Here is a 57,671-nt window from a genome sequence, read left to right as displayed (position 1 = left end):
AGCGAGGCATGGATCTCGGCGAGATCGACATTGAGCACGCCGAACCAGCGGAAGACCTGACTGCCCTCGGCATCGCTGACCGTATTGCGCACCGAATAGCGGACGGTGGTCTCCCCGGGACCCGCGTCCACGGTGAACAGATCGTCGGCGATCGTCGCGCTGCCCGGGCCGCTGGTCTCGATATCGGTGACCGCGAACCGGCGTTCTGAGTCCTCGCTGATCTGCACCCGCAGCGGCAACGTCATGGTGAACCGTTCGCCGGGCGGAACCGTCACGCGCTCGGTCACTTCGAGGATGCCCTCGCGGTTCAGCGTCATATCCAGGTACAGGATCGAACCGGCCGGCTCCTGGGCCCGGGCGACCGGTGCGTTCGTCCCGAAAACGGCGAGTAATCCGGTCAGTGCGAGCAGCAGCGCCAGCGCGCCCCCCCGAAATGTGAGCATGACTCGTAACCATAGACAGCTTGCTATCCTGCGTCAGCGGCTGTTGGTGTTCGGAGAAGGCGAGGGGGTCCGGGGGAGTGTCACAACCACCTTACGGGCGCGGACCGGTACCGCCCGGCAGGCAGCCGATACCACCCGGTGGCCGGCCCCCGTACGGTCCCCGGCCCGGCGGACCGCCACGGCCGCCCTATCCGCCTCAGGGCGGGGGCTTTCCGCCCCAGGGTGGTGGTTATCCGCCGCCGCCCGGGCCCGGTTACCCTCCCGCGCAGGGGTATCCGCACCGGCCGCCGCCGGGCTATCCCCGGCAAGGCCCGATCTCCGGCTATCGCCCGATCGTCGCGCCGCCCATGCCGCCGCCGGTGCCCTACCGGGTGCCCAACGCACCGCGGCCACGGAGCCGGCGCAGCAGCGGCAGTACGTTACTGCTGGTGCTCGCGGTGATCCTGGTGCTGGTCGGCGCCCTCGTGCGGGGCGCGCTGAATTCCGACGGCCTGAAAGTTCTGGGCCCGCAGCCCGAGCACAGCTACGACACCGGAGAGACCGGTCCGGCCGAAACCGGATCCAATCCACTGCTCACCGACCCGGACGCGACGCTGATCCCCGCGAACTGCGAGTACGCGCAGTGGGGGGCCGATGAGGACACCGCCCGGGCGTTCTTCGAGAGTGCCGAGCAATGCCTGGAGGCGGCCTGGCAGCCGGTACTGGCGGACGCGGGGCTGCCGTTCGAGCCACCGACCGTGCTGGTATCGGCGGACACCGAGGGCATCACCACACCGTGTACCGGTTCGACCGACAACTTCGCCGCGTTCTACTGTCCGGCCAACCGGACCATCTATATGCCGGTCAGCCAGTTGCAGACCGACTACTATCACGACAACTGGGTGGTCTACCTGTCGGTGTTCGCCCACGAGTACGGGCATCACATCCAGAACATGTCCGGCATCCTGCTGGCCGCCAACAGCGCCCGGGTCGATGCCGGCGCGCGCAGTCCGGAGGGGCTCGAACTGTCGCGGCGAGTGGAGCTGCAGGCCAACTGTTTCGACGGGATGTATCTGATCTCCTCGGCCGACGGCGGCGCGCTCACCGACCAGCAGATGACCGATGCGCGAACCGATGCCGACCACCGCGGTGATCAGCACGGCGATATGCGCGATCACGGCGCTCCGGACAACGGCGGCCGCTGGTTCGGGCTGGGCGTCGAACACAATCTGACTGCGGAATGCAACACCTTCACCGCCTCGGCCGACGCGGTGAGTTGATCAGTCCGACCGACCCGGTCCGCGTATCCGCGAGCGGAGTTCCATCACCCACTGGGTCATTTCGGCGGGCGATTTGTCCGGGCCCATCAGTTCGGTGAGCACGTGCCCGAAACACGCCGCGTCCAGCACTCTTTCGGCGACAGTCATCGGATCACCCCAGGGGAGATAGGGTTTCGCCAGCAGGAGCGAGGCGATGCCGTGCGCTGCCGCCCACAGTTCGAGGACCAGTGGGGTGGGGTCCGCGCGGTCGATGAGGCCGTCGGACATGGCTTCTTCCACGGTCGCGGCGAAATACCGGAAGGCGCCACTGGTCAGCACCATGTCCACGGCGCCCTGATGGGTGGTCGGGATGGTGGCCAACCGGTACTGCTCGGGGTGGTCGAGGGCGAACCGTACGTAGGCGAGGCCGAGCCGGTGCAGGCGCAGCGCCGGCGGGTCCGCCGGATCGACCGCCGCCTGCATCGCGGTGTTCAGCGCTTCGAAGACCTCCGCCACCGCGGCCTCGATCAGCGCGTCCTTGTCCGCGAAGTGCCGATAGATGGAGGGCGCGCTCACCCCCACCACACCCGCGACCGCGCGGATCGATACGGCGCCGACATCGCCGGTGCGCTCCAGCAGTTCCCGGGTGGCCGTGATGATCTCCGCGCGCAGCCGGCTGCCGTACCCGCGTGGGGAGCGTGGCCGCCCGGTCATACGCGCACCGGCGGTTCGGCGGCGGTACCGCGCGCGTCCACGGGTTCCTCACTGAACCCGAACCGGTCGTGCAGCCGGGCCAGCGGTTTCGGTGCCCACCAGTTGAGCGGGCCCATCAGTTTCATCAGCGCCGGCACGAGCAGGGCCCGGATTAGTGTGGCGTCGGCGAGCACGGTCAGGGTCAAGCCGAGGCCCATCAGCTGGATGAACGACACCTTGGAGGTGGTGAGGGCGCCGATCACGATGGCCATCAGCACGGCCGCGGCGGTGAAGATACGCCCGGTGCGGGCCACTCCGACCGCGACGGCTTCGGTGTTGGCCTCCCGTGCCGACTCCGTGCCGCCGTACTCGGCTCGCCGGCGCAGCCATTCCTCCCGGATCCGCGACAGCAGGAACACCTCGTAGTCCATGGACAGCCCGAAGGCCAGGCAGAACATGAGGATCGGCATGGTCGGCACCAGATAGCCGACAGCGGTGAAGCCGAGCAACCCCTGCAGATGGCCGTCCTGGAAGATCCACACCATGGCGCCGAACGCGGCGGTCAGCGAGAGGGTGTTCAGCAGCAGCGCCTTCAGCGGCAGGATCAGGCTGCCGGTGAACAGGAACAGCACCACGAACGTGGACAGCACGATGAGCAGACCGGCCAGCGGCAGCCGCTCGGCCAGCGCGTCGAGTGAGTCCTCGTTCACTGCGGCGGAGCCGCCGAACAGGACCGGGGCCGGCGGGTCGACCGCCCGCAACGCGTCCAGCTGTTGTGCGCCGGCGGGGGAGAACGGGTCGACCGTGCTGTTGACGGTCAGGTAGGCGCCGGTGCTGTTCGTCATACCCGGCGGCGTGGGGGCGAGCCGGTTACCGGAGACGTACACGCCGGCGCTGGACAGCACTCCGGTGACATCGTCGATCTCGGACAGTCGCGCCGCGTAGTCGCCGACTCCGGCTTCGTCGCGGTAGTCGTCCAGCACGATCGTGGTGTTGCCCCCGGGATCGGCGCGCGGGAACTCCGCCCGGATCTCGTCGCCCACCTGCCGGCTGGCCGCCGAATCGGGCAGCACCCGTTCGTCGGGGTAGCCGAATTTCACCGAGAGGAACGGTGAGCCCAGCGCCAGCATGAGCGCCACGATCACCACGGAGACCGGGACCGCGGCCCGCATGACCCGTTTGACCAGGCGGTACCAGCCGGTCCGCTCCGGCACCATGGCACCCAGCGGCTCGGGTTCGCGGCCGAACAGACGCAGGATGGGCGCCCGCAGGTCGAGGGCGTCGACCCGGTGCCCGAGCAGCACCAGCGCGGCGGGCAGCACCACGATCGACGCGACAGCGGCCGCGATCACCACCGCGACGCCGGAGTAGGCGAACGAGCGCAGGAAGTACAGGTCGAACACCAGCATCGCCGACAGCGACAGCGCCACGGTGACCGCGGAGAACAGTACGGTGCGACCGGCGGTCTGCAGTGCGCGGACGGTGGCCGCGCGCGGGTCGCGACCGGCCGCGAGTTCTTCCCGGAAGCGGCTGACGATGAACAGGCTGTAGTCGATGGCCAGCGCCAGGCCCAGCGCGGTGGTCAGGTTCATCGCGTAGATGGAAACGTCGGTGAACAGGGTGAACAGTTTGAGGATGGCCAGCGTGGCGGCGATCGCGAACAGTCCGACCAGCAGCGGCAGCGAGGCCGCGATCAGGCTGCCGAAGACCAGGACGAGCACCACCAGGGTGAGCGGGATCGCCGCGGTCTCGGCGATGGCCAGGTCATGTGTGATCTGGTCGTTGACCTCGTGGAAGGTCGCCGCGGTGCCGCCGGCCCGGATGGTCACCCCGTCGGTCGTTCCGGTGACCTGCGCGCCGAGTTCGCCGGCGGCATTCTGGAACTGGGTCTCGTCGCCCGCGAGATTGACGGCGATGAGCCCGGATTCGCCGTCGGTGCTGCGCAGTACGCTCGCGACCGCCGGTGTCGGGGCGGTCCAGTACGACTGCACGCCGTCGGTGTCCGGGTGGGCGCGCACGATATCGATCACCTGGAGGGCGCGAGCCCGCACGTGGTCCGCGTCGACCCCGTCCGGCGATTCGACCAGGAGGATGTAGTTGGGCGCGGCGCCGTCGAAGTTGTCGGTGAGCTGCTGGGCGGCGCGAATGGATTCCGCGTCGGCGGAGACGAACCCGCCGGATTTCAACCCGGCGGCCGCGGTGGCGCCGAAGACCCCGCACAGCAGTGCGACCCCCAGTGCGCCGAGAAGTATCGCGCGCGGGAATCGGGTGGTGAACTGCGCGACGCGGATCAACATGCGGTGGCCCCCGAATCGGTAAGTTAGTGGCGTTAGCGTAACGCTGTTAACCCAAGGAGGGAAGAGGCCATTCGGACGGCGTGGTGGACGGGTACCCACGCCGGGTGCGCGCTGTCGGTCTCCGCCGGTAGCCTCTGGCCGTGGCTCTGTACCGGAAGTACCGACCGGCAACGTTCGCTGACGTGGTGGGCCAGGAGCATGTCACCGACCCGCTGTGTATCGCCCTCGACACCGGCCGGATCAGTCATGCCTATCTGTTCTCGGGTCCGCGCGGTTGCGGTAAGACCTCCTCGGCCCGAATCCTCGCCCGCTCGCTGAACTGCGTGCAGGGTCCCACCTCCACCCCCTGCGGCACCTGTGCCTCCTGCGTGTCCCTGGCTCCGGGCGGCGGCGGAAATCTCGACGTGATCGAACTGGACGCCGCCAGCCACGGTGGCGTCGACGACACTCGCGAACTACGCGACCGGGCCTTCTACGCGCCCGCCGAATCGCGCTACCGGGTGTTCATCGTCGACGAGGCGCATATGGTCACCACGGCCGGGTTCAACGCGCTGCTGAAGATCGTCGAGGAACCCCCGGCCCATCTGATCTTCGTCTTCGCCACCACCGAGCCGGACAAGGTGCTGCCGACCATCCGCTCGCGCACCCACCACTACCCCTTCCGGCTGCTGCCTCCCGCCACCATGCGCGGCCTGCTCGGCGGCATCTGCGAACAGGAGCAGGTGCCGGTGGAAGAAGCGGTGTACCCGTTGGTGATCCGCGCGGGTGGTGGCTCCCCGCGCGACAGCTTGAGCGTGCTCGACCAGTTGCTCGCCGGCGCCGAGTCCGAGGGCGTCACCTATTCGCGCGCCGTCGCACTGCTGGGGGTGACCGATGTGGCGCTGATCGACGACGCGGTCGACGCGCTGGCGGCCGGGGACGGCGCCGCCCTGTTCGGCACCGTCGACCGGGTGATGGAGGCCGGGCACGATCCGCGCCGGTTCGCGGTGGATCTGCTCGAGCGGTTGCGCGACCTGATCCTGCTACAAGCCGTACCCGATGCCACCGAGCGCGGACTCGTCGCCGCGCCCGCCGACCTGCTCGACCGGATGCGCGATCAGGCCGCCCGGCTCGGGCCGGCGGCCCTCACCCGCTACGCCGAGCTCCTGCACGCCGGACTGGGGGAGATGCGGGGAGCCACCGCGCCGCGGCTGCTGCTCGAGGTCGTCTGCTCCCGGATGCTGTTGCCCGCCGCGGACGAATCCGAGGCCGCGACCCTGCAGCGGCTGGAACAGCTGGAACGGCGGGTCGCCTCCGGAGCCGTCGCGGCCCCGGCCGCCCTGCCCGCGGGCGAACCGCCGGCACCGGGATCCGCCGAGGCGGCCCGGCCGCCCGCGCGTCCGGCCGCGTCGGATCCGTCTCGCCGCCGCGGGGCCGAAGCCCTGGCCGCGCTGCGGGAGTCCAGGTCCGGGCGCTCGCCGGAGCGCGCCCCGGCCGCCGAGTCGCCGACGGAGCCGGCACGTCCCCCGTCCGATCGAGGCGGCCCGGGCCAGGAGACATCCGCTCCGTCGCGGCCGGCGGATGCGGTCGGAGTGGATTCGGCCGGCCCGGAAGGCTCCGACGGCGGGAGTCGTGCGCATACCGCGGGTGCGGGAGCCCCGGCCGGACCCGCGGCGCCCGCCACACCGGACGAAGTCGCCGATATGGGCTCGGCCGGTGCTGCTGAGGGCGTGGCGCGCGATCCGGAATCGACTCCGTCCCCGGATCCGGCGCGTACGGAGACGGCGGCCCGGCCGGACCCGGCCACCGAGACCGCCGACCGCCCGGACCCGGCGCGGGCCGATAGCGCCACCGGCCCGGACCCGGCACGCGCCGAGACCGCCGCTCGGCCGCCGATGAGTGACTCGTTCGCCGGCGGCGACACGAGCTCCGGCCATGCCTCCGCGCCCGCGCCGGCCGGGCCCGGTGCCGATCCGGCGACCGGCCCGGCTGCCGAGGCGACCCCGGCCGATCCGGAGTTGCTGGCCGCCGTGGAGGCCGCGTGGCCGGAGATCAAGGTGAAGGTCAAGGAGTTCGGCCCGACGATCGGCGCGATGCTGACCTCGGGGGCGTCGGTGGCCGGGGTCCAGGATGGTGAGATCGTGCTGGCCCACCATGCCGCGCTGGTCCAGCGGCTTTCCCAGCCGCAGCCGTTGTCGGCGGTCCGCTCGGCGGTGAGCGCGGTACTCGGCCGGGAACATCCGGTCCGCTGGGTCGTCGCGGGCCAGCAGGTCTCGCGGGGCCCCGGTGGGCGTGAACGGGGCGGACGCCGGTCCGGTGACTCCGAGTCGGGTGATTCCGACGGCGGTCGCCGAGGCGGTCCGCAGCGCCCGGCGCCGAGCCGGCCCGGCGCGGAGTCGCCGGACGGACCACGCCGGGCAGACAGCGCCGAGGAGGCGCCCACCGGCCCCACCGGTGACGAGCAGGGCAGCGGTGCGCGGTCGGCCGGGAGTGCTCGCTCCGGTGCCGGTGATCCGGCTCGCCGGCCGCGTTTCTCGCGGCCGAGCCAGGCCAAGTCCGGGGCGGCGGCTGCCGCGGCGAGCCCCTACGACGACATCCCGCCCCCGGACTATCCGGATCTGCCCGACGATCCGGGTGATCACGGTTACACCCCGCACAGCGTGCCCGCGTCCACTCCGGAGGAGGAGCAGGAGATGCTGGCGGAGTCGGCGCAGCCGGTCGCGCCGGGCGATCGGCGCGACCCGGACGAGGTCGCGCTGCGGCTCCTGGCCAGTGAGCTGGGCGCCACCCCGTTGAACGGTTGACAAGCACCGTCTCCACCACGTTAAGTTAACCGGAGTTCGCATCCGGCGGTACTATGGGCGGGTAGCTGCGGACTTCGGCGAGACGAGGTTCTATGGTGGGCCGTGAGGTACGGGCTGCTCGGTACCTCCGAGGCGACCCGTGCCGTGGTTTGTACAGCGTATGCCCGCGCGGGTGACCGGCCCGTCAGTGCTGCTCAACTGAATACGGACGGTCGGTCGAACGGCCGGTCGGCGAGGTACTCGCGTCCGCTCCGCCTGGTGCGGGTGGGCGTATTCCTACGAAGGGACATTCCGATATGACCACAGAGGCCTACATTTACGAGGCCATCCGCACCCCGCGCGGCCGCAACAAGAAGGGGTCGCTGCATTCGGTCAAGCCGATCGACCTGACCACCGGCCTGGTGCAGGAGCTGCGCAACCGCTTCCCGAATCTCGACGAGGACCGGATCTCCGACCTCATCCTCGGTGTCGTCTCCCCGGTCGGTGACCAGGGCTCCGATATCGCCCGCACCACGGTGCTGACCGCCGGCCTGCCGCAGACCGTCGGCGGTGTGCAGGTCAACCGTTTCTGTGCCTCCGGCCTGGAAGCCGTGAACATGGCCGCGCAGAAGGTGCGCTCCGGCTTCGACGACCTGGTCCTGGCCGGCGGTGTCGAATCCATGTCCCGCGTGCCCATGGGCTCCGACGGTGGCGCCTGGATGCTCGACCCGGCCACCAACTACGACACCTACGTCGTACCGCAGGGCATCAGCGCCGACCTCATCGCCAGCATCGAGGGCTTCTCCCGGGAAGACGTCGACGCCTACGCGGTGCGCTCGCAGGATCTGGCCGCCAAGGCCACCACCGGCGGCTACTTCGCCAAGTCGATCGTCCCGGTCAAGGACATCAACGGCCTGACCGTGCTGGACCACGACGAGCACATGCGGCCCGGCACCACCCTGGAAGACCTGGCCAAGCTGAACCCGTCCTTCGCCGGCATCGGTGAGATGGGCGGCTTCGACGCGGTGGCGCTGCAGAAGTACCACTTCGTGGAGAAGATCGACCACGTCCACCACGGCGGCAACAGCTCCGGCATCGTCGACGGCGCCGCGCTGGTGCTGGTCGGCACCGAAGAGGCCGGTCAGGCCTCGGGCCTGACCCCGCGGGCCCGTATCGTCGCCACCGCCACCAGCGGCGCGGACAGCACCATCATGCTCACCGGACCCACCCCGGCTTCGCAGAAGGTACTGGCCAAGGCCGGGCTGACCGTCGACGACATCGACCTGTTCGAGATCAACGAAGCCTTCGCCTCGGTGGTGCTGAAGTTCCAGAAGGATCTGCAGATCCCGGACGAGAAGCTCAATGTCAACGGTGGCGCCATCGCCATGGGCCACCCGCTCGGCGCCACCGGCGCCATGATCACCGGCACCATGGTCGACGAGCTGGAGCGTCGTAACGCCCGCTACGCCCTGATCACGCTGTGCATCGGCGGCGGCATGGGTGTGGCCACCATCATCGAGCGCGTCTGACGCCCCCGACCCCTTATCTTCCCGAGGAGACAGAAAAACCGTGAGCGAAGCCAACATGATCGGTTGGGAGAAGGATTCGGACGGCATCGTCGTGCTGACGATGGACGACCCGAACCAGGGCGCCAACACCATGAACGACCTCTACAAGAAGTCGATGACCGCGACGGTCGATCGGCTCGAGGCCGAAAAGGACGACATCACCGGTGTCGTGCTGACCTCCGCGAAGAAGACCTTCTTCGCCGGCGGTGACCTGAAGAACATGATGCAGGTCGGACCGGACAACGGGCCCGAACTGATGGCCGAACTGACCGAGATCAAGTCGGCCCTGCGCCGCCTGGAGACCCTCGGCAAGCCGGTCGTGGCGGCCATCAACGGCGCCGCGCTCGGCGGTGGCCTCGAGATCGCGCTCGCCACCCACCACCGGATCGCGGCCGATGTTCCCGGCTCCCAGATCGGCCTGCCCGAGGCCACCCTGGGCCTGCTGCCCGCCGGCGGCGGCATCATCCGTACCGTGCGCATGCTCGGCCTGCAGAACGCGCTCATGGGCGTGCTGCTGCAGGGCCAGCGCAACAAGCCGGCCAAGGCCAAGGAGATCGGCCTGGTCGACGAGCTGGTCGGTTCGATCGAGGAACTGGTACCCGCCGCCAAGGCGTGGATCAAGGCCAACCCCGAGGGCGGCGTCCAGCCGTGGGACAAGAAGGGCTTCAAGATCCCCGGCGGCACCCCCGCCAGCCCGTCCTTCGCCGCGACCCTGCCGGCCTTCCCGGCCAACCTGCGCAAGCAGCTCAAGGGCGCCAATATGCCGGCTCCGCGCGCCATCATGGCCGCGGCGGTCGAGGGCTCGCAGGTCGATATCGACAACGCGTCGCTCATCGAATCGCGCTACTTCGTGCACCTGCTCACCGGGCCGGTCGCCAAGAACATGATCCAGGCGTTCTTCTTCGACCTGCAGACCATCAACAACGGTGGTTCGCGTCCCAAGGACGTGCCGAAGAAGGAGATCAAGAAGGTCGGCGTGCTCGGCGCGGGCATGATGGGCGCCGGTATCGCCTACGTATCGGCCAAGGCCGGGTACGAGGTCGTGCTCAAGGACGTCAGCATCGAGGCGGCCGAGCGCGGCAAGGGCTACTCGGAGAAGATCGAGGCCAAGGCGCTGTCCCGGGGCAAGACCACCGAGGAGAAGTCCAAGGCGCTGCTCGACCGGATCAAGCCGACCGCCGACGCGGCCGACTTCGCCGGTGTCGACTTCGTGATCGAAGCGGTCTTCGAGAGCACCGAACTCAAGCACAAGGTCTTCCAGGAGATCGAGGACATCGTCACCCCCGACGCGCTGCTCGGCTCCAACACCTCGACCCTGCCGATCACCGGCCTGGCCGAGGGCGTGAAACGCCAGGAAGACTTCATCGGCATCCACTTCTTCTCACCGGTCGACAAGATGCCGCTGGTGGAGATCATCAAGGGTGAGCGGACCTCCGACGAGGCCCTGGCCCGGGTGTTCGACTACACCCTCGCCATCAAGAAGACCCCGATCGTGGTCAACGACAGCCGCGGCTTCTTCACCTCCCGCGTGATCGGCACCTTCGTCAACGAGGCGATCGCCATGCTGGGCGAGGGCATCGAGCCCGCGACCATCGAGCAGGCCGGTTCGCAGGCGGGCTACCCGGCGCCGCCGCTGCAGCTGACCGACGAGCTCAATATGAAGCTCATGCAGAAGATCGCCCGGGAAACCGAAGCAGCCGCCAAGGCGGGCGACGCCGCCATGGGTACCGAACGGCACCCGGCCATCGACGTAGTCGACTACATGGTGGAGCAGGGGCGCCCGGGCCGCCTGGAGAAGGCCGGCTTCTACGAGTACGACGAGAACGGCAAGCGGCTCAACATCTGGCCGCAGCTGCGCGAGCACTTCAAGACCACCGCCGGTTTCGACGTGCCGCTGCAGGACCTGATCGACCGCATGCTGTTCGCCGAGGCCATCGAAACCCAGAAGTGTTTCGACGAAGGTGTTCTGGAATCCACCGCGGACGCCAATATCGGCTCCATCTTCGGTATCGGGTTCCCGGCCTGGACCGGTGGTGTCCATCAGTACATCGTCGGCTACCCCGGTGGTCAGGAGGCCTTCGTGGCCCGGGCCGACGAACTGGCGAAGAAGTACGGCAAGCGCTTCGAGGTTCCGGCTTCGCTGCGCAAGTAGGTCCGGCTGCCCCCGGACCGGGAGACCGGCCGGACGAGCACCATCCGGCGACCCGCCCCACGACACTGTGGGGCGGGTCGCTGTGTCTGCGGCGCCGCGGGGTCGAGGCCCCTTGTCTCGCCGTGTCGGCCCCGAGACTCGCGCTTCGCGCATGCGATGTGCGGTGGGCCGCCCATAGAAGGCGACCTTCGAGCACCTTCGGCCAACGGGCGAGACGGGCAACGACCATCGGAGGGTGTCTCACAACACTCGACGCATACGGGTTGCGTCGGCATTCGACGTCCGGAACGGATGCCGACTCGACCGCACGGTTGATCAGGCATCGGACCGCCTTCGCGCACGGTGGTGGATCTTCGGTGCCGAGTTCGGCGGGGCGTCCGAAGGGTCGGGACGGGCCTCGACTCATCGAGGTGTCGACTCCACGCATGCGACTGCGCGGAGGACCGGCCGGTGGGTTACGGGCTTCGAGGTGTGCGTTATGGCATCGGAACGAACCCGGAATGTGATCGCGCGGGGCGGTGTGGATACCCGGAAAGCTTGTGGAAGCCTTGGGATAATCGCGAGCTTCCCGCCCAGGTGGCGTCGGCGGGTCGCGGGATGGGACCGCTGTTCGAACGGTCGCGCGCCGCGCCGCGGGCGCCGTACGGGTGTGGGACCGGGCCTGCTAACAGGACACGCGAGCCCGACGAAACACCCATAGAGGTATCGGGCGCGCTACGTTGGAAGTGAGGACCGGAACGGCCGGCGCGGCGAAATTCGCCCCCGCAGCCGATTCGTTACGAGTGCGAGGTGGTGAGATGACCCCACGAACGCGTTCGGGCCCCGGGGGCCGCGAATCGGATAACGCCTACGCCGCTGCCGACGCCGCCGGTCCGCCGGATATTGCTGCTCCCGAAATGTCCGCGGTGGAGCGGGATGCCGAATCCGCCGAGCCCGGTGCGGAATCGGCGGGCCCCGGTGCCGCGCGGAGTGCGACGCCCGAGCCCACGATGGGTGTCGCCACCCCCGCGGAGGCCGACCCGCGGGAAGCGGAGCGGACAGCCGAGGAACTGGCGGCCCTCGGGTTCACCGAAGCCCACGAGATCGGCCGCGGCGGCTTCGGGGTCGTGTACCGGTGTGTGCAGCGGGCCCTGGACCGTGTGGTCGCGGTGAAAGTGCTCTCCTCCGATCTCGACCCTGAGAGCCGGGAGCGTTTCCTGCGGGAGGAACACGCCATGGGCAGGCTGTCGGGACATCCCAATATCGTCGACATCCTGCAGGTCGATGTGACCGCCAGCGGGCTGCCGTTCATCGTGATGCCGTTCGCCACGCACGGGTCGCTGGAACGGCTCATCCACGAGACGGGTCCGCTGAGCTGGGCCGATACCCTTCGGGTCGGGGTGAAACTGGCGGGTGCCATAGAAAGCGCGCATCGCACGCGGATCCTGCACCGGGATGTGAAGCCGGCCAATGTGCTGCTCAGCTCCTACGGTGAGCCGCAGCTCACCGATTTCGGGATCGCCCGGATGCCGGGTGGTTTCCAGACGTCCAGCAGCCAGATCACCGGTTCCCCCGCGTTCACCGCTCCCGAAGTCCTCAAGGGCGCCGAACCCACCGTCCGCTCGGATGTGTACGGGCTCGGCGCGACCCTTTTCGCCCTGCTCACCGGCCATGCCGCGTTCGAGCGGCAGGCCGGGGAACGGGTGGTCGCGCAATTCCTCCGCATCACCACCCAACCGGTGCCGGATCTGCGGGAGCAGGACATTCCCGCCGATGTGGCCGCGGTGATCGAACAGGCCATGGCCCAGGAACCGGAGCAACGGCCGGATTCCGCCTACGAGTTCGGCGAGATGCTGCGGGCGGTACAGGTCGCTCACGACCAGGTACCCGACGAGATGGCGCTGCTGGACCCGGAGGTCACGGCGGTCGACGCCGTGCCGCCCGCCCACGACCGGGCGCCCGCGGTGACCGCGCGGCGCAGTTGGCCGCTGCTGCCGCCGACCCTCGCGGGTCGCAAGGAAACGGACGCCGCGCCGAGCCCGTTCGGTACCCCCGGCGCACGCAAGCGCGGGCCCGCAGCGGGCCCGCGCAGCAGCGCATCCGGTCGTCTCGGCACCTCCGCGCTGGAACGTTCGCCGTCCACGCTGCCGCCGAGCCCGGCCACCAAGTTCCGCCCGCCCACCCCGCCCCGGGAACCGGTGCGCCGGCCGCGGCTGCTGGACATCCTGCGCGAAGGGGTCGGCCGCCGGCTCACCGTGATCCACGCGCCCGCCGGTTTCGGTAAGAGTGTGCTGGCCGCGCAGTGGCGCGACGAACTCGCCGCACTCGATCTCCCGGTCGCCTGGATAGGCATCGACAGCCGGGACGACAACGAGGTCTGGTTCCTGGCCCATCTGATCGAGGCCGTGAACCGGGTCCGGCCCGAGATCGGTACCGGGCTGTGCCAGATGCTCGAGGAGCGCCCGGCCGATACCGTCGCGTTCGCGATCTCGAGCCTGATCGACGAACTGCACACCAGCGGGAAACCGGTGGTCGTGATCATCGACGACTGGCACCGTCTCACCGATCCGGGCGCTCTGCGGGTGCTGTCCGCGCTGCTGGACAGCGGCTGCCATCATCTGCGCTTCGTGGTGACCAGCCGGGACCCTTCCGACCTGCCGATGGGCCGGATGCGGATGAACGACGAGCTGGCGCAGATAGATTCCGAGCAATTGCGCCTGACCCGCGGTGAGGTCGGCGAGATACTGGTGCGCCGCAACGGGTTCGCGCTCGACTCCGGCCAGCTCGACCGGGTGTACGCTGCCACCGACGGCTGGCCCGCCGCGATCCAGCTGATCAGCCTGGCGCTGCGCGACGACCCGAACCCCGCCGAGCTGCTGAACCGTATGTCCGAAGGTGAGCACGGTATCCGCGAGTACCTCGCCGAGAACGTGCTGGACACGCTGGAACCGGAGATGCTGGATTTCCTGTCCGATCTCGCGGTGGTCGAGCACGCGAACGGGTCCCTGGCCACCGCTGTCACCGATAACGACGAGGCCCCGCGTCTACTCGAGCAGGCGGAGCGGCGGGAACTGTTCGTGCGCCGCACCGACGAGGATCCCGAGTGGTACCGGATGCAGCCGCTGTTCGCCGAATACCTGCGGGCGCGGCTGGAACGGACTCGGCCGGGCCGGGTGAAGGCGCTGCACCGGCGGGCCGCGCGCTGGTTCGCCGAACGCCAGCTGTTGCGCCGGGCGGTGGATCATTCGCTGGCCGGTACCGACTTCAAAACCGCGCTCGACCTGCTGGAGAGCGGCGGGATGGACCTGATCGACGGCTCGCGGGTGGCGACGCTGCTCGGGTCGGTCTCGAAGCTGCCGATGCAGCAGGTGGCGTCGCGGTCGAAGCTGCTGATGGCGGTGGCGCGCGCGAATGTGAACCTGCAGCAGTCCACCGCGGCGCGCTCGGCCCTGAACCGGCTGTCCAATGTGCTGTCCCGGAGTCCGGAAGACGACACCGAGGTACGCACCCAGCGCTGCCAGGCCGCGGTGCTCGCGGCCTCGGACGAGATCTCCCACGACCGCACCGCCGGTGTGCTCGAGCAGGTCGCCGAATCACTGGAGCATCCCGACGAGCTTCCGGCGTGGACGGTGGCGACGGCGGCGAATATCAGTGCCTATGTCCGGCTCTGTGAATTCGACTACCCGGCCGCGGCGGCCATGCTGGAGTGGGCGCGGCCGTACCAGGAGCGGTCCCGCGAACCGCTCGGTGAGATCTTCGCCTGGTGCGGCCGCGGACTCCTCGCCTACGAACAGCTCGATATCCCGGCCTCGCTGAGCGCCTATCAGCAGGCCTACAAAACAGCGCAGACCCGGTCCGGGCCACGCTCACACGGTGCGCGGGCGGTCGCCGGACTGCTCGGCGAACTGGAATACCGGCGCGGTGATCTGCGCGCCGCCGAGGAGCTGTTCGACGAGAGCTATCAGCTGGTCGCGCGGATCGGCCCGATCGAATCACTGATCGCCACCATTGTGACCGGGGCCCGGGTGAAGGCGCTGCGCGGCGACATCACAGCGGCGGCGGTGCGGCTGGCCGAGGGGGCGCGGATCGCCGCGGATCACCAGCTGTCCCGGCTGGCCGCCCATATCCGGGCCGAGCAGATCCGGCTGGGCATAGTGCAACCGGGCCCGGGCGATCGGCCGGAAGCCGCGGACAGCACCGCGCGTCGCCTGGCGAAAGTCACCGGGCAAGGCCGTGATTCCGGTTCCGACGGCGCGCCGACCGTGTTGAATATCGAAGCCGGGGAGGTCACCGTCATCCGCGCCCTGCTCGAATCCGGAGACCGGCAGGAGCACGAGCGCGCCGCCCGCCATGCTCGTGCGCTCTACGGGCGCACCGTCGAACAACGGCGGCCCCGAGCCCAACTCGATATGTCCTTGCTGCTCGCCGAATGCCTGGCCACCGCGGGCTGGGTCGGCGAATCGGCGGCTCTGCTGGCGCCGGTGATGTCCACCTGCGCCGAACTCGGCTGGACCCGGCCGCTACTGGATGCCGGGCCGGCGGTACGCGAGATCCTGCGCGTGGTGCGCGACGATCTGCCGGTCACCACGCCGGACGGAACGGACACGGTCCGCACGCTGGGTGAGATCCGTGTCCCGATCCGCTTCCTCGACGAACTGCTCAGCTGAACAGCCGGTTACGGCTGCCACCAGGGGCGCAGCGGCACCTCGGGCTGTCCGGACGGCCCGAGCTTCACGCCGAGCACCTGATGCAGCTGGACGACATTGCGTTCGAAACCGAGCCGGCTACCCGCCATGTACAGGCCCCACACCTTGGCGGTGCCCTCGCCGGCCTCTGCCACGCACGCATCCCAGTTGGCGACCAGGTTCTTGCACCACTCGGCGAGAGTCAGCGCGTAGTGTTCGCGAAGATTCTCCTCGTGCAGTACCTCCAGACCCACATTCTGGATATCGCTGATGATGCGGCCGGAGCCGATGAGCTCGCCGTCGGGGAACACGTACCGGTCGATGAAATCGCCCGCCTTGGTGGTGCGGGTGTTGTCCGGCCGGGTGATGCAGTGGTTCAGGAACAGGCCGCCCGCACGCAGCTTGCTCTGGATGAACCGGAAATAGTACGGGTAGTTCTGGACACCGATGTGCTCGGTCAGTCCGATCGAGGACACCGCGTCGAACTCGTTCTCGGTGACGTCGCGGTAATCGGAGTGGCGAACCTCGGCCAGCTCACCGAGACCTTCCTCGGCGATCTTCTGCTGCGCCCAGGCGGCCTGTTCGGCCGAGAGCGTGGCACCGATGACCCGGACCCCGCGCTTGGCGGCGTAGCGGACCATGCCGCCCCATCCGCAGCCGATATCGAGAAGGCGATCGCCTTCCTTCAACCGCAGTTTCTCGAAGACCAGCCGGTACTTGTTCTCCTGTGCCTGCTCCAGCGTCCAATCCCGCTCGCCGTAGCACGCACAGGTGTAGGTCATAGACGGGCCGAGCACGTACTCGTAGAACGTGTTCGAGACGTCGTAGTGGTGGTGGATGACCTCGGCGTCGCGGGCCTTGGAATGCCGCAAGCCCTCCAGGGCGATCCGACGCCAGCGTGGCAGCGTCTCCTGGGGAGGCGGCGGCACCGGGCGCAGCCGCTCCCAGCCCAGCGAGCGGGCGATCGCCACCAGCGACAATGCCGACGGACGTTTGAATTTCAGGTCCGTCATGGCGGCGAGGATGGCGTACGGGTCGCCGGGGTGCACTCCGGCCGCGTCCATATCGCCGGAGATGTAGGCGCGGGCCAGACCGAGATCACCGGGTGCGTTGGCGAGGTAGTTGATTCCGCGCGGGTTGCGGATATCGAGTGCGAATTCGGAATCCACCGGTCCGGTGGTGCTGCCGTCGTAAGCGGTCAGCTTGATGGGAACATCGCCGTCGACCAAGGTCTCGACGACTTCGGCGATGCTGAGCCGGGTGCCCAGATCCGCGAAAGCATCGGATCTATCCTTGAATGTCGTCATCTGCGTTGCACCGCCTTCGAGTACAGATCCAGCAGTCGCTGGCCGGGATCGTAGCGTTTCTTCAATGCTTTGTAACTTTCACCGCCGTAAAGGGCGGCAAATTCCTCGGGCTCGTAAAAAGAGTCCGAGTACAGGGATTTGTGTCCGTCGAATTCGGTGACGGTTTTCTCGATGGCACGGTTCGCCGCACCATCCGACTGGCCGGGCGATTTGGGAACCGCCGACCAGAAGCCGATATTCACATAGGTGCGACCGGGTCGCAGCGGGTACAGCGGCCAGGGGCGTTCGCTGTCGGGAGTGCCGGAATCGCGCAGCCGCAGCGGGCACAACCAGAGGGGTTCGATGGGGATCTCGCGCAGGAACCACTCCACGAAATCCGCGGTGCGCTCTACCGGGACCTCGACGTCCTGCACTACGCGCTCCTGGGGCGGCTCGCCTTTCCGCGCGGCCAGCTTGTCACCGATGTTGTAGCGGTGATCGAGTGCGACCAGCTTCCAGTAGAAACTGCTGCGCCGATAGCGTTTCGGCCAGAAACGTCGGATCCTCGGGTTCTGCGTCCCGAAGGCGCGCGAGCACCAGAACCAGTCGGTGTCCCACCGCCAGAGATAGTCGTGGATGGTCAGCCGGTCGCGCTTGGGCGCCGGGCCGTCGTGCTGGATGGAGCGGTAGTAGATGTCCATACCGGTGTAGTCGCTGACCGGGCCCGGCTCATCGGTCTGCCGGCCCAGCGTCAGGTAGCTCTCCCCGGCGCTGAACACGACCCCGTCCAGATAGTCGACCCGTTCACCGTCGTAGCCGCGGTCCAGTACGACCCGGTCCAGGACCGATTCCAGTTCTCGCAGATCGTGGAACCGCAGATGGCGCAACTCGACATACGGCAGTACCTGTTCGAGCTCGATCTTCAGCCGGGTGGTGTAGCCGAGCGTGCCGTAGGAGTTCGGGAAACCGCGGAAGAGTTCGGCATCCGCCCCGTCCGGGCCGATGGTGACGATCTCGCCGGCCCCGGTCAGCACCTCCATCTCCAGCACCGATTCGTGCGGCAGGCCGTTGCGGAAGGAGGTCGATTCGATCCCGAGTCCGGTCACCGCGCCACCCAGAGTGATGGTCTTGAGCTGCGGCACCACCAGCGGTGCCAGGCCGTAGGGCAGCGTGGCCGCCACCAGCTCCTCGTAGGTCGTCATGCCCGCGACCTCGGCCGTCTTCGCATCCGGATCGACCTCGATCACCCGGGTGAGACCCGAGACGTCCAGGCCCGGTGCCGTGTTCTTCGTCCGGGCCCGGAAGAGATTCGACGTCTTCTTGGCCAGTCGCACGTCGGCGTCGGCCGGGATGGCGCGATAGCTCGCGAGCAGGCGATCGACACCTGCCCGATATGCGGCGAACCCGGATTCATATGCGGCCGGACTGTGGCCGGCCTTCCCCAACAGACTCATTGCCACGTCTAGACGCTAGTCCTACTCGGTCGCGAGCGGCCACAGCGGGGGGATTGTCGGTGGCGAAATGTCACATATCCGTTGCACCGTGTTCGAAGAATTGTTCACCGGGGTTGACCGCTATTCCTGAATTGTCGGTATTCGTACGGACTCGAGCGCGAAGAGAAAAGTACCGCGTACCGGGATGTTCAGGGGAGTTGCTTGTGAGGGATGAGGGTTGAACGCGACCACGTCGGTGAGGAAGCACGCTCATTTGCGGAGAGGTGGGCGCGCGTGTGCGACGGAGCGGGGAAGGGCTGAGGCCCGTCTCGACGTTTCGGCCTCGAAGCGCATGCGCCGCAGGCGCGAGTCCCGGGGCCGAAACGGCGAGGCATGAGGTGGGGCCCTCGACCCCGCGCGCGCCGACGCGTCATAAACACAGCAGGATGGGGCTGTCACAACACATCCCGATAAGGAGTTCACCGTGGGACAGGTCAAAGCCGGCAGTTCGATCGAGGTCGCCGCAGACCCGCAGCGCGCGCTGGCGGCGGTCACCGATTACACGGAGGTGCGCCCGAAGATCCTGTCGGCGCACTACCGCGACTACAAGGTGGTCGAGGGCGGCCAGGGCGACGGCACCGTCGCCGAATGGACGTTGCAGGCCACCGAGAAACGAGTGCGCAATATCCGCGCGCAGGTCTCGGTCGCCGACAATGTCGTCACGGAGAAGGACGCCAATTCCTCGCTCGTCAACACCTGGACCGTCGCCCCGGCCGGGACGGGTTCGACGGTCACCCTGGAGACCACCTGGCAGGGCGCCGGCGGGGTCAAGGGCATCTTCGAGGGCATTTTCGCACCGCTGGGCCTGCGGAAGATCCAGGCCGAGGTGCTGGCGAACCTGAAGGGCGAACTCGCCTGATCCGGTGACACCCGGCCGGATCGGCCGGTCGCCGGGAGCGGAAGGGGATCCGCACCCGGTGACCGCCGCTCCGGCGCGTGTCAGGGGAGGGCGGCGATATCGAACAGGTTGCGCTCGGGGTCGGCGAGCGTCGTCCACTTGATCCCGGATTCGCCGAAGTCGCCGATATGTTTCGCGCCCAGGGCGAGGGCCCGCTGGATCTCGGCGGACAGATCGGTCGCCAGCAGATCCAGGTGGATCGAGTTCTTGCCCGGTGTCCGATCGGGCACCTGCACGAACATGAGTGGCGGGGTCATTCCCGTCTCGCGTCCCACGGTCGCGAAGAATTCGGTGGCTTCGGCGTCCACCGGATGGTCGAGCAGTTGTGCGTAGAAGTTCGCCAGTTCGGCGGCGTTGTCGCAGTCGTAGGTGGTGCAGGCGATGGTCGGTGCCATGGTGTGGTCCTGTTCTCGAACGAGTCGGATTCCTGCATCATCGGTCAGCCCACCGACAATTCTTCCTCAGGCGAGGACGAACGACAGCAGTACCGGGGTCCGGGAGGTGCCACGCCACCAGGAATAGCCGAGCCACACACCGGGCACGACCTCCCGGATCTCGTCGTAGACCTGCGGCGTGATCGCCGGTGTGTAGTCGAGCACCCAGGTGGGTTCGCCGTCCTCCCGGGACGGAGCCAGGTAGACCTCGGCGGGCCAGCCCTCGATATCCGCGCCGGTGACCCGGTTGATCAACGTACCGCCCTCGGGGCCCGTGTCGAAGGTTTTGCCGAGCCAGAACGTGGGCGCGACGAGTTGGACGACCGAGCTGGAGGTCACCCAGCCGTTCTTCACCCCGGACGGTACCGCCCCGGCCTGTGCGGCCAGGTAGATCTCGGCGTGCTGCCGGGCGGTACAGCGCGCGCGTAAGGAGTCGATGGTGACGGCCGGTGCGGCGGGATCGATGACGCAGCCGTTGCCGTGGTCGGTTATCGCGTGGGGGTCGGCTTCGGCGGTCGCCGCGCGGAACACGCCGGATACCATGATGAGCGCACCCAGCAAATATCCCTTGGACACAGTTTGCTCCAGTAACAATCAGAATTTCGGCGCGGCGCAATCGCACCGGCGAACTCGATCTTAGGGCGGCGTCGGGTGGCGGCGGAATCGGCGGCCGAGGCGGTCTAGGCTGAATTGTGACCCGTCCGTAGAGAGGAATCCCGTGCAGCCCGATGGTCAGTTCGATATGCAGCAGTTGCTCCAGCAGGCCCAGCAGATGCAGGAGCAGGTGATGGCCGCGCAGGCCGAGATCGCCGCGGCCGAAGTGGACGGTCAGGCCGGCAACGGCTTGGTCCGCGTGACGATCAAGGCGACCGGCGAGGTGCAGTCGCTGACGATCGATCCCCAGGCGGTCGATCCCGAAGATGTGGAAACCCTGCAGGACCTGGTGATCGGCGCCATCAACGACGCCATGGCCAATGCCCAGCAGCTGGCGGCCGAACGACTCGGGCCACTGGCCGGCGGCGCACCGGGTCTGCCCGGCTTCTGATCGCGGCGGGGAATCGCGGTGTACGAGGGTCCGGTTCAGGATCTCATCGACGAACTGGGGAAACTCCCGGGCGTCGGTCCCAAGAGCGCGCAGCGGATCGCCTTCCATCTGCTCCAGGTGGAACCGCCCGAACTCGACCGGTTGCAGGCGGTACTGCAGAAGATTCGCGACGGTGTGCGCTTCTGCGCGCAATGCGGCACGGTCGCCGACGGCGAACTGTGCCGGATCTGCGCCGACCCGCGCCGCGACCGCAGCATGATCTGTGTGGTCGAGGAACCCAAGGATGTGCCGGCGATCGAACGGACCCGGGAGTTCCGGGGCCGCTATCACGTGCTGGGTGGTGCGCTCGACCCGCTGAGCGGGGTGGGCCCCGAAGAGCTGCGGATCCGGGAACTGCTGACCCGGATCGGCAGCCAGGACGACGGGGTGGATGTCACCGAGGTGATCATCGCCACCGATCCGAACACAGAGGGTGAGGCGACCGCGACCTATCTGGTACGGATGCTGCGCGATTTTCCCGGACTCACCGTCACCCGGCTCGCGTCCGGCCTGCCCATGGGCGGCGACCTGGAGTTCGCCGACGAACTGACCCTGGGCCGGGCGTTCTCGGGCCGCCGCGCGCTGTGAGAACCGCCGCGACCGAGGTCGCGGCGGTCACAACCGCAACGGCTCCCAACTGAGCTCGTCGAGCCGGGTGCGATCGTCGCGCGCCCAGTCCCAGATGAGCGCGGCCACCGCATCCGGCCCGGAGACGTGCGTGGCGAAATGCCGGTCGGACCCCCCGTCCCGATACTCCAGGGTGAAATCGTCGGCGGAGTCCCGGTAGGTCTGGATGTAGGTCTCCGGCGCGCGCTCCACGATCGGGTACGGGTTGGGCTCGATGAGCTCGTGCACCCACAGGGTGGCCAGGGCTTCGGTCAGATACGGGAACTCCCCCGCCCCGCCGTGGGTCACCGTCACCGGGATACTCCCGGCGGGGTCGACCAACCAGATCAGCTGCGGATCGTAGATCGCGTAGCCCCGCGGTGTCGCCAGCTGGAACAACAGCTCCCGGACGAAACCGATCGAGTCGTAGGGGCTGGCCACGGGAAGCACGGCTCCGGTCGATGTGCCCTCCAGTGGCGTGACGCTCAGGAAGCCGTCCTCCGCGGGTAGCTCCGCGTTGCGCGCGTCGAGTTCGGCCGCGATGGCCGTGATCTCCGCTGTCGCGGGCAGCCCCTGCTGCGAGGTGAGATACGCGTCGACCTCCGCGGGAGTGGAGGCGACACCGGACGGCAACAGCACATGGTCGTAACTCACCAGGGGAGTTTATTGTCCTGCCCGGGGACGCGCAGACCCCGGGCTCCAGGCGCTCTCAGGCGCGCAAGCGCTCACGACGGAGTTGGTCGACTTCGGGGAGGTCCAGCGGGGGCAGGGAGTCCACGCCGAGGGCGCGGCACAGCAGGTAGTCGGCGAGTTCGGGATTGCGGGCCAGGGCGGGGCCGTGCATGTAGGTGCCCAGGACCGAACCCTGCACCACGCCTTCGAGCCCGTCGCCGACGCCGTTGCCGATACCGCGGGTCACCCGGGCGAGGCCGGTGGCGTCCGGGCCCAGGGTGGTGCCGCCGCGATGGTTCTCGAATCCGGTGAGTAGTGCGGACAGCCCGGTGAGCAGCGGGTTCGTCATCACCTCGCCGATCGCGCGGGTCTGCTGCGGCGAAGTGGTGGCGTCCAGCAGGCCGACGCCTTCCACCCGTTCGCCGCTCGAGGTCTCGTACCACCGGCCGAGGACCTGGATCGCCGCGCAGATCGCCAGCACCGGGGCGCCGCGCCCGGCTGCGTTCTGCAGTCCGGGGTAACGCTGCAGGTGGCGGGTGGCCAGGCGCTGGGCGGAGTCCTCGGCGCCCCCGAGGGTGTAGATGTCCAGTGAGTCCGGTACCGGGTCGGGCAGGGTGATTTCCACGATTTCGGCGTCGATCTCGCGCAGCCGCAGCCGCTGCCGTAGGACCAGCGCGTTGCCGCCGTCACCGTAGGTGCCCATCACATCGGGCAGCACCAGGCCGATGCGTACTGTCGAATCACTCATCGGTTCCGCTCCTGGAGGTCACGGTTGAGATCGCGGAACGCGGTGTAGTTGGCGAGAACTTCGACCGGGCCCGCCGGGCAGGACGCGATGGCGCGGACAGGGTCCGCGACGGTGGTGTGGGCGACCCCGGCGTAGGTGAGGCGCACCGCGAGGTCGGTGGCGCGCTCCCCGGCCGCGACGACGTGGACGTCCTCGAAATGCTCGAACCGTACATCCCAGAGCCAGGACAGGTCCTCGCCGTCGGGTACCTGACCGTTCACCGCGATCACCAGCCCCGAGGCGCTGTGGTCGATCATGGACAGCGCCTCCTGCCAGCCGGCCGGGTTCTTGGCCAGCAGCAGCCGGGCGGCGTGTTCGCCGACCTGGACGGTGCGGTAGCGGCCGGCGATCTCCCGCACGGTGCCGGTGGCGGCGCAGGCCTGTTCCGTATCGGCGCCCAGCGCCACCGCCGCGGCCACCGCCTGCGCCGCGTTGCCCCGGTTCGCCCGGCCGGGCAGCGCCGGCCGCAGTGGTAGCCGGACGCCGTCGGGGCCGCAGAGCTTATCGCCGTCCAGCCACCAATCCGGTTGCGGGCGAGCGAAATCGGTTCCGGTGCTGTACCAGTGGGTGCCCTCCCACAGGATCGGTTCCCCACTGCGCGGACAGCTGGTGGCGTCCATCGCCCAACCGCCGCCGGCGGCGACCCACACCACATTCGGATGGTCGTAGGCGATGGAGGTGACCAGTACGTCGTCGCAGTTGGCGATGACGACCGTGTCCGGGTGCCGGGCCAGACCCGAGCGCAGCCGGCGTTCGATCATATTGATCTCGCCGACCCGGTCCAGCTGATCGCGGCTGAGGTTCAGCAGTACGACCGCCTCCGGTTCGAGGGCATCGGTGACGTGCGGAAGATGCAGTTCGTCCACTTCGATCGCGGCCAGCCGCGCGTCCCGGTGGACATTGAGCGCCGAGACGATCCCGGCGTCCATATTCGCGCCGTCGGCCTGGGTGGCGACCTCGCCCAGCGTGCTCAGCGCCGCGGTGGTCATCCGGGTGGTGGTCGATTTGCCGTTGGTGCCGGTGACCAGCACGGTACGCCGCCCACGGCCGAGCTGCTTCATGATCTGCGGGTCGATCTTCAGCGCGAGCAGCCCGCCGATCATCGACCCGTTGCCACGGCCCGCCTTGCGCGAGGCCCATGCTGCCGCGCCGGCCACCCCGAGGGCCAGCCGCCCCCGCACCGATATCTCTGCCACGCCGCGCAGTCTAATGACCCCTCGCGCCCGGCCTCGCGCGGCGCGGGGCAGTTCACACCACAGTGACATATCCTCGCCGGCGCCCGGCCGAGCGGCCCCGGCGGGAGAATACCGGGAAAGGCCGATCAGGCTGCTCGGCGAGCGTGGCCGGACAGGGACGCGGCAGTTGCGGACTGCGACCGACCGGGCAACGGCTTCAGAACTGGATATCGAATGCGTTCGGCCGTCCGGCCGCGTACGCGTCGGCGTCGGCGCGGCGCAGGGGTTCGAGTTCCGGGGCTCGCCAGAGTGTGTAGGTCGTGCAGCGGGGCGCGTCCGAACCGGTGACCTCCAGCAGCGCGTTCACCGCCGCCCGGGCGGATTCGTTGGCGCCCTCCATGGTGGCCAGGTCGATATTCGTGCGCACGTAATCGCCCGCCAGGTAGAGGTTCTCGACACCGCCGTGCGGTTCGGGCCGCAGCTCCCACGACCCCGCGGTGTTGATCAGCAACGGGTCGGCGTTCGCGTTTTCCCGGCGCTCGGCGTTCCAGGTGATTCCCGGGTCGAGGAACCACGAGTGCAGGTCGGCGTCACCCAGCACCTGATCGCGGTCGTTGAGGTGTGCGAGGATCTGTGCCCAGGTCTCCTTGGCGACCTCCTCGTGTGTGCATTCCTTGGCGGTCTTGCCGAAGAGGATGCCGGGAGTGTTCCAATCGGAGATGTCCACCGACAGGCAGTCGACCACCGTTCCGTCGCCGTACCGGTCCAGTTTGCGCGACCACAATGCGTTCTGCGCGATGGAGGTGAGCGACCAGGGCGAATCGATATAGGCGGCGTGGCCGCTGCCGAGATCGGGCCGGCGTCGCAGGTAGAACTGGATACCGCTCATCCAGTCGGTGAACAGCCGGCTCATCGATGCCAGCTGCGGCCAGGCGGACAGGATGTCGGCGTTCCACAGATCCCGGGCGCGTTCGGCGGGCAGTGCCACGACGAAGTGGTCCGCCGTCACGGTCTCGGCGGCCCCGGAACCGGTGACGATCCGGGCGCCGGTGACGCGCCGGTCCCGGACCTCGAGCCCCCGCACTTCGGCGCCGACTTCGAATCGCACGCCCAGTTCGCGCAGCCGCGCGACCCAGGGGTCGATCCACACGATATTGGTGGGGCCGTTGAGCACCCGGTCCAGATCGCCGTCGTGGCCGATCTGCATCGGGTTGCCCAGGAACTGTTCACCCATCGACCCGATGGTGCGCACACTGGCCAGCTCGTCCTTGGCCGCGACCAGCAGGCTGGTGAGAGTGCGCGAGACCAGCGCGCGGAACTCGTGCGACCGTGCGTGGGCGCCCACGAAATCCGACCAGGACGTGTGCTCCCACTGGCCGAAGCGCCGCGCGTCGCAACTGGTGTTGAAGACCAGCAGCCGGTTGGCGAAGAACAAGCCCTCGGCCGGCGTCATCTTCAGTGTGGTGGAGATGACCGAGGCCAGGCTTTCCCGCATGCCTTCGGGCGATGCGGCGTCCACGCGGCCGAAACCCAGTGGCGCGCGGATATCGTCGGCGTCGGCCCGGGCGAATCGGGCGTCGGGTACGCCGACCAGGTTGTCCCAGACTCCGTTCGCGTTCCCGCCGTAAGGAATCCGCCGCATTGTATCGGGAATGTGCTGGTAGAAGCCGGGAAAGAAGCGGAAGCCGTGTTCGCCGGGCAGGTCCGGCCGGCCCTCGGTCCCGGTGCCCGGTACCGGCATGCTGCGTGCCTTGCCGCCGAGCGCCCGGCGTTCGTACACGGTCACCTCGAAGCCGCGTTCGGCGAGTTCGTGGGCCGCGGTGAGCCCGGCGACACCGCCGCCCAGTACGGCGACCCGTGCGGCGGGCCGGGCGCGGGCGGTAGCTCCGGGTAGCGCGGCTACGGTCGCCGCCCCGAGACCCGCGGCCGCAGTGGCGCGGAGCACACTTCGCCGGCTGTACGCGCCCACCCCGGCAGATCGACCTGGAACCTTCGCGGCACCCGACGCGGGCCACCGTTGCTCTGCCATGTTGTCTACTGCTGCCTAACCCGGGGGAGCTGTCTCGATCGGGCCAACTCTAAACGGAATCCGGCCGCGCCGGTGCACCGACCGCGCGATCGATACGGCGCCGTCTCATCTGACGGCGGGTTCCAGCGTCCTCGCCGCGCCTGGTTCCACCGTCGCGGGCGGGTCCGGCTCCGGCGGGGTCTTCCTCGCGCCGGCCGTCGCCGCGAAGGCTCCGGCGATCACGATCACCCCGCCGATCAGACTCGCGGGCTCCGGTGCCTCGTCCAGGAAGATCCACGCGGCGGTGAACCCGACCACCGGAACGAGCAGCGACAGCGGCGCGACACTACTCGCCGGATACCGGCTCAGGAGATATGTCCACAGGCCGGATCCGGCGATCGTGCCGAGCACCACGATGTAGACCAGGCCGGCCAGCGCGGGCCAGCCCTCCGCCGAGAAGGTGCCCGCCAGTGCCCGGACGCCGGTGGCCGGGCCTTCCCAGAGAACCGAGAGCGCGAACAGGGGCAGTACCGGTACGGCGGTGATCCACAGCGTGAGATGCAGCGGATTGGTGTCCGGCGCTTCCACGCCTGCCTGCCGCGCGCCGAGATTACCGAATGCCCAACCGAACCCGGCCGCCAGCGTGAGCAGCACGGGTAGCAGGGCGGCGTGCGCGAACTGGTTCCAGCCGATGACCGCCATCCCCGCGACCGCGACGGTGAGTCCGGCGATCTGCACCGGCCGCAACCGCTCCCGCAGCAGCAGCGCCCCGAGCACCACGGTGAACGGCGCCGAGGATTGCAGGACCAGCGACGCCAGGCCGGTGGGCATGCCCACCCGCATCGCGGTGAACAGGAACGCGAACTGCAGTATCCCGAAGCCCGTCCCGTACAGCAGGAGCCAGCGCATCCGGACGGTGGGACGTGGGATGAAGAGCAGCGCCGGTACCGCGATCACCGCGAACCGCAGTGCGGCGAAGAAGAACGGCGGCAGATGGTCGAGGCCCACGCGGATGGCGAGGAAGTTGAGACCCCACAGGAGAATCACGGTCAGGGCGAGTATGCGGTCACGCGAGGTCACAGAGTAATCATGGGATGTATCAACCTTTGAGCACAAACGAATTGTTATGTATCAATGATTTAGTATTGCTTAATGGTTGGTGCGCACTCCTCGCTGTCGGTGGAACGGCTCCGTATCCTGCGCGAATTCGCCGACCGCGGCACGATCGGCGCGGTCGCCGCGGCCCTGTCCATGACTCCGTCGGCAGTGTCACAACAACTCAAAGTGCTGACCAGGGAGACGGGCGTCGCGCTGCTCGAACCGAGCGGCCGCCGGGTCCGCCTCACCGACGCCGGGCATGCCCTGGTGGTCCGGGCCGACGAGGTACTCGCCGCACTCGAGCGCGCCGTCGCGGAAATGGCGCACTATCGCGGATCCCCGCGCGGGCAGGGTCGGGTGGGAGTCTTCCCCTCCGGCGGTGCGCTGCTGCTGCCCCATGTACTGCCCGCCATGGCCGGCAGCGGGGTCGATATCGTGGCCGGTGACGAGGATGTGCCCCCGCACGAGACACCCGGTCTGCTCGCCGACTACGACATCGTCCTGACCCATCGCGACGAACGCGCCGCACCGGTCTCCGGGCCGCGGGTGAGCTCCCGGGTGCTCATGCGCGAACCCATCGATGTCCTGGTGGCACCCGACCATCCGCTGGCCGGAAAGGACGCGGTGGCGGCCGAGGAACTGGCCGAGGAGGCCTGGTTGAGCGTGCGCGGCGGGTTCCCGTCGACGACGTGCTGCGGTCGATCGCCACGATAACCGGCGTGGAACCACGGATCGTGCAGCGCCTGAACGATTTCCGGATGATCGAGACACTGGTCGGCGCCGGATACGGCGTCGCGCTCATGCCCCGCTACGTCGTCACCCACCCGGGGTTGTCCCAGCTACGACTGTCCGGTGTCCGCGCGGCCCGCCTCTACGACCTGGTCACCAGGCCGCGGGCCGAGAACCGTCCCGCCATCGCGGCGGTACTGGACTCGTTCGCGGCGGCGGCCCGGCGGGTCACCGCCGAACCGCCGCCCGCTGTCGATCAGTAGCGGTTGCCGTACGGGTAACCGTCCACATTGGCGAAATCGTCGGCGACCATCGCGGCGAGCTCCAGCAGGGCCTGCCGGGTCGGTTTGCTCACCAGTTCCAGATCGATTTCGGCGCCCTCGGCGAGATGGTCGTCGAAGGGCACCACCTGGACCGCCCGGGTGCGGTCCAGGAACAACCGGCGCAGATGGTCCAGGTTCACCGAGGTGGAGCCGCGCCGGGACGCGTTGACCACCACCACGGTCTGCTGCACCAGATGCGAATAGCCGTGGTAGTCCAGCCAGTCCAGGGTGGCCGAGGCGCTGCGCGCGCCGTCGATGGCGGGGGAGGTCACCAAAACCAGCGAACTCGCCATATCGAGCACCCCGGACATCGCCGAATGCATCAGTCCGGTACCGCAGTCGGTGAGGATGATGTTGTAGAACGACTGCAGGATCCCGATCGCGCGCCGGTAGTCGGCCTCGCTGAACGCTTCCGATACCGCCGGGTCCTGCTCGCTGGCCAGCACCTCCAGCCGACTCGGTGACTGCGAGGTGTGCGCCCGCACATCCGAGTAGCGGGTGATGTTCTGGTCCTCCAGCAGGTTGCGCACGGTGGAGCGGGTCTGGCGCGGTACCCGGTGGGCAAGGGTGCCCAGGTCGGGGTTCGCGTCGATCGCGATCACCCGGTCGCCCCGCAAGGACGCGAAGGTGGCGCCGAGACCGACAGTGGTGGTGGTCTTACCGACCCCGCCCTTGAGCGAGAGGATCGCGATCCGGAAATCGCCGTAGACCGGCGCGTTCACCCGGCTCACCAGGTCCCGGTGGACGACATCGGAGGCCGACTCGCCCGGATTGATCGCACCCCGCGACACCTTGTGCACCGCCCGCCGCCAACCGCTGCGCGGCGCCTTACGGGCTCGTTTCAGCAGGTTGAGGTCGTTGACCGAATTACCGAGCTGGCCCGGTTCGGGTATCTGCCGCGGCGCGAACTGCTGCTGACCGTGCTGCACCGGCTGGCCGGGCTGCTGGAACTGCTGCTGGGGCGGCTGCTGCGGGGCGGTCGGCCGGCCGGGATCGCCCCACGCGGCAGGCTGGAACTGCCCGGTCGGCGGATTGTGCGCGGCCGGGGGCTGCGGCGGCTGGTACTGCGGCTGCGGTACGGGTGGCGGCGCGGCCGGCATCGGTGGCGGGGCCCAGCTGTAGATCGGGCCGCCCGGTTCGCTCTCCGGCGCGGGCGGGGGACCCGGCTGCGGCGCGGACGGTGGTGCGTAGCCGCCGGTGGGCTGGGGAGAGGAAGCGTACGGTGGCTGTTCCGGCGCCGGCTGCCCCGGATAGAGGTTCGGATCCTGTTGCGGATACTGACCGGTCGGCGGACCGGAGGGCGCGAAGGAGTCCGGCGGGTTCTGCCCCGGCCCGGGCTGGAACTGGCCCGGGGCCTGCTGTGGGAACTGCCCGCTGCCGTAATCGGTGTTCGGAGCTTGGAACCGGCCGGCGTCCGGCTGTGGGAATTGCCCGCTGCCGTGTCCGCCCTCCGGGGCCTGGAACTGGCCCGGTTGCGGGAATTGCCCGCTGCTGAAATCGGTGTTCGGAGCTTGGAACTGGCCCGGGCCCGGTTGCGGGAATTGCCCGCTGCTGAAATCGGTATTCGGGGCCTGGAACTGGCCGGCGTCGGGGGCTGTGAACCCAGCCGCGCCCGTCGGGAATTGGCCGGCGTCGGGTTGTGGGAATTGTCCGCTGCCGTATCCGGTGTTCGGGGCCTGGAAATGACCGGGGCCGGCCTGCGTGGGGTCCGCGCCGGGCCCGATGCTCGCCGGCTGGAAATCGTTCGGGTCCGGCTGCGGGAACTGTGGCGTGCCGGGGCCCGGGAACTGCTCCGGGGCAGGCGCACTGAAAGCCCCGCCGGGCACCGGCGGGGCGAACTGGTCGAACGGGGCGTTCCCGTAGAGGGCGCCGCCGTCGGCCGATGCCGGTGGCGCGAACCCGTTGCCGTCGGACAACAGCGGGGTGCCCGGTTCGGCGGGGCCCGCCGTCGGGAAATCGTCTTCGGCGCTGCCGTCACCCGATACCGGATGCTCGGAACCGGTGGTGGTGGCGGCTTCCGGGTCGCCCGCGGGACCCGGTTCCGCGGACTTCTCCGGAGTATCGGTTCCCGCGGCCGGATCGGCTTCCCCGGAACCGGTTTCCGCGGTCGGATCGGCTTCCCCCGGCCCGGTTTCCGCGGGTGGCGCTTCGGAAGACACCTGCTCCGCGGGCTCGTCCGAGTCGGTACGCGGCTCCGGTTCTTTTTCTGCCGGATCCTCGGGCGGCACCGCATCCGAGTCGCCGCCGCGGCCGGTGGTATCCACCGGTTGACTCGAGGGCCAGGGCTGGGAAGTCGGATCGTGTTCGTCAGTAGTCACAGTTCCCCCATCTGCTCGGGATTTTCGAGCAGAGAGCTCGGCGGCGTGGAGTCCGGAGCCAACGCTAGCAGGTACGCGAAGGTTCGCATGCCGGACGGTTTACCACCGATGAGGCCGCCGTCACCGGTACGGGTGACGGCGGCCTGAACAGTGAGTGTGGGTTACTGCTTCTGGGCGGCCCGGTTGACGGCCGAGACCACCGCACGCAGCGAAGCGGTCGTGATGGAGGTAGCGATACCGACACCCCAGACGACGCGGTCGCCGATCGCGCACTCCACATACGCCGCGGCCTGGGCGTCGTCGCCGGCGGACAGCGCGTGCTCGGAATAGTCGAGCACCTCCACCTCGTACCCGACCGCGGCGATGGCGTCGACGAAGGCCGCGAGCGGGCCGTTGCCGCTACCGGTGACCTCTTGCTCGACGCCGTCCACCTTGACCGCCGCGGTGATGCGGTCGGTCCCGCCGTCGGTCTCGGCGGCGGTGACTTTCTGGCGCATCCGCTCCAGCGGCCGGATCGGGGTCAGGTACTCGTCGGCGAAGGCGTCCCACATCTCCTTGGGGGTGATCTCACCACCCTCGCCGTCGGTGATCTGCTGAATGGCCTGCGAGAACTCGATCTGCAGCCGGCGCGGCAGGGCCAGCCCGTGATCGGTCTTCATGATGTAGGCCACGCCGCCCTTGCCGGACTGCGAATTGACCCGGATGACCGCCTCGTAGGTGCGCCCCACATCCTTCGGGTCGATCGGCAGGTAGGGCACCTCCCAGGAGATGTCGTCCACATCGGAGCCGGCCGCGTCCGCGCTCGCCTTCATGGCATCCAGGCCCTTGTTGATCGCGTCCTGGTGGCTGCCGGAGAACGCGGTGTAGACCAGATCGCCGCCGTAGGGGTGGCGCTCGTGCACCGGGAGCTGGTTGCAGTACTCCACCGTGCGACGGATCTCGTCGATATCGGAGAAGTTGATCTGCGGGTCGACACCCTGGGAGAACATGTTCATGCCCAGGGTCACCAGGCAGACGTTGCCGGTGCGCTCACCGTTACCGAACAGGCAGCCCTCGATGCGGTCGGCGCCGGCCTGGTAGCCCAGTTCCGCGGCCGCGACCGCGGTGCCCCGGTCGTTGTGCGGGTGCAGCGACAGCACGATCGAATCGCGCCGCGCCAGGTTGCGGTGCATCCACTCGATGGAATCGGCGTACACATTCGGTGTCGCCATCTCGACGGTGGCCGGCAGGTTGATGATCAGCGGCTTGTCCGGGGTCGGGGCGATGATCTCCGAGACCGCGTCACAGACCTGCTTGGCGTACTCCAGTTCGGTGCCGGTGTAGGACTCCGGGCTGTACTCGTAACGCCAGTTCGTGTCCGGGTAGCGCTTCTCGGTCTCCAGGCACAGCCGGGCGGCGTCGGTGGCGATCTTCTGCACGGCGTCGCGGTCGGCGCGGAACACCACCCGGCGCTGCAGGATGGAGGTGGAGTTGTAGAAGTGCACGATCACGTTCGCCGCGCCGGAGCACGCCTCGAAGGTGCGCTCGATCAGCTCGGGACGGCACTGGGTGAGCACCTGGATGGTGACGTCGTCGGGGATGGCGCCGTCCTCGATGATCTCCCGGACGAAATCGAAATCCGTCTGGCTGGCGGACGGGAAGCCCACCTCGATCTCCTTGTAACCCATCCGCACCAGCAGATCGAACATCCGGCGCTTGCGGGCGGGGCTCATCGGATCGATCAGCGCCTGATTACCGTCGCGCAGATCGACGGCGCACCAGGCGGGTGCTCGGTCGATCACCTTGTCCGGCCAGGTGCGGTCCGGCAGCGTGACCGGCTCGACTTCCTCGGCGAACGGACGGTAGCGGAAGACGGGCAGGGACGAGTTCTTCTGCTTGTTCCACGCGGGCTGGTCGCCGGGCGCGGGTTTGGCGGGCGCGGTGATGGTGCGCGTGCCGGATACGAAGGCGTCAGCGGGTGACATGCGATTTCTCCGTGGGTGAGATTGTTTCCCGAATTGGGTCGACCGGCGTGGCGGAACCCCGCGACGGGAAGCCGGTCCGATCAGACCCCGTCGCGGCGGCTGAGAAGAAGTGCCCGCTGCATGACCCGTGCGAGTCTACCTCCTCGTGTCCCGGACCTGCCGGGGCGGTCCGGAGGGCCGGTGCTTCACAAGGCGGCGCGTTCCGTGCCGCCGCAGCCGTCGCCGCGCCGTGGCGGTGGTGTTTGCCGGGCGCGCAGGCCACCCGGCGCCGTCGCGCGGACCCGTCGTGATCTCCGGGGCGGGCAACCGCTAGCGTCCCCTGGGGGTTGCGAGTGACCGGACGCCGGTCCGGAGAGGTCGAGGGTTCGAGCATGACTTGGCTGGAGATGCTGGCCGTTTTCGGCGCGGGAATCGCCGCGGGTGGCATCAACACTGTCGTCGGGTCCGGGACGCTGATCACCTTCCCGGTACTGCTGGCCCTCGGTTTGCCGCCGGTGACGGCGAATGTGTCGAATACGGTCGGACTCGTGCCCGGCTCGTTGAGCGGGGCGATCGGCTACCGGCGGGAACTGTCCGGGCAGTGGGGCCGGGTGCTGCGCTACAGCTCCGCGTCGCTGCTGGGCGCCGCGGTCGGCGCGGTCCTGCTGCTCACCCTGCCCGCCGGCGCGTTCGCCGCCATCGTCCCGGTGCTGATCATCGCGGCGCTGATACTGGTGGTGGTACAGCCGCGGCTGTCGGCGTGGGTCCGGCAGCGGCAGGGCGAGGCAGACAACGTTCCCGCGCACGGCGGCCCGATCCTGCTGGCCGCCATTTTCGGCACCGGTATCTACGGGGGGTATTTCGGCGCGGCCCAGGGCGTGCTGCTGCTCGCCCTGCTCGGGGTGTTCGTCCACGAGGACATCCAGCGCCTCAACGCGGTGAAGAATGTGCTGGCCCTGCTCACCAACGGGCTCGCGGCGATCGTTTTCATCGCGGTCGCCGAGGTGGATTGGCTGGTCGTGGCCCTGATCGCGGCCGGAGCGATCATCGGAGGACAACTGGGAGCCAAGGTGGGGCGGCGGCTGCCGCCGAACGTACTGCGCGCGGTGATCGTGGTCGTGGGCACCCTCGCGGTGATCCGGTTGGTCTTCGGCTAGTCGTCGCGGAGCCGGATCGGCCTACGCGCCACGACTGTTCACACCCGTCGATTCTCGGTACCATCCGTGCGCTGTTGCGTTACCAGAGAGGTGTCCTGGGGTGGATAGGCGTGCCCTTTTCAAGGCCGCGGGGGCGGCTGCCCTTATCGGTGCGGTGGGGTCGGCGGTTCCGAGATCGGAGGTGGCACTGCCGCGGGCCGCGGCGGAGCCGATCTGGCACGAACTGTTCGCGCAGTGGGTTCCGGAGATTTTCGCGCCGGTGCCGGCGCCCCCCGAGCACACCGAGGCCATAGTGATCGGCTCCGGATTCGGCGCGGCGGTCAGCGCCTTGCGGCTGGCGGAGGCCGGGGTCCTGACCACGGTGCTCGAACGTGGTTCCCGCTGGCCCAACGACCCGTGGCGCGAGATCTTCACCGGCGACGACCTGCCCGACGGCCGCGGTTTCTGGCATACCACCAGCTTCACCGGCGTCACCAAGGTGCCGATGCGGTTCGCCGATTTCGGCGGCGTGCTGGATTGCACCCGTTTCGACGGCATCGACGTCTGGCGCGGCGCGGCGGTAGGCGGTGGCTCGGTCGTTTTCACCGGCGCGATGATCGCGCCGGAACGCCGGCTCTTCGACCACGTCTTCGGCGGCGTGGTCGACTACGGCGAGCTGGACCGCGTGTACTACCCGCGGGTGCGCGCGAAACTGCGGCTGGATCCGATGCCGGAGGATATCTACCGCTCGGCGCCGTTCACCCATTCCCGCGCCTGGGACGACCAGGTGCGCAAGGCCGGTTACCGGCCCGTGCCCAACGACTCCATCTTCACCTGGGATGTCCTGCGTGGTGAACTGTCCGGCGCCGTGCGGACCTCGGCGACTGCCGGACGCAGCAATCTCGGCAACTCCAATGGCGCGAAGTTCGACCTGAACCAGAATTATCTGAAGGACGCCGAGGCCACCGGTAGAGCGAAGATCTACCCCGGCCACCGCGTCGATACGATCGCCCAGGAAGCCGGCGGCCGGTTCGTGGTCACGGTCACCCAGCTCGCCCCCACCGGCGCGGTACTCGCGAAAAGAACCCTCACCTGCGACAAGTTGTTCCTGGGCGCGGGCTCGGTGGGGACCTCCGAACTGCTGGTCCGGGCCCGGGCGACCGGTACGCTGCCGCGGCTCAACGAACATATCGGCGACGGCTGGGGCACCAACGGTGATGTGGTGCTCGCTCGCGGGGCGAGTTCGGTCGCGGGTAACGGGCAGGGTGTGCCCAGTGCCAGCCGGATCTTCGACGACACCGGTACGGCGCTGTCCCTGGAGAACTGGTACATCCCCGGGATCCCGTTCGAGACCGGTGCGCTCGCCTCGCTGGCGATGGTCCTCGATCCGACGCGCGCGCGGTTCGGCTACAACCCCCTCTCCGGTGGTGTGGGGTTGAGCTGGCCGCGCCGGGCCCAGGACGAGGTGACGGCGGCGGCCCGGGCGGTGGACCGGCGTATCGCGGAGCGGGCCGGTGCGGTGGCCGAGTACAGCGCACTCGGATACGACGCCAACGCCCTGTTCACCGCGCACCCGCTCGGCGGCGCGGTGCTGGGCAGGGCGACGGACTCCTACGGCCGGGTGCACGGGCACCCGGGCCTCTACGTCATGGACGGCGCGGCGATCCCGGGCAGCACCGGCACCGTGAACCCATCGCTGACCATCACCGCCTTGGCCGAACGCAATATCGAGGCGATCATCCGCGAGGGCCGCTGACCTCCGGGACAGGCGGCGGGGACCGCGATACCGGAAGACACCGCCCGCGCGCCGGGCGAGTCCTGCTCAGTGGTGCACCGGCCACCGGCCGGCGCCGTGCGCGGGCCATACAGCGGGCCGGCGGGTGATACTGGGCGGCGATCTTTCGGCGTCGAAGGGAATGCAGGTGTCAACACCGTCGTCCACGGAGTCCGGTCCCGGGTACGTATCCGAAACCCCCGAACCCGAGAGTTTTCCGCGGAAACCGCCCGCCCTGTGGACCGATTTCGTCATGCTGGCGCTGGCCGCGATCGCGGTCGTGCTGGTGTGCTGGATCACCTTCTTCGAGGTGGCGCCCGAGACCTACCGGGTCGTCGTCGGTGTCGACTACGCCGTCTGCGCGGTCTTCGCGATCGAATTCCTGTGGCGCTGGCGCCGGGCCGGCTGGCCGTGGACCTTCCCGTTCGTCTACTGGTACGAGGTCCTCGGCATGATCCCGGTGGCCAGCCCGTTCTTCCGGGCCTTCCGGTTGTTGCGGATCGTGGTGATCCTGGTCAGGCTGGCCCGCGTCGCCGACCGGGTGTTCGGCGACCGGGTCACCGCCGCCGTGATCAACCATTCGGTGGGCACGATCGTGGAGGTCATCAAGCGCCCGATGACCATCGCGATCATGGAGGAGGTCACCGCGGTCCTGCGGACCGGGCACTACACCCGCAATATCGCGGTGGCGCTGGAGGAGAACCGCGATGAACTCGACGAGATGATCGTCGAGATGATCAAGAACGATCCGCAGACCGGCCGTGTCCGCTACATCCCGTTCCACGACGAGATCATCCGACTGGTCGCCGACACGGTGTTCCGGATCCTGTTCCAGGTGCTGGCCGATCCGCGCACCGACGAACTCGTGTCAGACATGATCCGGGAGAACGTGGACCAGATCCGCGAATCGGTGCGGACCGGAGTCAAGGTGGCGCCCTCGGCCTACGGTCCGACCGCGCATCACCTCACGGCCCGGCACCTCACCCAGCAGGATGTCTGATGTGGTCGCGGGTCTCCGCGAAGCGCAGGGTCTCCCAGGTGATGAGCGCGGTCAGTACCGCGCACAGCACCGCCAGCGCCGCGAGCGCCGGTAGCTTCGCGGCGAGTGGGGTGAGTACGCACAGCACCGCCACGGTGGCCGGCCGGAGCCATCCGGTCCGGCCCGTGCCGAACCGGCCGAACCCGATCAGGCCCACCAGGTAGAGCACCACGCCGCCGTACAGCGCGACCAGCGGTATCCCGGTCAGCGCGTCGGTGAGCGTGTGCTCGCTCTCGTCGCCGACATAGGACAGCACCTTCTTGAGGCCGAGCGAGAGGGCGATGATGCCGACGATCATCGGGAAATGCCAGAAGGTGTAGCAGGTCCGGGCGAGTTCGATCTGCCGCGCGCCGGTGGCCGCGCGCAGCGCGTGTTCGACCCGGAGGGCGTCGGTGTCGAAGTAGGCCCACCACAGCAGACCCGACACCATGAGCCCGAGCATGGCCGCGACCACTATCGGCCAGGAGACGGGCAGCCCGGCGACGCCGATGCCGATGGCGACGATGGATTCACCCAGCGCCACGATGATGATCAACCCGTGCCGTTCGGCGAAATGCGCGGCGGATCGCAGCCGCCAGTTGTTGCCCGCGAAATGGGTCCACAGGTAGTCGCCGCCGATCGCCGCGATCCACAGGCAGGTCTGGACGGTGCCGTGGGTCTCGGCGGCGATCACCAGCAGTGTGGTGCCGACGGTGATGGATCCGAGCGCCCAGCGCAGCACCTGTCCCCGCAACTGCGCGTCCGCGGCGCTGGCCAGCCAGAACATACCGAGATGGACCAGTCGGACCAGCAGGTATGCCATGGCGAAGACCAGCGGTCCGTACCAGCCGCCGGGGGCGTCGTCGAATGCTTCGGGAATCGTGATGGCGGCCAGGAAACCCCCGCCCATGGCGACGAACATGGCGACCCGGGTCACCCCTTCGTCGGCCCGCACCACATTGCCCAGCCAGGCGTAGTCGATCCACACCCACCACAGCACCGCCAACACCAGCAGCGATCGCAGCATATTGACGGCGGTGGGTTCCTCCGCCGCCAGATCGGTGACCATTGTGAAGGCGAAGACCAGGACCAGGTCGAAGAACAGTTCCAGCTGGGTTACCGAGGCGTTCTCGCCCATCGGCTGGATCCGGCCGCGCCGCGTGAGACCTCGCATGGGCCTATCGTGGCAGTTCCCGGCCCTTTCGGGCGGAGCCGCCGGGCGGGGCGGCCGCGTCGGCGGGCTCAGACGAGGTCGTAGGTCTCGGATTCGGGGAACTGCTCGGCGTAGGCGACGAAATTCTCCACCAGGGCCTCATAGGATTTGCGGACCGCCCGCTTGCCCAGGAACCCGGGCACGGGCAGCGGCGTGTACTGCTCGACGTGCAGCAGCACCTCGCTACCGGTTTCGCCCGCGGTGACCTCGAAGTATCCGCCACCCCTGATACCGCGGGTGCTGTCGGAGACCTCCCAGGACATCCGGTTCTCCGACCAGTCGAACTCCCACACCTGCATATCGGGGGCGTTGGAGACGGAGACCTGGATGAACACCCGGCGCGGCCGTCCCTCCTCGTCGCGTCCGGCCACCCGCGCGTCCTCGAAATCGGGCGACCATTCGGACAGCATCTCGACCGCCATCAACGCGTCCATCACCTGGCCCGGGTCGGCCTCGACGGAGAATCCGATATCGGTCTTCGTACGCATCTGTCCCTCGCACCCCCGGGTTATCACGAATCGGCCACGATTCTTCCTCGGGGGTCGCGTGATCGTCAACACGCAGGTTCGCCGCGGCGGTGATTGTGCCGCCGGGCATACCGGCCGCAGAGGTTTGCGGGCCCGGTCCTGGACCGGGGTCCGCTGTCCCTGCCGCGCGGCCAGGTCAGGGTGTTCGTTCGACTGTCGCGTCCGGGCCGGGAAAGACCAGGGACTCGTGTCCGTCGTCGAAACGCACCAGATACGGCGGCGTTCCGTCGCGGCCGTGAACCTCCACGATCTCGCCCTCGTGGTCGACTTCGCCGACGGTGTGCCCGTGCACGTGCAACCGGTCTCCGACGTTTGCCATCATGCAGCCCATTATTCGAGCCCTATGTCGGGCATCACAACCCCGATCGCGCGGCTATGGGTCATTCGGTGGCGGCTCGTGACCGAGTCGGCCGCCGGATATCGGGTGTGCCGCGTTCGGTCGTCGGATCGATATACGCCCGTGGCAATGGCCGGATCCGCCCGTTCCGGGGTCGAGATCCCGCCTTGACACCACTCCGATTGTAGTACTACGTTCTAACCACTCCGATTGGAGTACTACAGACAGGGTGGTAACTCATGCGAAAACTCGTGTACTACGTCGGCGTCTCCCTCGACGGCTATATCGCCGGTCCCGGGGGAGAGGTCGACTTCTACCCGCTGGGCGACGATATGGCCGAGTGGATCAACGCGCGTTACCCCGAATCGGTCCCCACGCATATCCGCGCACACGCGGGTATCGCGCCCGACGTCCCGAACCGGCACTGGGACACGTTGATCATGGGCCGCGGTACCTACGAGCCCGCCCTGGCAGTGGGTATCACCAGCCCCTACTCCCACCTCGAGCAGTACGTCGTCTCCACCACTCTCGACAGCATCGAGGACCCGGCCGTCGAGCTGGTACGCACCGATCCGGTCGATCTGGTGCGACGGCTCAAGAAGGAGGAAGGGCCACAGGGCAAGGACATCTGGCTCTGCGGCGGCGGCGCACTCGCCGGGACGCTGATCGAGGAGATAGACCAGCTCGTCTTCAAGAGCTATCCGGTGTTGGCCGGAACCGGCGTACCCGTGCTGGGCGGAACCTTCCGGCCCACGCTGTTCGCTCCGGTGCGGCGGCAGGAGTTCGGTAACGGGGCGCAGGTGACCTGGTTCGATCGGATATGAGAGCCGTCACCGCGCCCGTGCGGCCCGCCCGCGCGTGCGGCGGGTCCGCGGGCAGGTAAACGTGACGCCACACGGCTGTGTGTTATTCCACAGCCGGGCCGGATACTCCCGGAACAGCGTGGCCGGCATCGGTACGCTATTGCACTGATCGCCTGTTCGCTGACATTGGAGGACCCCTCGTGGCACTCGTTGTCCAGAAGTACGGAGGATCCTCGGTAGCCTCTGCCGACCGGATCCGTCGCGTCGCCGAACGGATCGTCGAGACGAAGAAGCAGGGCCACGACGTGGTCGTGGTGTGCTCAGCCATGGGCGATACCACCGATGAACTGCTCGACCTGGCCGAACAGGTCTCTCCCGCGCCCCCGGCCCGGGAGATGGACATGCTGCTCACCTCCGGTGAACGCATCTCCAACGCCCTGGTGGCCATGGCCATCCACAGTCTCGGCGCCGAGGCGCGGTCGTTCACCGGCTCCCAGGCCGGTGTCATCACCACGTCGGTGCACGGTAAGGCCAAGATCATCGATGTGACGCCGGGCCGGCTGCGTGAAGCCCTGGACGAGGGCACCATCGTCCTGGTCGCGGGTTTCCAGGGCGTCAGCCAGGACAGCAAGGATGTCACCACGCTCGGCCGTGGTGGTTCCGACACCACCGCGGTGGCGCTGGCCGCCGCGCTGGGGGCCGATGTCTGCGAGATCTACACCGACGTGGACGGGGTCTTCACCGCCGACCCGCGCATCGTGAGCGATGCGCAGAAGCTCGAGCAGGTCTCCTACGAGGAGATGCTCGAGATGGCGGCCTGCGGGTCGAAGGTACTCATGCTGCGCTGCGTCGAGTACGCGCGCCGCTACAACGTGCCCGTGCATGTGCGTTCGTCCTATACCGACAAGCAGGGCACCTATGTATACGGATCGATGGAGGACATTCCCTTGGAACAAGCAATCCTGACGGGCGTCGCGCACGACCGCAGCGAGGCCAAGGTGACCGTGGTCGGGCTGCCGGACGAACCCGGATACGCCGCCAAGGTGTTCCGTTACGTGGCCGAAGCCGAGATCAACATCGATATGGTCCTGCAGAACATCTCCAAGGTGGAAACCGGCAAGACCGACATCACCTTCACCCTCCCGAAGGCCGACGGTGTCCGGGCGGTGGAGATGCTGAGCAAATACCAGAGCGACATCGGCTTCTCCCAGGTGCTCTACGACGACCACATCGGCAAGGTGTCGCTGGTCGGCGCCGGTATGAAGAGTCATCCCGGGGTCACCGCCACCTTCTGTGAGGCGTTGGCCGAGGCCGGTATCAATATCGACCTCATCTCCACCTCCGAGATCCGGATCTCGGTACTGGTCAAGGACACCGAACTCGACGATGCCGTCCAGGTGCTGCATCGCGCGTTCGACCTCGGCGGCGACGAGGTCGCCGTCGTTCACGCCGGAACGGGGCGCTGACATGATCGGGTCAGGCGCGGAGGCGGTAGCGGAGCGTAACCACGGAGCGCTCCCGATCATGTCGAAAGGGCGCTGACATGATCGGGTCAGGCGCGGAGGCGGTAGCGCAGCGTAATCACGTAGCGCTCCCGATCGAGTCGAGAGGATAGAGCCGTGGGTGTGCGGGTAGGTGTGGTCGGCGCGACCGGGCAGGTCGGCGCCGTGATGCGCAAACTTCTGGAAGAACGCGATTTCCCCGCCGACGAGGTGCGCTTCTTCGCCTCGGCGCGCTCGGCCGGGAAGAAGCTGCCGTGGCGCGGCGGTGAGATCGTGGTGGAGGACACCGAGACCGCCGACCCGTCGGGCCTGGATATCGCGCTGTTCTCCGCCGGCGCCACCATGTCGCGGGTGCAGGCGCCGCGGTTCGCCGCCGCGGGGGCCACCGTGATCGACAACTCCTCGGCCTGGCGTAAGGATCCCGAGGTCCCGCTGGTGGTCAGCGAGGTGAACCCGGAGCAGACCCGCAATCTGGTCAAGGGCATCATCGCCAACCCCAACTGCACCACCATGGCCGCGATGCCGGTGCTCAAACCGCTGCACGACGCGGCCGGGTTGCGGCGCCTCATCGTGTCCAGCTACCAGGCGGTATCGGGTAGCGGTCTGGCCGGGGTCGAGGAGCTCGCCTCGCAGACCCGCGCGGTCATCGACGACGCGGAGAAGCTGACCCACGACGGCAGCGCGGTGGATTTCCCGGCCCCGAACAAGTACGTCGCCCCGATCGCGTTCAATGTGCTGGCCCTGGCGGGTTCGCTGGTGGACGACGGTTCCGGGGAGACCGACGAGGACCAGAAGCTGCGCAACGAGAGCCGCAAGATCCTGGGCCTGCCGGATCTGCTGGTGAGCGGGACCTGTGTCCGGGTACCGGTGTTCACCGGGCACTCGCTGTCGGTGAACGCCGAATTCGCCGATCCGCTATCGGTACAGCGAGCTCAGGAGATCTTGGCCAAGGCGCCCGGGGTGGAGTTGGTCGACGTCCCGACGCCGCTGGCGGCCGCCGGTAAGGACGAGTCGCTGGTCGGCCGGATCCGGCAGGATCCGGGTGTCCCGGACGGCCGTGGACTGGCGCTGTTCATCTCCGGCGACAACCTGCGCAAGGGCGCGGCGCTCAACACCATCCAGATCGCCGAGGTTCTCCTCGCCGATCGATGACGGCGTAGGACGCCGCCCGGCTCAGTGGATCCCGGGAGTGCGCGGATCGTTTCCGAGGCACACCAGCAGGACACAGCCGGGCGGCGCGTCGCTGAACGGCGCCGCGAGCGGTTCACCGAGGCAGGCGAACACATCGCAGCCCGGGTAGGCCGAATTACCGATGCCGAAGACCGCGAGCAGGATATCGGTATCGATATAGGAATTCGGGTCGGTGCGCAGTGGCGGTTCCACGTACGGTCCCGGGTCGGGGACCGGGGGTTCGTGGAAGGCGGCCATGAGCCGCCGGAAGAATTCGTGCGGCAGTTCGCCGGTGTGCGCGATGACGCCGGCCGGCCCGTATGCGCTCACATTCCCGAAAACCCCGGTCCACACCACCACCAGGTCCAGGCTCGGGACGACGAAGACGTTCTGCAGGCCCATACCGGCCATCGCGTAGCTGTCCGGCGGCAGGAACGCCGGGTTCTCCGCGCAGCCGGGACCGGTCCAGAACAGGTATCCATAGCAGGGATTGGTCGTCGTCGGTCCGGTCGCGCGGGACAGATACGCGGCGGGCACGATCTGGCGGCCGTTCCAGTTGCCGTGGCCCGCGACCAGCAGCCCGAGTTTGGCCAGATCGTTCGGCGGGATCAGCAGATGCGCGTACCCGTAGGTGTGGCCGGACCGGTCCCGCGCCCAGTACCAGTCGCCGCGTTCGATCCCGAGCGGGTCGAACAGTTCCCGCTGCGCGAAATCCTGTAGCGGTTCACCGACCGCGAGCTCCAGCACATACGACAGCAGATCGACGGTCCGCTGGCTGTAGGTGAAGACAGTGCCCGGTTCGTGGTCCAACGGGACGCCCAGCGCCTGCACCGCGCTGTTGGGGTCGAGCGGTACCGCGCCGGTGAGTCCCTCGGTGACCACGCCGGTGCGCATCCCCGAGGTCTCGGTGAGCAGATTCTCCACCGTGATCGCCCGGCGCCGCGCGTCGCCGAGTCCCGGCGGCAGGTACCGGCCGATGGGCGCCTCGATATCGATACGGCCCGCTCCGGCCGCGATCCCGGTGAGCAGCGAGACCACGCTCTTGGTCACACTCCACACATTCCACGGGGTATTACCGGTGCGCTCATTGCCCGGGCCTTCGCCGACCAGGCAGTTGTGCCGGAAGACCTGGATGTCGAGGCGATTGCGGGACGCGGCGAAAGCCAGTGCGCCGGTCAGCCGGGCTGCGTCCAGCCCCACCTGTTCCGGTGCGGCCCGGGCCGGTTCCCGGCCGGAGGACACCTCGCACCGGGTTGTGCCGGCGATTTCCGGTACCGCGTGCGCCTGCGTCGCGAAGAGCTGTCCCGCCATCAGTGTTACCGCTGTGACCCCCGCCAGGAGCCCACCGAAACGCACCATGCGGATCACCCTAATGGGCGTCCGATCGAAGGGCCGGTTATCGCGCGGCCCGGACAGCACGACGCCCCTGCCCGGTCGGATGACCGGCTCAGGGGCGAGTTACCGGCACGATTCTCGTGGTGCCGGCGGGTTGTCGGCGCGGGGCCCGGCTAGAGCAGGCCGAACCAGTAGACCGCACAGGCCAGGGCCCATAACACCAACGTGTCCATCCACACTCCCACTCGTTGTCGTAGCGGATACCTCCATGATGCCCGAGATGCCCCGATCTCGGAGCAGGTCCTCCGGCTGTGCTCCGACCTTGTCTGCACTGTGACGAATCGTCGTCGCAGCGTTATAAGTTCACGTTAAGTACCTGCCAAGCGCGGGGGCGCATTGTTGGTGTCGAGGCCGGGACAACCGGTAACGAGAACACCGCGAAGAGGAACCCGCAATGATCAGGAAGCTGACCGTCACGCCCGCTCCGGGCGGCGCCGCCGCTGCTGCCGAGCGCACCGCGGCGACCGAAGGTGGGCCGGGCGCCGCTCCGGCCGACCGGCCCGCAGTGCCGGAGAAGTCGATGCCGATATCGGTGCACTCGCCGATCGCGCCGCGGCGCGCTGCCGCCGTGGCCGATGCCGGTGGTTCCCGGTCGCGAGCCGTGCCGCGCGAGCCGGTCTGCTCGACGCCGACGAACCGGAGAACCGCCGCGCGGGTGGCGACCAGCCGATCCGGACGGGCGCCGACCTGCCACCGGCCGGCTGCCTGACCCGGGACGGTCACACCGAACTCGGCGTAGGCGGCCGCTGCGGTGGTCGCCACGTCGCGGGGGCGGGTGCGGACCGGTGCCTGGGGAGGAACCGCAAAGTGCCCGGTGGGGGACGGATCCGGGGGCGGGTTCCGTCGGGGAGGGGTGAGGTGGGTTTCCGGACCTGGGGAGGACCGGAATCCCCTCGAAGGGTGGGGGCCGCGGGAACCGGTGGGGAGCCGGGGACCGCGGGTGGGTGGGTCGGTCTGTCCCGCGGGGTGGCAGACCGGCCCATCGGCCGGCGGCAGTGTACGTCCGGGCCGGTCTCGCGGGGTGACCGGCCCGGACGGCCATCGAGCGATAGTTCGGCTCTTCCGGATGCTCGGCAGCGGAATCGGACACGGTGCGAATGTGGCCGATCCGATCCACTTGCCAGCGAAAGGTAACCGTTCGAGGAAGCGGCGATGGTGTCGCGGTCGGGTGACAGTGGAGACGACAGTAGGTGGGTCTCCTGGTGTGGTGGTCGCCGGCGGAACCGGATTTGTCGGATCGTGGGCTCATGGTGGAGTCCGCGGCGGCGGTCGATCCGGTTACCGCGGCAGAGTTCCCTGTTCCGCCGTGGAGAGTTCGGTGGAGTAGTCGGGCAGGGCGTAGTCGTCGGTGCCGGACAACATGCGGGTCATCAGTGGTTGCATGATCCGGGAGGTGGTGAACCGGACGAGGGCCAGGGAAGCCCGGATCCCCGCCGGGGTGCGCGGGGTCATGGCCTTCACGCCACCTGGCGGGAGCTGCTGCGCGGAGGCCACGAACGGGCGCAGTGTCTCGTTGTACCGGGCCAGTGCGGCGGCGGGCCGGTCGGGGGTGCGCATGATCTCGCCGACCAGAATGTAGGCGCCGACCAGAGCCATGGCCGTGCCCTGTCCGCTCAGTGGCGACCCGCAGTACCCGGCATCTCCGACCAGCGCGATCCGCTCGGTCGTCCAGCGTGGCATGGTGATGCGCGCGAGTTCGTCGAAGTAGAAGTCCTCGGCCCGGTCCATGGCCGCGTCGACTTCGGGGACCAGCCACCCGCCGACCGCCAGCCCCTCCCGGAGCAACCGCTTCTGGGCCGCCGTATCGCGCCGCAGCGCTGGATCGGCGGGACGCCGGATGCTGATCATCGCCTTCGTGGTCGCCGGGTCGGCGTCCGGCCGGAAGGCGAGGAAGGTGCCGCCGGGCAACAGTTGCACGGTCATCCAGTGCGGCCGGACCCCCGCCGGGGTCGGCATGGTGAAGTACGAGGTGTACCCGCCGAGGTAGGTGCTGTACTGCTCTTCCGGCCCGAAGGCGAGCCGCCGGGTGGCGGAGTGCAGACCGTCGGCACCGACCACCAGGTCGAATTCCTCGGCGGCTCCGGAGGCGAACTCCACCGAGACGCCGCCGGCATGCTCGCGCAGGGCGTGGATCCGTTCGCCGTACCGGTAGTCGACTCCGGGTGCGCCGGGGCGTGCGGCTTCCGCGTCGACGGCGTCCAGCAGGACCTGGTTCAGATCGCCACGGGTGATCTCGATCTCGGCCACCGCCCCTTTGCCGTCGAACAGTTCGGCCGGCATCCGGGCTGCCTCGCGACCGGTGGAATCCACATACACCATGCCCCGTTCGTCGAGTTGGTACCGGCGGATACCCGGCATCAGGCCCATTCGCTCCGCCACGATCCGGCTGGGCCCACGCAGGTCGACGGCCTGACCACCAGGCCGGGGCGCGGCCGCGCGTTCGATGACCGTGGGCCGGATGCCGGCGCGCAGCAGTTGCAGGGCGACCGCGTTACCGGCGATACCGCCGCCGGAGACGAGTACGCGCGGGGTGGTCTGTGTGGTCATCGGATTCCTCACTCAGCTGTTTGATCGAACGTCTTAGACGTATGTCTAACACAGATGTAGAACGAACGTCTAGAACAGATGTCTAATACGTGGTTAGAGTGGGGGCATGGGAAACAAGGAGGACCTACTCGTGGCCGCGCGCACCTGCATCTACGAGCGCGGGTTCGCCGCCACCACGGCCCGCGACATCGCCACCACCGCGGGAGTCAGCCTGGCCGCCATCGGCTACCACTTCGGTTCGAAGGACCGCCTGCTCACCGAGGCCTTTACCGACGAGACGGGCCGGGTGATCGGTGACGACCTCGAACGACGGATCAGGGCAACCGCCGGTCAATCGGCGGGCGCTGCGTTTCCACAGGTCTGGGACGGCATAGCCGAGCTGTTCGACCGCAACCGGGACGTGCTGGTGGCGAGTATGGAGAACGTGGTCCGCATCTATCGGACGCCCAGCGAACAGCCGCGGATGGGGGAGATGTACGAGATCGCGGTCTCCGGGATCGCGGATCTGGTCGCCGAGTCCTACCCCGGCCTCGACGGTTCCCGGGCGCGCGCCGTCGCCGAGTTGTACTTCGTGATCCTCAACGGTCTGGTGATGCAGTGGATGAGCAGTCCGGACGCCGAAGTGCCGAGTGGGGCCCGGCTGGGCGAGGCGCTCAGCGCCCTGACCTCGGACGATCTTTCCGAGTAGGACCTCGAATCGCCGAGTTCGCCGCGTGCGGCCGGCGGCCGCACGCGGCGGCGCGGAATATCGCCGCGGATCCCCACGTTTGGCTCGGTTCGATAGCTATCGAACCGGAGGGTAGGCGAACTATGCGGGTCACCGGTTTCGACGAACCCGAGGGTCCCGAGGTGCCACGCGAATTCGAACTGTCCTTGCGGGTGGCGGACCTGCTACCGGCCGACCACGCGAGCGAAGCCCATCACAGGCTGGAACGAGGCGGGTTGTGAGGACGGATGGTCCCCGAGTTCTGATCCCGGATTGCGGACGCGCCGGAGCGAACTCTGCACAAGATTGCCGCCGAGCCCCGTGTGTGGGTCACTGACCGACGACCCGGTGCGGAACACCCCAGCCCGTATGCGGTGACCACAACCATGCCGCGAGTAGGTAGTAGCTGACCACGATCGCAGGTGACAGCCACGCAGCCACAGCTGAACGACGTCTGGTGCCGAACAACACGGCGAACACGGGCGTCGCGGCAAGGGCGCTCGCTACGCCCATCGTCTCGAGTGCAGGCCCGGCCCGATGGAGGCAGTCGAACGAAGAGAGCCCGCCTGAACCACCGCACATATCCGGAAGCAACAGGTAGTGGAAAATGGAGGCTGACCCGCTGAGCAGCAACGCGGCACCACCTACGATGAACCCGCAGTCCGTCAGCTCGTCGTTCGTTATCACCGGGGAGTCCCGGGGATTGGCGATAGGCAATGCCGGGGCAAGGGACAGGGCAGCAGCAATCAATGCGGCAGTCAGCGCTCCAGCGAGCCACCAAGACTCCGACAGCGCGATCAAGAGCCAGAATACGAACACCGGTGCCGCCCAACCAAGACAGACGATCGCCAGCTGGGAACCGCGTCCGGTGAGAATCGTGAGCATCCCGAAAGAATGCCACGCTGCCGGGTTGGGTCGTCGTGGCTGGAAACCACCCGATGTCGGCAGCCACCGGCGCTCTACAGATCGGACGGCCGCGTCCGGAAGCTGCGTAGCCGAGCTGACTGGGTCGTATCCGAGGTGGTGTGAGCGCGCGGGGCGCGCTCACACCGGCCTTCGGCTGCGGACCGGCCTCGAAACTGAATCCGCATCGGTCCGAAACGAAACTCGGCCCCTGACCATCGGTATGGTCAGGGGCCGAATCGTGTCTCGACCAACACGAGTCGGGGTGGCGGGATTTGAACCCACGACCTCTTCGTCCCGAACGAAGCGCGCTACCAAGCTGCGCCACACCCCGTGAAGCGGACCTGCGATAGCTTACATCAGGTCCGGTCCGGAAAAGAAACCGACTGTTCAGGGCCTATTTTCCGGTAGCTCCGGGGTTATCGCGCGACTGCCTGCGAGGTCGACACCCCGTGGCCGGAATCGGCGGCGGGCTGCTTGGGGGGCACCGCCACGAGGGTGAGCAGTGTGGCCTCGGGCCGGCAGCAGAAGCGGTACGGCGCCCAAGGGGAGGTGCCGATACCGGCCGAGACGTGCAGCCGGGTGTGCGCACCCCATTTGGAGGGGCCCTTGACCCGCGACCGGTCGATATCGCAGTTGGTGACCAGGGCGCCGTATCCGGGCAGGCAGAGCTGGCCGCCGTGCGTGTGCCCGGCGAGGATCAGGTCGTAGCCGTCATCGGCGAATCGGTCCAGCACCCGCGGCTCGGGCGAGTGGGTCAGGCCGATGCGGAGGTCGGCGAGCGGGTTCGGGGCGCCGGCGATCGTGTCGTAGCGGTCGCGCTGCAGGTGCGGATCGTCGACACCCGCGCTGGCGATGCGGATCCCGCCGACCTCGATATCGCGGCGGGTGTGCGTCAGGTCCAGCCAACCGCGCTCGGTGAACGCCGCGCGCAGATCCTTCCAGGGCAGCGGGGCGCCGTGCACACGTTTGTGGTTCTTGTCGAAGTACTTCAGCGGGTTCTTGGGGACCGGCGCGAAGTAGTCGTTGCTGCCGAACACGAACAGACCCGGCCGGGACAACAGACCGCCCAGCGACTGGACCACCGCGGGCACGGCCTTCTGATGGGACAGGTTGTCGCCGGTGTTGATCACCAGGTCGGGTTCGAGCCGGTCGAGTTCGCGCAACCACTGCTGTTTGAGCTTCTGCCCGGGCGTCATGTGCAGATCGCTGATGTGCAATACCCGCAGCGGAGCCGAGCCCGGTCGCAGTACCGGCATCGTGGCTTCGCGCAGAACAAAGGCATTGCGTTCGATCAATGAGGCATAGCCGACTCCGGCCGCCGCGGCTCCGGCGGCGCCGAATACGGTTCGGCGAAGGACCGACGTCGAGATCACGGGCATTTGCCCAGCATAGGTGACCAGGTCGCCGGGCGCGCAGCGTGTTGAGCCACAGTTTCGGCCGTGTGGCGGGCAGATGACACGCCGCTTCGGCTGCGGACATGCCCGTGGCCTCGGGAAACGATCGATCGGCCCGTCGGCGAACACGCCCGGTTCAGCGGGTAATCCGGTGGGCGTGGCGGGGTGCAGCGGCTACCGTTCTGCCCATGTCGGAACTGAAATCGAGGCTGCGCGCCGATATGACCGCCGCGATGAAGGCGAAGGATTCGCTGCGGCTGAACACTCTGCGGATGCTGCTGGCCGCCATCCAGACCAGCGAGGTCGCCGGGAAGGAAGCCCGCGAACTGTCCGACGCCGAGGTGGTGGCGGTGCTCACCAAGGAGTCGAAGAAACGCAATGAATCGGCCGAGATCTACACCCAGGCGGGCCGCGGCGAGCTGGCGGCCAACGAACACGCCGAGGCGCGGATCATCGACGAGTACCTGCCCACGCAGTTGACCGACGCCGAGGTGGCCGACCTGGCCGATACCGCGATCGCCCAGGTCGCCGAGGAACTCGGTGAGCGGCCCGGGATGCGGCAGATGGGCCAGGTCATGAAGGTGGCCTCCGGGCTGGCCGCCGGGAAGGCCGACGGCTCGCGGATCTCGGCGGCGGTGAAGGCGCGGCTGTAGGACCGCGCCCGCACCGCCGGGTCAGCGTGGGATGGGCACCGGAATGGGGATCGGCGGCAGGAACGGCGGCAGCGGCAACCCGGGAGCGTTCGGGGTGGGCGCTGCCGGCCGGCCCGGCGGCGGTGGTTCGCGGACGGTGCCGTCGCTGACGTAGATCGTCACCTGCGATCCGGGGATCGCCGACCCGTTCGGCGTCGATCCGGTGACCGTGCCCTTGGGCGCCGAGCCCGGCGAGGTCACCGTGGTGACCTTGAAGCCGGCGCCGGTGAGAGCCCCGGTGGCTTCGCCCGTGGTCATCCCGACGACGTCGGGCACCTGTGCGTTCTCCGCGCCGCGGACGTATTTCTCGTCCACCGGCGGCAGGGCCGGCGGCGGGAAGTTGCCCACTACCGGCTTGACCGCGCCGAACCAGGTGCGAGCGGGTTCGTTACCGCCGAACAGGCCGTTGGCGTCGCTGGCCGGGCAGTTGCGCAGCGGGAAGGAGCAGATCTCCCCGGGGGTCGGGCTGTCGCCGTAGACGTAGACAGCGCCCGCGAGCGAGTTGGTGAAGCCGAGGAACGCCGACGACCGGTGGCTCTCGGTGGTACCCGTCTTGGCCGAGACGGGGAGGTTCCAGCCGGTGCTCCCGGCGGCCGCCGAGGCGGTACCACCACCGGCGGAGTCCTTGCCCATGGCATTGGCGAGCGTATTCGCCAGACCCGGCTCGACCACCTGTTCACACGCCTGCTCGGTGAGCGGGACGGGTTTGCCGTAGCGGTCGATCACTTCCGCGATCGGTGAGGGCGGGCACCAGGTGCCTCCGGAGGCCAGGGTGGCGGCGACATTGGACAGTTCCAGCGGATTCACCGCCAGCGGGCCCAGGGTGAACGAGCCGAGATTCTGGCCCTTGATCATATCGGCCAGGCTCTGGTTGTCGTCGTGGCCGGAGGTACCGGGCTCGGTGTAGGAGCGCAGGCCCAGCCGGACGGCCATATCCACGGTCGGGGTCACGCCGACGGCCTGGATGAGTTTCACGAAGGCCGTGTTCGGTGAGGTGGCCAGCGCCTCGGTCACCGACATCGGTGACCGGTAGTTGCCCGCGTTCTCGACGCAGTATGTCTCCGGTGGGCACCCGGGGGCGCCGCCGTTACCCATGCCGCGGGCGTCGAACCGAGACGGCACATCGAGCTGGGCGTTGGTGCCCATACCCTTCTCCATTGCCGCGGCGGTGGTGAAGAGTTTGAACACCGAACCCGCGCCGTCGCCGACCATGGAGTACGGCTGACCGAGCAGTGTTTCGTGCGCGTCCCGGTTCAGGCCGTAGGTGCGGCTGCTCGCCATCGCCAGCAGGGGATGCTTGTCCTTGCCCGGCCCGATCAGCGACATGAGCGAGGCGATGTTCTCCAGATGTGGGTCGGCGTTCGTATTGACCGAGCGCTTCACCGAATCCTGGACGGCGGGGTCCAGGGTGGTGCGGATCAGGTAGCCGCCCTTTTCGATCTGTTCCTTGCTGAGCCCGGCCTCGGCCAGGTATTGCAAGGCGTAGTCGCAGAAGAACCCGCGGTCGCCCGCCGCGATGCAACCCCGGGGCAGACCCTTCGGTTCGGGCAGTACACCCAGTGGCTGCGATTTCGCCGCGTGGAACTCCGCGGCCCGGCTGGGGATGTTCTGCATCAGGGTGTCCAGCACGGTGTTACGGCGCGCGGTGACCCCCTCCGGATTGGTGTAGGGGTTCAGTTTGGAGCTGGACTGCACCATGCCGGCCAGCATGGCCGACTGGGCGATGTTCAGGTCCTTGGCGTCGATACCGAAATAGGTCTGGGCGGCGTCCTGGATGCCGTAGGAGGAATTACCGAACGGGACCAGGTTCAGATAGCGGGTGAGGACCTCGTCCTTGGTGAGTTCCTTGTCGAGGGTCAGCGCCATGCGGATCTCGCGGATCTTGCGCGCGGGGGTGGTCTCGATGGCGGCCCGGCGTTCGGCGTCGGTCTTGGCGACCACGAGCAGGTTGAAGTTCTTGACGTACTGCTGGTCGATGGTCGAGGCGCCCTGCTGGACCTCGCCGCTGCTGGTGTTGGTCAGGAAGGCGCGGATGGTGCCCTGCCAGTCGACGCCGTGGTGGTCGGCGAAGCGCTTGTCCTCGATGGAGACGATGGCCAGCTTCATATCGTTGGAGATCTGGTCGCTGGGCACTTCGAACCGGCGCTGCTCGTAGAGCCAGGCGATGGGATTGCCGGCCGCGTCCACCATGGTGGACACGGCGGGGACGGTTCCCTCGACCAGTTCCGCGGACACGTTGTCGACGGCGTCGGCGGCGCGGTTCGAGACGAATCCGAAACCTCCGGCGACCGGGAACAACAATCCGGCTACGAGCACGGAGGCGAGTACACAGCTGCCCGCCAGCTTGAGGAGCGCACGTGTGATCGGCACAGCACCAGCGTAGAGGGTCACCGTTCGGGGTTCGTGACGTGTGGACTCCGGGTGTTGTTCTCGCTGATCAGTGTATTGAGCGGGGAGTATCGCGCAGGGCGCTTGACGTGCGTTTACGGGCCGGAGGGTGAGTGGCGACCCCCGGTTCGCAGGCACGGACGTACCAAAAAGTCATCACTCGGTCTTGCGCAATCGGCATACCTTTACCTAGATTGAGAGCTCAGTGTGATAGAGCTAACACTCAATGTGGAATGTGGTGCACTTCGCAGCGGGGTTCGGGTTGCTGCGTAGTGGACGCGATTCCGGAGCGCCGTGACCCGGTGTTCGGACTGGCAAAGGGGCACACCAAATGCACATGACAACCCCCGTCGCTCGATTGGACGTAGAGCAGGCCGAAGCGAGGATCGCCTGGGTGGCCCAGGCCCGATGCAAGGAAGTGGATCCCGATCAACTGTTCGTACGCGGCGCCGCCCAGCGCAAGGCGGCGACGATCTGCCGGCACTGCCCGGTCCTGATGGAGTGCGGAGCGGACGCTCTGGACAACAGGGTCGAGTTCGGGGTGTGGGGTGGTATGACCGAGCGCCAGCGGCGAGCGCTGCTCAAACAGCATCCCGAGGTGACTTCGTGGTCGGACTTCTTCCACGCGCAGCGCCAGCACCAGGTGGCTATGTAAATCAAATCCCTATTGGACTACCGACCGCCGGGCACTCGAGATTTCGGGTGCCCGGCGGTTTGCCCGGTCGGGGCGAGCGGGACCGTGGCCGGACAAGGTCAGCTGTCCCCGGCGGTCTGCGTTCCGGCCAATTGCGCCCCGACCGCCCGCAGTGCGGCCAGATCGGTCACATCGAACGGCAGCGCGGTCACCGAGACGATCGGCACCCGCGGATGCGCGCCCGTGAACCGGTGCAGCAGATGCTGTTCGCGCCGCGCGGTCGCGACCCGCTGCGCGTGGACACGCAACACCCCGGCCGATAGCGGATCCGAATCGTCGAGCCCGTCGGCGGCAGTGAGGGCGTGATCCGAGGGCAGCGAGCACAGCACCGGATGAGTCCGGTTGAGTACCAGCCCGGCCAGCGGCATCTGTTCGGTGGACAGCCGGTCCACGAAGAACGACGCCTCGCGCAGTGCGTCGTGTTCCGGTGCGGCGACCACCAGGAAATGGGTACCGGGCTTGGCCAGCATGGCGAATGTGCGGTTGGCCCGCTCCTGGAAGCCGCCGAACAGCGATTCCAGTGATTGCAGGAAATTCGAGGCGTCCTTGAGCATCTGGCCACCCACAATGGTCGACACCCCGCGTACGGCCAGGGCCATGGCGCCCGTGACGAACCGCCCCACGCCCCGGCCGGGAGCCATGATGACCCGGATCATCCGGCCCTCCAAGAAGGTGCCGAGGCGTTTGGGGGCATCGAGGAAGTCCAGGGCGTTGCGCGAGGGCGGGGTGTCCACGACGATCAGATCCCATTCCCGGCGCCCGGCGAGCTGGCCGAGTTTCTCCATCGCCATGTACTCCTGGGTGCCGCCGAACGAGGAGGCCACCGCCTGATAGAAGGGGTTGGCGAAGATCTGCTCGGCCTTGTCGGCGGTGGTGTGCTCCAGCACCATCTCGTCGAAGGTGCGTCGCATGTTCAGCATCATGGCGTGCAATTCGCCCTTGGCCTCCGGCCCCAGCTCCACCCGCTGCGGACTGTTGTCCAGGTCCGCGACGCCCAGCGACTGGGCCAGTCGGCGGGCCGGGTCGATGGTGAGCACGACCACCTTGCGTCCCTGCTCGGCCGCGCGCAACGCGATCGCCGCCGCCGTGGTGGTTTTACCGACGCCGCCGGAACCGCAGCACACCACGACGCGGGCCGTCGGGTCGCCGAGGATGGTCGAGATGTCGAGGGGGGCCGGACCGGCCGGTCGGGTGCTCATCGGACTCCCTGCTCGCTCAGATGGGCGGCCAGTTCGTAGAGACCGCCCAGGTCCATGCCGTTGGCGAGGGCGGGCAGCAACAGCCGGGCGACCTCCAGGTCGAGGAGTTCGGCCGCACTGGTGTCCTGCGCGCCGAGGGTGGCCGAATGTTCCACTGTCTCGGTGAGCAGACCCGCGAAGTCGGCGGCGGACAGGGTGATCCCGGCGGATTCCAGTCCGGTACGCACGGCGTCGGCATCCAGTTCACCGGCTGCCGCGGCCGCCCGCGTCTGTGCGCTGAGCGGGCTGTGTACGGCGCGGTTGACGATCACGCTGCCGATACGCAGATCGTTTCCGCGCAGCTCGGCGATGGCGTCCAGGGTCTCCTGGACCGGTAGCGCCTCGAGCAGCGTCACCAGGTGGATCACCGTCTGGTCCGAATGCAGCAGTTTGGACACCCCGTCGGCCTGGGCAGCGATCGGGCCGCCCTTGGCGAGTTCGGCCATGGCCTGGGTGACATCGAGGAAACTGGCGATCCGGCCGGTCGGCGGCGCGTCGACGACCACCTCGTCGTAGACGGGACGCCCGGTCTTGTCGGACCGGACCACGCATTCCTTGATCTTGCCGGTCAGGATGACATCGCGCAGGCCCGGCGCGATGGTGGTGACGAAATCTATGGCGCCCATCCGGCGCATCGCCCGGCCGGCGAAGCCGAGGTTGTAGAACATATCGAGGTATTCCAGGAACGCGTGCTCGATATCGAGTGCCAGGGCCACCACTTCGCCGCCACCGTCGGCGGTCGCGATCTTCGTCTCGGTGGGTGGCAGCGGCGGCAGATCGAACAGCTGGGCGATCGACTGGCGATTCTCCACCTCGACCAGCAGTACCCGTCGCCCCCCGGCGGCCAACGCCAGCGCCAGCGACGCGGACACCGTCGACTTACCGGTGCCGCCCTTACCGGATACGTAGTGCAGGCGGGCGTTCGTCGCGCTGTCGGGCCACCCCGTCTTCAGGCCCGGTTCGGCCGATTCCGACATCGTCGTTGGTTCTGCCACGGTCGCGAGCCTATAACTCGCGCTGGACGGATGCCCGCATACTGTGGTTTGTGCGGTTGTGGTGTACCAGACACCGGGACCGCCCCTCTATCACCGGACCCGCGGTCGCGCCGTGGGCCTCGCGAACGGCACCCAGTAGGCTCCGTGCGCATGAGCGATGTGACCGAGTGGGAATACGCTACCGTACCGCTGCTGACGCATGCGACCAAACAGATCCTGGATCAGTGGGGCGCCGACGGCTGGGAGCTGGTGACCGTACTGCCCGGGCCGACCGGTGAGCAGCACGTCGCCTACCTCAAGCGGCCGAAGCAGTAAGCGCCATGGCGGAATCCGAAGCGAATCGGCCCGTGACCGAATGGCGGGCCAACCTCGACCGGCTCGGCCTGACAGTGCCTCCCGTGGTGGCTCCGGTGGCCGCGTACGTGCCCGCGACACGCACCGGCAACCACGTCTACACCTCCGGGCAGTTGCCGTTCGTGGCGGGTGAGCTGTCGGCGGTCGGGAAGGTCGGCGCCGAGGTCTCGCTCGACGAGGCGGTGACCGCGGCCCGCTGGTGCGCGGTGAACGCGCTGGCCGCCGTTCACGACCTGGTCGGCCTCGACGAGGTCGTGCGGATCGTGAAGGTGGTCGGATTCGTCGCCTCGGCACCGGGATTCACCGATCAGCCGCTGGTGATCAACGGCGCCTCGGAGTTCCTCGGTGAGGTGTTCGGGCCGGCGGGCGCCCACGCGCGCTCGGCGGTCGGGGTCTTCGAACTGCCCAAGAACACTCCGGTGGAGGTCGAACTCATCGCCGAGGTGCGCTGAGCGGCCGGGACGCTCCCGGTTCGGCAGGCCCGTGGCGTTGCCCATAGATTCGACGGGGCGACTTTCGAATTGGAGGTGTTGTGGTGACACTCACCCATCCGGCCTACGGGCAATTGCGCGTGGTGACGCCGTCGGCGTCGGTACTGCTCGCGAACAATCCGGGACCGATGACTCTGGACGGCACGAACACCTGGATCCTGCGATCACCCGATCGCGCGGACTGCGTGGTGGTGGACCCGGGCCCCGACGACCCGGCACATATCGCGGCGATCGCCGAGGCGACCGGTGGCGCGGTGGCGCTCACGCTGATCACCCATCGGCATCCCGACCACACCGGCGGTATCGACGAGTTGGTGCGTCTGACCGGGACACCGGTACGGGCCATGGACCCGGAGTTCCTGCGCGGCGAGGTGGCAGTGCTGACCGACGGTGAGGTGGTCGAGGCCGCGGGCCTGCGGATCACGGTGCTGCACACGCCCGGGCATACGGCCGATTCGGTGAGTTTCCTGCTGGCGGACGCGGTGCTGAGCGGGGACACCATCCTCGGGCGCGGCACCACTGTGCTCGATCGCGACGGCACGCTGCGGGACTACTTGCGGTCGATGGACCGGTTGCTCGAAGCCGGCGCCGGACGGGCCCTGCTGCCCGCACACGGGCCGGATCATCCGGATGTGGAACCGGTGGCGCGGTACTACATCGCGCATCGCCACGAGCGGCTCGCGCAGGTCCGCGCGGCACTGGAAGAACTCGGTGCCGACGCGGACGCCATGGATGTGGTGCGCACGGTGTACTGCGATGTCGACGAGAGCCTGTGGCCGGCCGCCCGGAGTTCGGTGGAATCGCAGCTCACGTATCTGCGGTCGGAGCGGGACACGCAGAACTGAGGGAAGCGAATCCGGCAGCGGGCGGCGCTCCGAGGGATGGTGATCCTCGAAGCGCCGCCCGTTCTGCGTAGCAGCGCCGGAAGCGCGGCGCACCCGACCGGTGACGCGAAGCGGGTAACGCCCTCCGCGATCGGGCGACGCCGCGTGGAAAGCCGCTCGTGCCGCGGGTCAGCGCGCCCGGCGGGCCAGTCGCTCGGAATCGGAGATCAGCACGCTCTTGCCCTCCAGCCGCAACCAGCCGCGATGCGCGAAATCGGCGAGTGCCTTGTTGACCGTCTCGCGGGAGGCGCCGACGAGCTGGGCGATCTCCTCCTGGGTCAGGTCGTGGGTCACCCGCAGCGCGCCGGCCTCCTGGGTGCCGAACCGCTGTGCGAGCTGCAACAACGCCTTGGCGACCCGGCCGGGGACGTCGGTGAAGATCAGGTCCGCCAGGTTGTTGTTGGTGCGCCGCAATCGGCGGGCGAGGACCCGCAGCAGCTGTTCGGCGATCTCGGGACGCTGATCGATCCACGCCTTGAGTGCGTCGCGGTCCATGGTCACCGCCCGGACCTCGGTCACCGTGGTGGCGGTGGAGGTGCGCGGTCCGGGATCGAAGATGGACAGCTCGCCGAACATATCCGACGGGCCCATGATGGTCAGCAGATTCTCCCGGCCGTCCGGGGACCGGCGGCCCAGCTTCACCTTGCCGGACGTGATGATGTACAGCCGATCACCCGGTTCGCCCTCGTTGAAGATGACGTGGCCGCGAGGGAAATCCACGGGCTGCAGCTGTTTGGCGAGCGCAGCCACCGCGGTGGGCTCAACGCCTTGGAAGATGCCTGCTCTGGCGAGGGCCTCGTCCACGAATGTGCTCCTTAAGGAAATGGCTGTAGTCG

The 57,671-nt window shown here is 68.4% G+C and carries 47 protein-coding genes, 1 tRNA gene and 1 pseudogene (1 of these 49 cut by a window edge); 23 read left to right on the top strand and 26 right to left on the bottom strand.

The window, feature by feature from the left end; all coding sequences use genetic code 11:
• A protein-coding gene (locus ABZV91_RS02455; RefSeq protein ID WP_355234186.1) for a DUF2207 domain-containing protein crosses the window boundary here: on the bottom strand, window positions 1-443 show its 5' portion. 1,165 nt of this gene lie to the left of the window's left edge; the window shows 443 of its 1,608 coding nt (coding positions 1-443); the start codon lies at window positions 441-443; its stop codon lies off the left edge, out of view.
• Window positions 444-871: 428 nt separating this feature from the next.
• On the opposite strand from ABZV91_RS02455, the gene ABZV91_RS02450 reads away from it, so the two are divergent.
• On the top strand, window positions 872-1,702 hold the full coding sequence (locus ABZV91_RS02450; protein WP_355234183.1) for a neutral zinc metallopeptidase: 831 nt from the start codon (window positions 872-874) through the stop codon (window positions 1,700-1,702).
• Here the strand turns inward: ABZV91_RS02450 and ABZV91_RS02445 are convergent, their stop codons facing one another.
• Both ABZV91_RS02445 and ABZV91_RS02440 read right to left on the bottom strand, forming a co-directional pair.
• A complete protein-coding gene (locus tag ABZV91_RS02445; RefSeq protein WP_355234180.1) occupies window positions 1,703-2,395 on the bottom strand; it encodes a TetR/AcrR family transcriptional regulator in 693 nt (230 codons plus the stop codon).
• The gene (locus ABZV91_RS02440; RefSeq protein ID WP_355234177.1) at window positions 2,392-4,671 is read right to left on the bottom strand and encodes an MMPL family transporter; all 2,280 of its coding nucleotides are present in this window, start codon (window positions 4,669-4,671) and stop codon (window positions 2,392-2,394) included. Before ABZV91_RS02440 ends, ABZV91_RS02445 begins: the two co-directional genes overlap by 4 nt.
• Before the next feature lie 140 nt (window positions 4,672-4,811).
• Between ABZV91_RS02440 and ABZV91_RS02435 the strand changes: the two genes are divergently transcribed.
• From ABZV91_RS02435 to ABZV91_RS02420, 4 genes are all read left to right on the top strand, one after another.
• On the top strand, window positions 4,812-7,454 hold the full coding sequence (locus tag ABZV91_RS02435) for a DNA polymerase III subunit gamma and tau (protein WP_355234174.1): 2,643 nt from the start codon (window positions 4,812-4,814) through the stop codon (window positions 7,452-7,454).
• A gap of 296 nt (window positions 7,455-7,750) precedes the next feature.
• The gene (locus ABZV91_RS02430) at window positions 7,751-8,962 is read left to right on the top strand and encodes an acetyl-CoA C-acetyltransferase (protein ID WP_355234172.1); all 1,212 of its coding nucleotides are present in this window, start codon (window positions 7,751-7,753) and stop codon (window positions 8,960-8,962) included.
• A 40-nt stretch (window positions 8,963-9,002) separates the two neighbouring features.
• The gene (locus ABZV91_RS02425) at window positions 9,003-11,153 is read left to right on the top strand and encodes a 3-hydroxyacyl-CoA dehydrogenase NAD-binding domain-containing protein (protein ID WP_355234169.1); all 2,151 of its coding nucleotides are present in this window, start codon (window positions 9,003-9,005) and stop codon (window positions 11,151-11,153) included.
• Between the two features lie 989 nt (window positions 11,154-12,142).
• Window positions 12,143-15,799, top strand: a complete 3,657-nt coding sequence (locus ABZV91_RS02420) for a protein kinase (RefSeq protein WP_355234427.1) — start codon at window positions 12,143-12,145, stop codon at window positions 15,797-15,799.
• Window positions 15,800-15,807: 8 nt separating this feature from the next.
• On the opposite strand, the gene ABZV91_RS02415 is transcribed toward ABZV91_RS02420, so the two are convergent.
• Window positions 15,808-17,124, bottom strand: a complete 1,317-nt coding sequence (locus ABZV91_RS02415; RefSeq protein WP_355234166.1) for a class I SAM-dependent methyltransferase — start codon at window positions 17,122-17,124, stop codon at window positions 15,808-15,810.
• A complete protein-coding gene (locus ABZV91_RS02410) occupies window positions 17,121-18,557 on the bottom strand; it encodes an FAD-binding oxidoreductase (protein WP_355234424.1) in 1,437 nt (478 codons plus the stop codon). The genes ABZV91_RS02415 and ABZV91_RS02410 overlap by 4 nt, the downstream gene beginning before the upstream one ends.
• Before the next feature lie 463 nt (window positions 18,558-19,020).
• On the opposite strand from ABZV91_RS02410, the gene ABZV91_RS02405 reads away from it, so the two are divergent.
• Window positions 19,021-19,455, top strand: a complete 435-nt coding sequence (locus tag ABZV91_RS02405; protein ID WP_355234164.1) for an SRPBCC family protein — start codon at window positions 19,021-19,023, stop codon at window positions 19,453-19,455.
• Between the two features lie 80 nt (window positions 19,456-19,535).
• On the opposite strand, the gene ABZV91_RS02400 is transcribed toward ABZV91_RS02405, so the two are convergent.
• Together ABZV91_RS02400 and ABZV91_RS02395 are read right to left on the bottom strand one after the other, a co-directional pair.
• A complete protein-coding gene (locus tag ABZV91_RS02400; protein ID WP_355234161.1) occupies window positions 19,536-19,889 on the bottom strand; it encodes a VOC family protein in 354 nt (117 codons plus the stop codon).
• A 66-nt stretch (window positions 19,890-19,955) separates the two neighbouring features.
• Window positions 19,956-20,504, bottom strand: coding sequence for a hypothetical protein (locus ABZV91_RS02395; protein WP_355234158.1), 549 nt, complete (start codon window positions 20,502-20,504; stop codon window positions 19,956-19,958).
• A gap of 142 nt (window positions 20,505-20,646) precedes the next feature.
• Here ABZV91_RS02395 and ABZV91_RS02390 point away from each other — a divergent pair, with 142 nt between their 5' ends.
• Together ABZV91_RS02390 and recR are read left to right on the top strand one after the other, a co-directional pair.
• Window positions 20,647-20,973, top strand: a complete 327-nt coding sequence (locus ABZV91_RS02390) for a YbaB/EbfC family nucleoid-associated protein (protein ID WP_063059261.1) — start codon at window positions 20,647-20,649, stop codon at window positions 20,971-20,973.
• Window positions 20,974-20,991: 18 nt separating this feature from the next.
• Complete coding sequence (recR, locus tag ABZV91_RS02385) at window positions 20,992-21,600, top strand: recombination mediator RecR (protein WP_355234154.1); 609 nt, start codon at window positions 20,992-20,994, stop codon at window positions 21,598-21,600.
• Between the two features lie 27 nt (window positions 21,601-21,627).
• Here recR and ABZV91_RS02380 read toward each other — a convergent pair whose 3' ends face one another.
• The 5 genes from ABZV91_RS02380 to ABZV91_RS02360 form a co-directional block, all read right to left on the bottom strand.
• Window positions 21,628-22,272 (bottom strand): hypothetical protein, encoded by a 645-nt coding sequence (locus ABZV91_RS02380; RefSeq protein WP_355234151.1) that lies wholly within the window; start codon window positions 22,270-22,272, stop codon window positions 21,628-21,630.
• Between the two features lie 55 nt (window positions 22,273-22,327).
• Window positions 22,328-23,038: a glutamine amidotransferase gene (locus ABZV91_RS02375; RefSeq protein WP_355234148.1), complete on the bottom strand. Its 711-nt coding sequence runs from the start codon at window positions 23,036-23,038 to the stop codon at window positions 22,328-22,330.
• Complete coding sequence (locus ABZV91_RS02370; RefSeq protein WP_355234145.1) at window positions 23,035-24,273, bottom strand: MurT ligase domain-containing protein; 1,239 nt, start codon at window positions 24,271-24,273, stop codon at window positions 23,035-23,037. The genes ABZV91_RS02375 and ABZV91_RS02370 overlap by 4 nt, the downstream gene beginning before the upstream one ends.
• Before the next feature lie 196 nt (window positions 24,274-24,469).
• A complete protein-coding gene (locus ABZV91_RS02365) occupies window positions 24,470-26,197 on the bottom strand; it encodes an FAD-dependent oxidoreductase (protein WP_355234142.1) in 1,728 nt (575 codons plus the stop codon).
• A gap of 189 nt (window positions 26,198-26,386) precedes the next feature.
• Complete coding sequence (locus ABZV91_RS02360; RefSeq protein WP_355234139.1) at window positions 26,387-27,340, bottom strand: EamA family transporter; 954 nt, start codon at window positions 27,338-27,340, stop codon at window positions 26,387-26,389.
• Window positions 27,341-27,433: 93 nt separating this feature from the next.
• Here ABZV91_RS02360 and ABZV91_RS02355 point away from each other — a divergent pair.
• Window positions 27,434-28,350 (top strand): annotated as a pseudogene (locus tag ABZV91_RS02355) (LysR family transcriptional regulator).
• Here the strand turns inward: ABZV91_RS02355 and ABZV91_RS02350 are convergent.
• Together ABZV91_RS02350 and leuA are read right to left on the bottom strand one after the other, a co-directional pair.
• Complete coding sequence (locus ABZV91_RS02350; RefSeq protein ID WP_355234136.1) at window positions 28,344-30,674, bottom strand: AAA family ATPase; 2,331 nt, start codon at window positions 30,672-30,674, stop codon at window positions 28,344-28,346. The pseudogene ABZV91_RS02355 and the gene ABZV91_RS02350 sit on opposite strands and share 7 nt — an antisense overlap.
• 215 nt (window positions 30,675-30,889) lie before the next feature.
• Window positions 30,890-32,692: a 2-isopropylmalate synthase gene (leuA, locus tag ABZV91_RS02345; protein WP_355234133.1), complete on the bottom strand. Its 1,803-nt coding sequence runs from the start codon at window positions 32,690-32,692 to the stop codon at window positions 30,890-30,892.
• 371 nt (window positions 32,693-33,063) lie between these two features.
• Between leuA and ABZV91_RS02340 the strand changes: the two genes are divergently transcribed.
• The 3 genes from ABZV91_RS02340 to ABZV91_RS02330 all read left to right on the top strand — a co-directional run bounded on the left by ABZV91_RS02340 (window position 33,064) and on the right by ABZV91_RS02330 (window position 36,581).
• A complete protein-coding gene (locus ABZV91_RS02340; protein WP_355234130.1) occupies window positions 33,064-33,828 on the top strand; it encodes a sulfite exporter TauE/SafE family protein in 765 nt (254 codons plus the stop codon).
• 100 nt (window positions 33,829-33,928) lie between these two features.
• Window positions 33,929-35,563: a GMC oxidoreductase gene (locus ABZV91_RS02335; protein WP_355234127.1), complete on the top strand. Its 1,635-nt coding sequence runs from the start codon at window positions 33,929-33,931 to the stop codon at window positions 35,561-35,563.
• Window positions 35,564-35,723: 160 nt separating this feature from the next.
• Complete coding sequence (locus ABZV91_RS02330) at window positions 35,724-36,581, top strand: ion transporter (RefSeq protein WP_355234124.1); 858 nt, start codon at window positions 35,724-35,726, stop codon at window positions 36,579-36,581.
• Here the strand turns inward: ABZV91_RS02330 and ABZV91_RS02325 are convergent.
• From ABZV91_RS02325 to ABZV91_RS02315, 3 genes are all read right to left on the bottom strand, one after another.
• Complete coding sequence (locus ABZV91_RS02325) at window positions 36,562-37,773, bottom strand: low temperature requirement protein A (RefSeq protein WP_355234121.1); 1,212 nt, start codon at window positions 37,771-37,773, stop codon at window positions 36,562-36,564. The two genes, ABZV91_RS02330 and ABZV91_RS02325, sit on opposite strands and share 20 nt — an antisense overlap.
• A gap of 68 nt (window positions 37,774-37,841) precedes the next feature.
• Entirely contained in the window at window positions 37,842-38,300 is a 459-nt protein-coding gene (locus tag ABZV91_RS02320; protein ID WP_355234118.1) for an SRPBCC family protein, read from the bottom strand.
• Window positions 38,301-38,475: 175 nt separating this feature from the next.
• Window positions 38,476-38,661 carry a DUF1918 domain-containing protein gene (locus ABZV91_RS02315; RefSeq protein ID WP_030524229.1) on the bottom strand — a complete coding sequence of 62 codons (186 nt, stop codon included), beginning with the start codon at window positions 38,659-38,661 and terminating at the stop codon, window positions 38,476-38,478.
• Window positions 38,662-38,915: 254 nt separating this feature from the next.
• Between ABZV91_RS02315 and ABZV91_RS02310 the strand changes: the two genes are divergently transcribed.
• The 3 genes from ABZV91_RS02310 to ABZV91_RS02300 all read left to right on the top strand — a co-directional run bounded on the left by ABZV91_RS02310 (window position 38,916) and on the right by ABZV91_RS02300 (window position 42,133).
• Window positions 38,916-39,500 carry a dihydrofolate reductase family protein gene (locus ABZV91_RS02310; protein ID WP_355234113.1) on the top strand — a complete coding sequence of 195 codons (585 nt, stop codon included), beginning with the start codon at window positions 38,916-38,918 and terminating at the stop codon, window positions 39,498-39,500.
• Between the two features lie 179 nt (window positions 39,501-39,679).
• Window positions 39,680-40,945, top strand: a complete 1,266-nt coding sequence (locus tag ABZV91_RS02305; RefSeq protein ID WP_355234110.1) for an aspartate kinase — start codon at window positions 39,680-39,682, stop codon at window positions 40,943-40,945.
• 153 nt (window positions 40,946-41,098) lie between these two features.
• The gene (locus ABZV91_RS02300; RefSeq protein WP_355234107.1) at window positions 41,099-42,133 is read left to right on the top strand and encodes an aspartate-semialdehyde dehydrogenase; all 1,035 of its coding nucleotides are present in this window, start codon (window positions 41,099-41,101) and stop codon (window positions 42,131-42,133) included.
• Window positions 42,134-42,154: 21 nt separating this feature from the next.
• On the opposite strand, the gene ABZV91_RS02295 is transcribed toward ABZV91_RS02300, so the two are convergent.
• A complete protein-coding gene (locus tag ABZV91_RS02295; protein ID WP_355234104.1) occupies window positions 42,155-43,510 on the bottom strand; it encodes a serine hydrolase in 1,356 nt (451 codons plus the stop codon).
• Window positions 43,511-43,940: 430 nt separating this feature from the next.
• Here ABZV91_RS02295 and ABZV91_RS02290 point away from each other — a divergent pair, with 430 nt between their 5' ends.
• Window positions 43,941-44,255, top strand: coding sequence for a hypothetical protein (locus ABZV91_RS02290; RefSeq protein ID WP_355234101.1), 315 nt, complete (start codon window positions 43,941-43,943; stop codon window positions 44,253-44,255).
• A 569-nt stretch (window positions 44,256-44,824) separates the two neighbouring features.
• Here the strand turns inward: ABZV91_RS02290 and ABZV91_RS02285 are convergent.
• Window positions 44,825-46,093: an FAD-dependent monooxygenase gene (locus ABZV91_RS02285; RefSeq protein WP_355234098.1), complete on the bottom strand. Its 1,269-nt coding sequence runs from the start codon at window positions 46,091-46,093 to the stop codon at window positions 44,825-44,827.
• 106 nt (window positions 46,094-46,199) lie between these two features.
• On the opposite strand from ABZV91_RS02285, the gene ABZV91_RS02280 reads away from it, so the two are divergent.
• Together ABZV91_RS02280 and ABZV91_RS02275 are read left to right on the top strand one after the other, a co-directional pair.
• Entirely contained in the window at window positions 46,200-46,781 is a 582-nt protein-coding gene (locus ABZV91_RS02280) for a helix-turn-helix domain-containing protein (RefSeq protein WP_355234095.1), read from the top strand.
• A gap of 122 nt (window positions 46,782-46,903) precedes the next feature.
• Window positions 46,904-47,041: a hypothetical protein gene (locus ABZV91_RS02275; protein ID WP_355234092.1), complete on the top strand. Its 138-nt coding sequence runs from the start codon at window positions 46,904-46,906 to the stop codon at window positions 47,039-47,041.
• Between the two features lie 88 nt (window positions 47,042-47,129).
• On the opposite strand, the gene ABZV91_RS02270 is transcribed toward ABZV91_RS02275, so the two are convergent.
• The 3 genes from ABZV91_RS02270 to ABZV91_RS02260 all read right to left on the bottom strand — a co-directional run bounded on the left by ABZV91_RS02270 (window position 47,130) and on the right by ABZV91_RS02260 (window position 49,084).
• Complete coding sequence (locus ABZV91_RS02270) at window positions 47,130-47,684, bottom strand: hypothetical protein (protein WP_355234090.1); 555 nt, start codon at window positions 47,682-47,684, stop codon at window positions 47,130-47,132.
• Between the two features lie 278 nt (window positions 47,685-47,962).
• Window positions 47,963-48,036, bottom strand: a tRNA-Pro gene (locus tag ABZV91_RS02265).
• An 85-nt stretch (window positions 48,037-48,121) separates the two neighbouring features.
• Window positions 48,122-49,084: a metallophosphoesterase gene (locus tag ABZV91_RS02260; RefSeq protein ID WP_063125535.1), complete on the bottom strand. Its 963-nt coding sequence runs from the start codon at window positions 49,082-49,084 to the stop codon at window positions 48,122-48,124.
• Between the two features lie 203 nt (window positions 49,085-49,287).
• Between ABZV91_RS02260 and ABZV91_RS02255 the strand changes: the two genes are divergently transcribed.
• Entirely contained in the window at window positions 49,288-49,752 is a 465-nt protein-coding gene (locus tag ABZV91_RS02255; RefSeq protein ID WP_030524219.1) for a GatB/YqeY domain-containing protein, read from the top strand.
• Window positions 49,753-49,773: 21 nt separating this feature from the next.
• Here the strand turns inward: ABZV91_RS02255 and ABZV91_RS02250 are convergent, their stop codons facing one another.
• Window positions 49,774-52,161 carry a transglycosylase domain-containing protein gene (locus tag ABZV91_RS02250; protein ID WP_355234086.1) on the bottom strand — a complete coding sequence of 796 codons (2,388 nt, stop codon included), beginning with the start codon at window positions 52,159-52,161 and terminating at the stop codon, window positions 49,774-49,776.
• Window positions 52,162-52,510: 349 nt separating this feature from the next.
• Between ABZV91_RS02250 and ABZV91_RS02245 the strand changes: the two genes are divergently transcribed.
• Complete coding sequence (locus tag ABZV91_RS02245) at window positions 52,511-52,834, top strand: WhiB family transcriptional regulator (protein ID WP_030524217.1); 324 nt, start codon at window positions 52,511-52,513, stop codon at window positions 52,832-52,834.
• Window positions 52,835-52,932: 98 nt separating this feature from the next.
• On the opposite strand, the gene ABZV91_RS02240 is transcribed toward ABZV91_RS02245, so the two are convergent.
• Together ABZV91_RS02240 and ABZV91_RS02235 are read right to left on the bottom strand one after the other, a co-directional pair.
• Entirely contained in the window at window positions 52,933-54,072 is a 1,140-nt protein-coding gene (locus ABZV91_RS02240) for an ArsA family ATPase (RefSeq protein WP_355234083.1), read from the bottom strand.
• Window positions 54,069-55,088 (bottom strand): ArsA-related P-loop ATPase, encoded by a 1,020-nt coding sequence (locus ABZV91_RS02235; protein ID WP_355234421.1) that lies wholly within the window; start codon window positions 55,086-55,088, stop codon window positions 54,069-54,071. Before ABZV91_RS02235 ends, ABZV91_RS02240 begins: the two co-directional genes overlap by 4 nt.
• A gap of 168 nt (window positions 55,089-55,256) precedes the next feature.
• Between ABZV91_RS02235 and ABZV91_RS02230 the strand changes: the two genes are divergently transcribed.
• The 3 genes from ABZV91_RS02230 (at window position 55,257) to ABZV91_RS02220 (ending at window position 56,796) form a co-directional block, all read left to right on the top strand.
• Entirely contained in the window at window positions 55,257-55,421 is a 165-nt protein-coding gene (locus tag ABZV91_RS02230; RefSeq protein WP_355234080.1) for a DUF4177 domain-containing protein, read from the top strand.
• Between the two features lie 5 nt (window positions 55,422-55,426).
• Window positions 55,427-55,912 (top strand): RidA family protein, encoded by a 486-nt coding sequence (locus ABZV91_RS02225; RefSeq protein WP_355234077.1) that lies wholly within the window; start codon window positions 55,427-55,429, stop codon window positions 55,910-55,912.
• 83 nt (window positions 55,913-55,995) lie between these two features.
• Window positions 55,996-56,796, top strand: coding sequence for an MBL fold metallo-hydrolase (locus ABZV91_RS02220; RefSeq protein ID WP_355234074.1), 801 nt, complete (start codon window positions 55,996-55,998; stop codon window positions 56,794-56,796).
• A 168-nt stretch (window positions 56,797-56,964) separates the two neighbouring features.
• On the opposite strand, the gene ABZV91_RS02215 is transcribed toward ABZV91_RS02220, so the two are convergent.
• On the bottom strand, window positions 56,965-57,639 hold the full coding sequence (locus ABZV91_RS02215; RefSeq protein ID WP_039821685.1) for a Crp/Fnr family transcriptional regulator: 675 nt from the start codon (window positions 57,637-57,639) through the stop codon (window positions 56,965-56,967).
• Between the last annotated feature and the right edge of the window lie 32 nt (window positions 57,640-57,671).

It is taken from the genome of Nocardia sp. NPDC004568 (assembly GCF_040609955.1).
Lineage (GTDB): Bacteria > Actinomycetota > Actinomycetes > Mycobacteriales > Mycobacteriaceae > Nocardia.
Note: the sequence above shows the minus strand (reverse complement) of the source record. Positions and strands in the feature narration are given on the sequence as shown.

What these genes read in the sequence shown, in the direction of transcription:
- ABZV91_RS02445 (WP_355234180.1), bottom strand. Translation starts at nt 2,395, where the DNA reads ATGACCGGGCGGCCACGCTCCCCACGCGGGTACGGCAGCCGGCTGCGC.
- ABZV91_RS02440 (WP_355234177.1), bottom strand. Translation starts at nt 4,671, where the DNA reads ATGTTGATCCGCGTCGCGCAGTTCACCACCCGATTCCCGCGCGCGATA.
- ABZV91_RS02430 (WP_355234172.1), top strand. Translation starts at nt 7,751, where the DNA reads ATGACCACAGAGGCCTACATTTACGAGGCCATCCGCACCCCGCGCGGC.
- ABZV91_RS02420 (WP_355234427.1), top strand. Translation starts at nt 12,143, where the DNA reads ATGGGTGTCGCCACCCCCGCGGAGGCCGACCCGCGGGAAGCGGAGCGG.
- ABZV91_RS02415 (WP_355234166.1), bottom strand. Translation starts at nt 17,124, where the DNA reads ATGACGACATTCAAGGATAGATCCGATGCTTTCGCGGATCTGGGCACC.
- ABZV91_RS02410 (WP_355234424.1), bottom strand. Translation starts at nt 18,557, where the DNA reads ATGAGTCTGTTGGGGAAGGCCGGCCACAGTCCGGCCGCATATGAATCC.
- ABZV91_RS02400 (WP_355234161.1), bottom strand. Translation starts at nt 19,889, where the DNA reads ATGGCACCGACCATCGCCTGCACCACCTACGACTGCGACAACGCCGCC.
- ABZV91_RS02375 (WP_355234148.1), bottom strand. Translation starts at nt 23,038, where the DNA reads ATGAGTGATTCGACAGTACGCATCGGCCTGGTGCTGCCCGATGTGATG.
- leuA (WP_355234133.1), bottom strand. Translation starts at nt 32,692, where the DNA reads ATGTCACCCGCTGACGCCTTCGTATCCGGCACGCGCACCATCACCGCG.
- ABZV91_RS02340 (WP_355234130.1), top strand. Translation starts at nt 33,064, where the DNA reads ATGACTTGGCTGGAGATGCTGGCCGTTTTCGGCGCGGGAATCGCCGCG.
- ABZV91_RS02330 (WP_355234124.1), top strand. Translation starts at nt 35,724, where the DNA reads ATGCAGGTGTCAACACCGTCGTCCACGGAGTCCGGTCCCGGGTACGTA.
- ABZV91_RS02325 (WP_355234121.1), bottom strand. Translation starts at nt 37,773, where the DNA reads ATGCGAGGTCTCACGCGGCGCGGCCGGATCCAGCCGATGGGCGAGAAC.
- ABZV91_RS02320 (WP_355234118.1), bottom strand. Translation starts at nt 38,300, where the DNA reads ATGCGTACGAAGACCGATATCGGATTCTCCGTCGAGGCCGACCCGGGC.
- ABZV91_RS02315 (WP_030524229.1), bottom strand. Translation starts at nt 38,661, where the DNA reads ATGATGGCAAACGTCGGAGACCGGTTGCACGTGCACGGGCACACCGTC.
- ABZV91_RS02310 (WP_355234113.1), top strand. Translation starts at nt 38,916, where the DNA reads ATGCGAAAACTCGTGTACTACGTCGGCGTCTCCCTCGACGGCTATATC.
- ABZV91_RS02295 (WP_355234104.1), bottom strand. Translation starts at nt 43,510, where the DNA reads ATGGTGCGTTTCGGTGGGCTCCTGGCGGGGGTCACAGCGGTAACACTG.
- ABZV91_RS02290 (WP_355234101.1), top strand. Translation starts at nt 43,941, where the DNA reads ATGATCAGGAAGCTGACCGTCACGCCCGCTCCGGGCGGCGCCGCCGCT.
- ABZV91_RS02285 (WP_355234098.1), bottom strand. Translation starts at nt 46,093, where the DNA reads ATGACCACACAGACCACCCCGCGCGTACTCGTCTCCGGCGGCGGTATC.
- ABZV91_RS02280 (WP_355234095.1), top strand. Translation starts at nt 46,200, where the DNA reads ATGGGAAACAAGGAGGACCTACTCGTGGCCGCGCGCACCTGCATCTAC.
- ABZV91_RS02275 (WP_355234092.1), top strand. Translation starts at nt 46,904, where the DNA reads ATGCGGGTCACCGGTTTCGACGAACCCGAGGGTCCCGAGGTGCCACGC.
- ABZV91_RS02270 (WP_355234090.1), bottom strand. Translation starts at nt 47,684, where the DNA reads ATGCTCACGATTCTCACCGGACGCGGTTCCCAGCTGGCGATCGTCTGT.
- ABZV91_RS02260 (WP_063125535.1), bottom strand. Translation starts at nt 49,084, where the DNA reads ATGCCCGTGATCTCGACGTCGGTCCTTCGCCGAACCGTATTCGGCGCC.
- ABZV91_RS02255 (WP_030524219.1), top strand. Translation starts at nt 49,288, where the DNA reads ATGTCGGAACTGAAATCGAGGCTGCGCGCCGATATGACCGCCGCGATG.
- ABZV91_RS02245 (WP_030524217.1), top strand. Translation starts at nt 52,511, where the DNA reads ATGCACATGACAACCCCCGTCGCTCGATTGGACGTAGAGCAGGCCGAA.
- ABZV91_RS02240 (WP_355234083.1), bottom strand. Translation starts at nt 54,072, where the DNA reads ATGAGCACCCGACCGGCCGGTCCGGCCCCCCTCGACATCTCGACCATC.
- ABZV91_RS02235 (WP_355234421.1), bottom strand. Translation starts at nt 55,088, where the DNA reads ATGTCGGAATCGGCCGAACCGGGCCTGAAGACGGGGTGGCCCGACAGC.
- ABZV91_RS02230 (WP_355234080.1), top strand. Translation starts at nt 55,257, where the DNA reads ATGAGCGATGTGACCGAGTGGGAATACGCTACCGTACCGCTGCTGACG.
- ABZV91_RS02225 (WP_355234077.1), top strand. Translation starts at nt 55,427, where the DNA reads ATGGCGGAATCCGAAGCGAATCGGCCCGTGACCGAATGGCGGGCCAAC.